Source organism: Rhizobium esperanzae (assembly GCF_002204185.1).
GTDB classification, from domain to species: domain Bacteria; phylum Pseudomonadota; class Alphaproteobacteria; order Rhizobiales; family Rhizobiaceae; genus Rhizobium; species Rhizobium esperanzae.
Genome location: NZ_MXPU01000001.1, coordinates 1 through 56333, shown reverse-complemented (window position 1 = coordinate 56333; position 56333 = coordinate 1). Strand labels below are relative to the sequence as shown.

Here is a 56333-nt window from a genome sequence, read left to right as displayed (position 1 = left end):
TTCAGCCGCTGATCGCCACGCTGCCTGTGGGCTATCGTATCGAGATGGGCGGGAACATCGAGGAGTCGCTCAAGGCCAACGACGCCCTCGTCAAAATCTTCCCGGCGATGATTGCCGCCATGCTGATCGTGATCGTGCTGCAGGTCCGCAGCCTGTCGACGATGACCATGGTCATGCTGACGGGCCCGCTCGGTCTTGCCGGGGCGGTTCCGGTCCTGCTGCTCTTCAATCAGCCCTTCGGCTTCAACGCCATTCTCGGATTGATCGGATTGGCCGGAATCCTGATGCGCAATACCTTGATCCTGACGGAACAGATCAAGGAGAACAAGGCAGCCGGTCTCGACGATTATCACGCCGTCATCGAGGCGACGGTGCAGCGGACGCGTCCCGTCATTCTGACAGCCCTTGCGGCCGTGCTTGCCTTCATTCCTCTCACCCACTCGGTGTTCTGGGGGTCGATGGCCTACACGCTGATCGGTGGAACTGCGGTCGGCACGGTGATGATCCTGCTCTTCCTTCCGGCTCTCTACGCCACATGGTTCCGCATCAAGCCGGCGAAGAACGAAAGTCACGAGAATTCACCAGAGGACGTGGAACTGCAGGCAGCATTGGCTGCCGAGTGATGCCTGTGTTGCCGAGGCAGCCGCTTCTGCTGAAGCCCATAATTGATGACCCGCGCCAATCAAGGAGCATGCATGTCTAAAGATAAGGTTGTAGTGATCACCGGAGCATCTTCCGGAATAGGCGAGGCTTCGGCGCGCCTTCTTGCGCAAAACGGCTTCCAGGTCTTTGGAGGCGTCCGTAACCCGGAGCGCGCCAATGCCATTCCCGGCGTGCGTTATGGGACTGTCGATGTGACTGATGACGCCTCGGTCGCCGATTTTGTTGAATGGGTTTTGTCCGAAGCGGGCAAGATCGACATCCTGATCAATAATGCCGGCGTTTCGCTGGTCGGCCCTGTCGAAAACACGTCGCCTTCCGAAGCTTTGGCGGTATTCGATACCAACGTTTTCGGACCCTTGCGTATGATCCGCGCTGCTTTGCCCTCCATGCGGGCCGCCCGCAGCGGGCTCATCATCAATATCAGTTCGGTGCTGGGCTTCCTGCCGGCACCGTTCATGGGAATATACGCCAGCAGCAAGCATGCACTCGAAGGACTGTCGGAGTCGCTGGACCACGAGATTCGCGAGTTCAACGTGCGCGTGGTGCTGCTTGAACCGACCTTCACGAACACCAAGCTCGATGTAAACGCGGCACAAACCGCAGCACCCCTCGGTGCTTACGCAACACAGGCCGATGCGACCATCAAGGCGGTACAGGCCCAGATCAGAACCGCACCATCGGCGCTTTCAGTCGCCGAAAAGATCCTGGCCGCAATCAACGGTCCATACCGAATGCGCCAACCCGCTGGAGGCCAGGCGACCCTGCTCAGCCGGCTGCGCAGGTTTATGCCGGCAAACGCGGTCGATGGCAGTCTGAGAAAGACATTCGGCTTCGGTAAACGAAGCGCCTCCTGAATTTCGCCCAAACTTCCGGACGTCGTCGGCCTCAACGGTATCATCCCAACGCGGTCGCCGACGTCGTCTATCTCTTGAACGAAAACTGCATTGGAGCACTGGCGCGACCTCAAGCGACGCCATGCCAACGAAGACCTAATCCCCAAAGAACCGGATCGGCTTGTATTGCCGATGCGCAATGATCAGGCTTCGATCCGGCTGGATGATGTAGGTTTCCTCCACCTGCCGGCCATACTGGTCGGTGAAATCATGCGGGAAGCTGGAGCCGGGTGGTGATTTGGTGAGCTTGCTGCGCGGCTGGCCGTTATAGGTGATGCTGCCTGGGATCGGCTCGAGGCCGGGGCCGCCATAGTAGGAAACGCTGTTGCACCCGGCAAGAACAAGGGTGCCGATGAGGCCGAGGAGTGCGGGTTTCATGTCCATCCCTTCCGATGCGCCGAAGCGGGGATCTTACTCCTGATTGCATCCTGCTTGCCAGATGAAACGCCATCTTCGCCTTCACGCCTTCGCGAAGCATCGCCTGGAGTGCCGCGATCGCTTCAGCCCTTCCATTGCCGAAGCCGGCGTCGTCTGCTAGATCGGCATCGTCGAAAAAGGCAGGATCGGTTGAGGTAAGCCCGATCCCTTCCGTCCGAGCGTCAAGGCGCTCTGACGAAGCTCTGCTCCGTGCCCCAGGGCACGAGAACCCGCGACGTGATCCGCATGGAAAATGCGGGATCCCGGCGGCGTGCGGAGACGGCAAAAGGCAGTCCCGGGATTATTTTGAACGGAGACTGTCAATGCGCCTGAACCATCTCGATTTTCACGTACCCGATACCGCTGAGACGGCGGATTTCTTCATCCGCCATTTCGGCCTGAAGCTGAAGGATATGCGCGGCAACAACGGCCTGGCGATCCTGGAGGATGATGCCGGCCTCGAAATCGTCTTGAGCCACGCCATCGCCAAGTTCGGCACCGCCGACCAGGTGGAGATAGGCCGCCAGACCTATCATATCGGCTTCATTCTGCCGGAAAGGGCGGATGTCGATACTGTCCATGCCGGACTTGTTGCTGCTGGTGCCGCGCTCTGCGGTCCACCGGCCGCTATGCGCGGCGGCTGGCTGTTTTATTGCACGGCGCCGGGGAATATCCTCGTCGAGGTGGGTTGGCGGCCGGGTTAGAGTGGGACGGAGCCGGTAAACGCGGCTAAGAGGGACATGCCGCGACCTCTCGATTCCCTCTTCTCCCCGAGGGGAGAAGAGTATTTGCGGCAACCTCTCTGTTCCTCGCCCCCTCGCAGGGCGCGTCTTCTCGTGCCTCGAGCCGACGGTCTGCTGCTCAGAACTCCGTCCAGTCCCCCTCCTGGCTTTTCGGCGAGCTGTTGCCGCCGAAGGCGTTGGCGAGGGTCTGGCCGAGGGCGCGGGCCGGTGAGGCGGTCGGGCGGGCTGTGCCTTCCCGGGCAACGCGGATCGCCGGGGCCTTGGCCAGCGGGCGCGCGGGCGCGCGCGTGGCTGGGGCAGACGGCCGGGTAGAGGTGATCGGGGCGGCGGCGGCGAAGCTGCCGGTGCCGGTCAGCCGGAACTGGCCGAGCAGAATGTTGAGCGCCGTCGCCTCCGTGGCGAGGCTATGGCTGGCGGCGGTCGATTGCTCGACCATTGCCGCATTCTGCTGCGTGCCCTGGTCCATGGTGTTGACGGCGGTGTTGATCTCCTGCAGCCCGATCGACTGTTCGCGCGAGGCTTCGGCAATCGCGTGGACGTGCTGGTTGATTTCCTGCACTTCGGTGACGATCGCATCGAGCGCCTTGCCGGTCTCGCCGACGAGCGACACGCCGGTCTGCACATGGGTGCCGGAATTGGTGATCAGGTCCTTGATCTCCTTGGCCGCCTTGGCGGAGCGCTGGGCAAGCTCGCGCACTTCCTGGGCGACCACCGCAAAGCCCTTGCCGGCTTCCCCGGCGCGGGCCGCCTCGACACCGGCGTTCAGCGCCAGAAGATTGGTCTGGAAGGCGATATCGTCGATGACGCCGATGATGTTGGAGATTTCGCCTGAGGATTTCTCGATCTGTTGCATGGCCGAGACCGCCCTGCGGACGATCTCGCCGGATTTTTCGGCGCCGAGGCGGGTGCGTGTGACGAGCTGGCTCGCCTCTTCGGCGCGTTTGGCGGCGTCGCGCACCGTCGTGGCGATCTCTTCCAGCGCTGCGGCGGTTTCTTCGACCGAGGCCGACTGCTGTTCGGTTCGCCGGGAAAGCTCGTCGGCGGAGGAACGGATCTCGTTGGCGCCGGCGCCGATCGCCCGGGCATTGGCCCCGACCGCCTGCAGGGTTTCGTTGAGCTTCTCGACCGAGTGGTTGAAATCCTGGCGCAGCGCCTCGAGATGGGCGACGAAGGGCTCGTCGATATGCGAGGCGAGATCGCCGGCAGCAAGGCGGCGCAGGCCGTCGCCAAGGGCTGCGACGGCGCGTTCGAGCTCGGCTGCCTCGCGGGCTTTCTGCGCCTCGCGTTCGCGGCGCTCGCCGTCGCTGACGCTGCGGTCTGCCTCGGCGCGCGCCTCGATCTGGCGACCTTCGATCGCGTTGTCGCGGAAGATCGAAACCGCCTTTGCCATCTGGCCGACTTCGTCGCGGCGATCGAGACCGCTGATATCGCTATCGGTGTCGCCCTCGGAAAGCCGCGTCATGCGCAGGCTGAGCTTCGTCATCGGGCCGGCAATGCCTTTCTGCGCCACGGTGACGGCGAAGCCGATCGCGGTGAGGACAGCGATGCCGATCAGGACGAGACAGAAGGTGATCCGGCCGTTGACGGACGTCGAAAGCCCGTCGCCGCCGTCGTTGAGCAATGCCATCATCGCATCATTGTTGGCGATCATCTTCGGCGTCAGCGCATCGAGCTTGGCATTAATCAGCGCGACATTCGCGAGCGCGCCGGCGCTGTCCTTGGCCTTGCTCTGTTCGATGATCTTGTTCGCCAGAGCTTCGATTTCATCCATGCCGGCCTGGATTTCGTCGATTGCCGCTTTTCGGCTCGGAACCAGTGCGAGGGCCTGTTTCATCCGGTCGCGGGCCTGCGGCAGCTTGCTCGGGGTGGCAAGCGCCGTCTGGAAGGCCGGCGTATCGGGTTTCATGTCGGCCAGCAGGGTGACCTGCAGCACCGAGGCCACCACCGATGCGCTGGCGCGCGCGCTCAGCATCGAGGCCTGCGCCTCATGATCGATAAAGGCGCTATAGGCGGCGTCCGCCCGGCGGAATTCGGAGACGACATAGACCAGCCCTGCCATCGAGATCAGCCCGAGCAGCGCCACGACCGAGATGATTTTGGTGCGGATTTTCAGATGCTTCAACATGGGAAATGTCACCCGATCTGGCCGGGCGCGCTGGGCGTCCGGTGTTTGGAAATTGGATTTGACAAGAGCGCTGCCTGATTGTCGCGGCGCCGGAAAGGGAGTTGACGCATGCATCATGCAATCGGCTGGCGGGGTCCGTATCGTCGCGACAAATAGAGGTGATATTCTTTAATTCCGCGCTAACGCGCAGGCGCAGTCCTGGCCTTAATTTTGAGGGGGCCAGGAGGTTTGCGCCAACCCCCAAGAGATCCTCATCTGAGGTGCCCGTAAGGCCTCGAAGGACGAGGCGGGTGCGCTTACGGTGCAGGGATGCAAGGAGCGCTGCTGGAGCGTGTCCTTCGAGGCTCCGGCCTTTGGCCCAGCGCCTCAGGACAAGGGCGTGAGAGGATGCCGCGGCCAGTGAGAAGCTTTGGAGGATGCCGCAGCCGATGAGTTCGTGCGTCTCATCCGCTGCTTCACTCCATGGATATTCCCCGCCGGGCATGACTCTGTTACATCTCGGCGATCCCAACCCCGAAACTGGATCACCATGATTGAATCCCAGCAGGCATCCCCGACTCTCAGGGTTCTTCTAGCGGTCGGCCTGTTTCTGGCAGCGCTGTTTTCGAGCTTTGCGGCATTCGCCCAGCAAGCTGCCCCCTCGCTGCCGTTGCTCTTCGATGCCCGCGAGCGTCTCGCCAGACCGGATCTCTCCTCGCTGGTCCGTCTGCGCTTTCTGACGTCGGTTGATTTCCCGCCGTTTAATTTCACCGATCAGAACGGCAAGCTTTCCGGTTTCAACGTCGATCTCGCCCGCGAAATCTGCAGCGAGCTGGAGATTTCGGACAAGTGCCAGATCCAGGCGATCCCTTTCGCCGATCTCAAGGATGCGCTCGCCGCCTCGCAGGGCGATGCCGTCATCGCCGGCCTTGCGGTGACCCCGGAGCTACGCCGGCAATTTCTCTTCTCCCGACCATATCTGATGCTGCCGGCGCGCTTCGTGCGCAATCTTGGCGCCCCGCTCGATGGAAAGACCGCCGCCGCGCTCTCGAACCATCCGGTCGGCGTCGTCAAAGGCACGGTGCACGAGGCGATGCTGGCAGCCTTTTTCCCGGCACTGAAAGCGCAGGCTTTCGACACGAAGGACGCCCTGCTTGCGGCGCTGAAGGAGCGAAGGATCGATGCCGCCTTCGCCGATGCGCTGCAGCTCTCTTTCTGGGTTTCTTCGCCGGCCTCCGACAAATGCTGCGCGCTGTTCGACGGCCCCTACCTGTCGGAACAGTTCCTCGGCGAGGGCATGACGATCATGCTGCGGCAGAAGGACAGTGTGCTGACCTCGGCCATCGACCATGCGCTTGCGACGCTCTCGCGCAACGGCCGTCTTCAGGAAATCTATCTGCGCTATTTTCCCTACGGGCTCTATTGAAATGCATGTCGCCCAAGAGTGTGCAGCGGTTTTGGGATAACGACATGCATAAACAAAACATCAGCCCTTGCGGAAGCGGGCGATCGCGCTGCGTTCGATCGCCGCGCAGGTGAGCTTGTCGAGGCTGAGCCGGTCGCGCAGCAGGCTGAGCAGCCGCAGTTCCTCCGCCTTGACCGAGAGATCGGCGGAGGCCACTTCGACCGCAAGCGCATAGGCCGTGTCGTAGAGTTTTGCCGGCAGGGTATCGCGTACGGTTTCGAGAACGACGTCGAGGCCCTCGGGACCAGCCAGCAGCGCGGCGCAGTCGCGCGCGATCGGAATCAGTTTGTCGTCATCGAAATCCCTGAAAACCGGCAGGAAGCCGATCAGCTGACCGATCCTCTCCATCTCCTTGTCGTTCATGGTGCTGTCGACGGCCGACGCCATCACCATCACGTAGATCAGCGCATCATGGGCGGAAAGCGGCTTGTTCATCTCTGATTCCTTGTTGATCAGCCCAGATTAGGAACTGGCGGCGGGCATTACAAGAGATCGGCAGCATCTCGCCCCGGCGGGCGGCCTGTCATTTGCGGCGCGGATCGCCGCCGTAAATGCCTTTCTGCGCCTGCTTTGCCTTCTCGGTGACGGCTGCAAGCGGCGAACCCGCCTCTGCTTCCGCCCAGCCGTTCTCGGAAAGCCAGGCGCCGAGATCCTGTGTGCCGAGCCGGCAGGAGGCGATCGCCGTTCGCTGCCATTCAGCCGTGTCGAGATCGCAGGTGATGCTGCGGTTGCGCAAGAGCTGGCGCAGCGCCGTCTTCGCCAGCATGCCGCAGGGCCATTGCCGGCCTGCCGGCCCGCATATCCTGTCGGCCGGCGTGGGGACGATGCCGGCAAGCTGGAGCCTGCGCTCGCCGAAGGAAAGACTGCCGGCGTTCTCGACCAGCGGCCGCGACAGCTCCATCGCCTTTTTCTCGGCAGGACCTGCAGTTTGGCTGGATGCCGGCGCCGCTTGCGGGATAGTGGCGGGTTTGGGCGCCCTGCCATCAGGCGCCGCCGCTGGGGGCGGGACCGCCGGTTCCACTGAGCGGGCGATTATTTCGGCGCGTTCGTCGGATATCGTCGCTGCCGGTTCGGCGGTCTCGGAGGCAACATTCGGCGCAGCTGCCGCCGTCTCCTCTGCGGTTGCGGTTTCTCCCCCGGCGGTGCCGCCGCGAAGTCTCGCTTCGCCTGCCATCAGCAGGCCGACCACCGCCGCCATCCCCGTGATACCTGTAAAGACGGCGGCAGGGCGCATGGAATATCTTCCTACTGGCTGGCCCAGATGATGCGGGCGATCCAATCGACATCGGCAAGATCGAGCGTGCGGTTGGGATGTTCGGGATTGAGCGACATCAACTCGATCGACCGCGGGCTTTGGCGCAGCAGCACCTTCGCCATCACCTCGCCCGTGCATGTGCGCACGACGACGCGGTCGTTGCGGCGCACCTGCGCCGCGGGCTCGACAATCAGCACATCGCCGTCGCGATAAAGCGGCATCATGCTCTCGCCCTGCACCTCCAGCGCATAGACGCCGGATCGTTGCGACGGGTTGGTCGGAAACTCCACCACGTCCCAGCCATGACCGGCCGGAAAGCCGCTATCGTCGAAGAAGCCGCCGGCGCCGGCCTGGGCGAAGCCGAGCAGAGGAATGGCGCTGCCTGGCCGGGGGCCGGTACGCTCGCCGAGCCGTTCTCCGGAAGAATCGTCAGCCGGCTGCATGAAGGCGAGAAACTGCTCCATGCTCGCCCCTGTCGCATCGAGCACCTTGGCGATCGATTCCGTCGATGGCCAGCGTAGCCGCCCATCGGCGGAAAGCCGTTTCGACTTGTTGAAAGAGGTGGGGTCGAGCCCGGCGCGGCGGGCAAGACCGGATGGCGTCAGCTCGTGCCGCTCGGCAAGCCTGTCGATCGCCTCCCAGATCTGCTCGTGTGACAGCATATGCGCCCGATTCCGTGCAGCCTATCCGAGGCCGCGCTCCAGCCGGCCGGAAGTGTAACCGACCGCGCGGCGCCGGTAAAGGTAAAGGAGGAATAAAATCCTGCTATCAGGGTTTCGGCTGCCCTCAGGCGACCATCGCCATGTTGATCTTGCCGAGCTGGATGACGGCCTGCGTGCGGCTGTCGACATCGAGTTTCAACAGGATTGCCGAGACATGCGCCTTGATCGTCGCCTCGGAGACGCCGAGTTCATAAGCGATCTGCTTGTTCAGCAGCCCTTCGGCCAGCATGGTCAGCACCCGGCTCTGCTGCGGCGTCAGCGTGTGCAGGCGGTGGATCAGGTCGGCAACGTCGGGGTCCTGCTCCTGGCCATCGCGATAGCTTTCCGGCGTGGCGATATCGCCGGCAAGCACCGTCTGGATGCTGCGACGGATGTCTTCGATGCCCGAGGATTTCGAAATAAAGCCGGACGCGCCGAGTTCCAAGGCCCGTCGGATCGTCGTGGCGTCGTCGGTCGCCGAGACGATGATGATCGGCAGGCTGGCGAATTCGGCGCGCAATGCCATCAGGCCGGAAAAGCCGCTGACGCCGGGCATGGCGAGGTCGAGCAGCATCAGGTCGGCGTCCGGATGGGCTCCGGCGGCGGTGCGCGCGGCAGCGAAGTCGCCGGCTTCGACGATCGACTGGTGGCCTTCCATGCCGATGACGGCCTGGCGCAACGCATCGCGGAAAAGCGGATGGTCGTCCGCAATGATGATGGTCTGTTCCTGCATCGAAAACTCCCTCCCAAGAGCCCGATCATGCTGCATGCGACGCCGTCCCCACTGCGATCCATGCCTGCTGATATGATTATATCAGATCAGGTCTTCTGCGGAAGGGGATTGGCCTTTTCCTCGGCCTGGAACTCCTTCACCATCCCCATGAAACTCTTCATCATCTTCTCCATGATGCTGATCGAGCGGTCGATCTCGGCATCGCTCGGCAGCGCCCGCTCGACGAGGCCGCGCTGTTCCAGCTTCGTCACCCGCTGCGAAAGCCGATCGAGTTCATCCTCATAGGCCGCCCGCTCGTCGGCGGCCATGCGGCAGACGAGAGCGCCGTCCTTGTCCTGGCAGATCGACATGGCGCCGGTCTGGCGGTCGAGCCGGACGAAATGATCGCCGCTCCTTTCCAGCTGGAATCGGCCCGCATCGGCCTCGGCCGCGACAGCTGCCAGCGGCAGGAGTACGGCGCCCAGTGTCAGAACCAAAATCTTCATCGTCTCATCCTCCGGATTTTGCCTGGGCGCGTCCTGTTTTTGACGGCCGGGGCGTGGACATCGCCGCCTCTTTCCGGCAAAGCGCTGGTGATCGAGGACCAGCAATCGCGAGGCCATGATGACCCTGACACCGACCCTTTACAAGATCGTGACGGAGACCCTCTGGCAGCAAGCCAGACAAAGCGGTGTTTTTCATGGCGCCGGCATCGATCTCAAGGATGGCTTCATCCATTTCTCGACGGCCGACCAGGTCAAGCAGACCGCGGCCCTGCATTTTTCCGGCCAGTCCGGCCTGATGCTGGTCGCCGTCGACGGCAGCGGTTTCGGTGACAAGCTGATCTTCGAACCCTCCCGCGGCGGCGATCTCTTCCCGCATCTCTATGCCGATCTGCCGCTGGCCGCCGTGCTCTGGGAGGCGCCGCTGCCGCTCGATGACAACGGCGTTCATACATTCCCGGAGCTTACGCCATGATCGATCCCTTCAAGCGTCTCGCCCGCAAGGGTCTCTTCCTGTTCGATCCGGAAACGGCGCACGGCATGTCGATCGCCGCGCTGAAGTCGGGTCTCGTACCCGCCTGCCGGATCACTCCCGATCCGCGTCTTCGCCAGACCGTCGCCGGCCTCACCTTCGAAAACCCGCTCGGCATGGCGGCCGGTTACGACAAGAATGCCGAGGTGCCCGAAGCGCTGCTGAAGCTCGGCTTCGGTTTTACCGAGATCGGCACGGTGACGCCGAAGCCGCAATCCGGCAATCCGCGCCCGCGGATTTTCCGCCTGGTCGAGGATGAGGGCGTCATCAACCGCCTCGGTTTCAACAATGAAGGCCATGAGGCCGCCTTCAGGCGCCTCGTTGCGCTGAAGGGCAACGGCATCGTCGGCGTCAATATCGGCGCCAATAAGGACAGCGACGACCGCATCGCCGATTACGTCGCCGGCATCCGCCGCTTCCATTCCGTCGCGCGTTATTTCACCGCCAACATCTCTTCGCCGAACACGCCTGGCCTTCGCGACCTGCAGGCGCGCGAAAGCCTTGCAGCGCTGCTTTCGGCGGTGCTGGCGGCGCGTGACGAGATGGCGCAGAAATCCGGCCGCAAGATCCCGGTCTTTCTGAAGATCGCCCCTGACCTGACCGAGGAAGGCATGGATGATATCGCCGCGGAAGCGCTCTCACATGCGCTTGACGGGCTGATCGTCTCCAATACGACGCTGTCGCGCGACAGTCTCAAGGACCAGCGACAGGCGAAGGAGGCGGGCGGCCTTTCCGGCGTGCCACTGTTTGAAAAATCGACGGCGGTGCTTGCCCGGATGCGCAAGCGCGTCGGCCCTGATCTGCCGATCATCGGCGTCGGCGGCGTCTCCTCGGCCGAAACCGCGCTGGAAAAGATCAGGGCCGGCGCCGATCTCGTCCAGCTCTATTCCTGCATGGTTTATGAAGGTCCTGGCCTGCCCGGCGATATCGTCCGCGGTCTTTCGGCGTTGCTCGACCGCGAAAAGGCCGGCTCGATCCGCGCGCTGCGCGACAGCAGGCTGGATTACTGGGCGGCGCGGAAGGTCTGATCGGCCCGCGGCCTGACCAGCATGGCGAGGAAGAAGCCGCGGAACAGCAGGAAGGCGTTCATGCCAAGCCACAAACCGTGATTGCCGAAGAGCGGCACGAAGACGGCGAGCATGGCGAGGTAGCCGGCAAAGGACATCAGCATGCGGTTGCGCATGTCGACCGACCATGTCGCGCCGATGAAGACGCCGTCCATCAGGAAGGCGAGCGCCCCCGTCAATCCGGTAATGGCAGCCCAGGGCAGATAGGTCTCGGCTGCCTGCCGCACCTCCGGCGAAGTGGTCAGCACCGAGATCAGCCAAGGGCCGGCGAGGAAGAAGAAGCCGGAAACGAGCGCCGCCAACCCGAACGACCAGAGGATGGTGAGCTTCAGGCCGCGGTCGAAGGCCGGCCGGTAGCGCGCGCCGACCGCCCGGCCGGTGATCTGCTCGGCGGCATTGGCAAGCCCGTCGAGATAATAGCCGGACAGCAGGAAGAAATTCATCAGCACGGCATTGGCGGCCAGTGTCACCGCCCCGAAGCCGGTGCCGATCCGCGTCATGATCGTGAAGGCGCCGATCAGCACGAATGTGCGGATCAGAATGTCGCGGTTGAGGGCGAAAAGCTCGGCCAGGCGATGGCGGGAAAAGATCTCGGCCCACGCCGGCCGCTCCGCCTTGGCAAAGCCGCTGAGCACGATGAACAGCCCGGCGATAGCCCCGACCGTTTCGCCCGCCATGGTTGCCCAGGCGACCCCGGCCACGCCCCAGCCGAGCGACAGGCCGAGATAGATGGAAAGCAGGATATTGATGCCGTTGATCAGTGCCTGCAGCAGCAGGCCGACGGTGCCCTGTCCGCGCCCGAGCACGAAGCCGAGAATGGCGTAATTGGCCAGCGCTGCAGGCGCTGCCAGCATGCGGATCGAGAAATAGGTGCCGGTCGCCCCGGCAATCGCCCCTTCCGCGCCCATCAGCCGCAATCCCGCCGCCTGGAGCAGCGGCGAAAGACAGAGCAGCGCCAGCCCGCAGCCAAGTGCTGATATCAGCGCTCGCCAGAAGACAGCCTGCTGCTCGTGCCGATCGCGCCGGCCATAGGCCTGCGCCGTCAGGCCCGTCGTCGAGGCGCGCAGAAAGTTGAAACTGCCGAGGATCAGATCGAAGAGCATCGCGCCGATCGCCAGCCCCGCCAGTGCTTCCGCATCGCCCATATGGCCAACGACGGCGGTGCTCGTCAGCCCGAGCAGCGGCGTCGTCATGAAGCCGAGCGTCATCGGAACGGCGATCGACAGCACCAGCCGGTGCGTCACGTCGAAAGCGACGATGTTGTTGCTGCGCGTATCCATGACCTGCCTCATATCGAGGCGGAATCGCCTCGGCTGGAAAGCACCATGGCCCAATAGGGCAGGTTTCTGGAAGACGTATTATGGGCAACTGCGACGCCGAGGCCGTCATAACGACCGAGCATGTTTTCCAGGTGATGCGGCGAATTGATCCAGGCCGCCACCACGGCGTCGACGCTTTGCTGGCCGGAAGCAATGTTCTCGGCCGCCGGCAACCGGACGCCGCTCGCCTTGACGCGGGCGCCGAAACTGTCGGTCATGCCCATCAGATGCGCCATCTTGCCGGCGCTCGCCATGCGCTTGGCCTGGAAAAGGGCGGCCGTCTGCGCCGCCGGATCGACCTCAAGCGGCGGCAGGCCGTTCTTCGCCCGCAACTGGTTGACGAGCGGCAGCACGCTCGTCGTCTCGTCCTCGCCGTTCGAGGGCGTGCCGGCAATTTTCGGCGCCGTGGTGCAGCCGGCGATGCCGGCGGCGAGTGCAAGTCCGGAAAGAGTGAGCAGGCTGCGCCTGGAAAGATCGATTGATGTCATGTTACCGGCGATAGCTGAAAAGGCGAAGGATGACGAAGAGCGGGATGACGATCGTCGCCCCGAGGAGGAGATAGTCGCCGACGCGCCCGAGCGCTGCAAAGCCCCGGTGCCAGAGTTCCAGGATGAAGTCGCGGAATCCATAGATGATGTTCCACGGCGTCAGGCCGAACACGGTCATGACGAACCCGACGATCAGCGACACCACGACGAGTTTAATCAATGTGCGGCCGAGCGAATCGCCGAGGAACCTGTTCACTTGATCGGACATGCGCCATCTCCTGTTTGCCCCATGGAATAAGGTCGCGGCGCAACGCCCGCAAGCCCTTTCCGGAATTGGCCGCTTCGCCTCTGAAATAGGACTTGAGTTTTTTTGTGGCCGCCGCCAAATGCCAGCGAAACGATAGGTCCGTTATGCAATCCCACCAGCTTTCCTCAGGCGATGTCATCGCCGACCGCCGCGCCGATTATGCCAGGATGCTCGAAGAAGGCGGCGAGGCGGAGGCAGCGGCCGAGTTGATGGAACAGGCGCTCGAGCTCGCGCCTGCCTGGGCCGCCGGCTGGTATCGGCTCGCCACCTATCTGGAAAAGGCGGGCAGGGGGGAAGCCGCCATCGAGGCCTATCGCCGGACGCTCATCCTCGATCCCGAGGACATATTCGGCGCCACCCTCAAGCTTGCCCTTCTCGGCGACAATGCGATCCCCGACCGGCCGCCGAGCCGCTATGTCGAGCGCCTGTTCGACGACTATGCCGATCGATTCGACACCGCCCTCCTCGACCGGCTCGATTACAGCGTTCCGCAAAAGCTTGCGGCCCTCGTCGCTTCCACCGACAGGCGTTACGAATACGGCGTCGATCTCGGCTGCGGCACCGGCCTGCTCGGTCCGGAGATCCGAGCTCTCGCCTGCCGCCTCGAAGGCTTCGACCTGTCGCAGAACATGCTGGCGAAGGCTGCGGAGAAACGGGTCTACGATTACCTCGCCCAGGCCGATCTGTCGCTCGCGCCCGATCGCTCCGGCCTGTTCGATCATGCCGGGCGCCGCCGCGCCGACCTCGTGACCGCAGCCGACGTGCTGATGTATCTCGGCAACCTCGAGAGAGTCTTTGCGAACGTCGGGGAACTCGCCGCTGCCGGTGCGGATTTTGCCTTTTCCGTCGAGGATGCCGGCGACGGCGACGGCTTCGATCTCGCCCCGTCGCTGCGTTATGCCCATTCGGAAGCCTATGTGAGGCAGCTGCTTTCCCGCCACGGCTTCGAAATCCTCAGGATCGTCAAGGCGGTCATTCGCAAAGATGGCGGAAAACCGGTTTCCGGCATTCTGTTCCTTACGCGCAAGGCTGCATGAGCGAACATTTCTTGCGATTTTTTAATAGGTCAGTATTGCTTACCTATTGCGCTTGATCGCAATGGCAAAAGGCTGATATTGCATTGATATTCGCCAACAGCGCGGCGATACAGGCCGGACCCGCCGGCTCATTTGACATGAGAAAAGCGTCACCGCCGTCAGGAGTTCCTCCGAGGCGTTCGCGAACTCGTCTGCCGTGGAGACTGAGATATGACACAGCGCATCAATGCCCTTGGCGTCTGGAATACCAGCGCGACACGCCATACGCCGATCGAAGATGTGCAGGGTATCTTCTCCGGCAGCCTGATTGCCGCGCTCGGCCTCTATGTGCTCGCCAGTGCCGGCTTTCTCACCGGCAGCACCGCCGGTGTCGCCTTCCTGCTGCATTATGCCTTCGGCGTCAATTTCGGCCTCGCCTTCTTCCTGCTCAACCTGCCGTTCTTCTATCTCTCCTGGAAGCGCCTCGGCATGGTCTTCACCCTCAAGACCTTTATCGCCATCGGCCTGACCTCGGTGCTATCAGACGTGCAGTCACGCTTCTTTTCGATTTCGATTATCCACCCGGCCTGGGCCGCACTCCTCGGCGGTCTGCTGCTCGGCTTCGGCCTGCTGGCGCTCTATCGCCACCGCGCCAGCCTCGGCGGCGTCGGCATTCTCGGCATCTATCTGCAGGAGCGCTTCGGCATCCGCGCCGGCCTCGTCCAGCTCGCCATCGACCTATGCGTCCTCGCCACCGCCTTCTTCGTCACCACGCCGCCCATCGTCTTCTATTCGGTCCTTGGCGCCATCGTCCTCAACCTCTTCGTCGCCATCAATCACCGCGCCGACCGCTACATCGCGCTCTGACATTACAAATCCGTAACCCATTCTAAACAAAACGTAACTTGCCTGCGAAAGGTCCCGGCGCGACATTTCTACCCGCGCCGGATTTGATGAGGTGAGTTATGTCAGATTTGGAAAAACTTGTGAGACGCCGCATGCAGGAAGAATACGCCAAGGGCGCTTCCGCAGAGGAAATTACGAAAGTCGTCCGCGATCTGCTCAACAGCATCGACCTCTCGGGCGATGGGTCTGACGCCGTTGCCGCACGGGCCACGACTGGTCGCGAGTAACGGATAAACAACCGACCCGAGATTTTCGGGTCGGTTGCTGGGATGCCATCATAAGGGCGCCCGTAGCAGATGATTGAGTTGAGAAGCCCACGCAAAAATCGCAGCCGCGGCCCGATTCCTCGCTGTTCTTGCTCCAGAAATCACCCCACACTCCGTCATCCTCGGGCTTGACCCGAGGATCCACGCCGCCCCCACCAGCGGGGCCATGGATCGCAGGCTCAAGGCCTGGGATGACGGCGATTCGGGGCTGTTTTGCCAAGCTCGCCGTCGATGCAGCGAATGAGACGTTGCACTTCCTGGTTCAAGGCGGTGCTGTGTGGCCCCCACGTTTGCCCGGGTTGAGGTATCGGTCTCAACCTCGTGGTACTGGCCTCAAGCCGCCTTTGTCACCGCATCGATCGGATGCTGCGAGCGGAAGCCGACCGCCAGCCGGTTCCAGATATTGATCGCACCGATCGCAACGGTGATCTTCGTCATTTCCTCCTCGGAGAAATGCGCCTTCAGCGTCTCGTAGTCGGCGTCCGGGGCGCCCGTCTTGGCGATGTTGGTGACCGCGTCGACCCAGCCGAGCAGGGCCCTTTCGCGCGCGTCATAGACCGGCGATTCCCGCCAGACGCACATCAGGTTGATCCATTGTTCGCTGAGTCCGTCATGGCGGGCTTCCTTCACATGCATATCAACGCAGTAGGCGCAACCGTTGATCTGCGAGGCGCGCAGCTTGATCAAATGGATGAAGCGGCGCTCCAGCCCGGAAGACTGGACATATTGTTCGAGCGCGGCGACGGCTTTGTAGGCATCCGGAGCGGCTTTGGCGAAATTGAAACGCGGTTGCATGTCTTTCTCCTGTGTTGTGGCTCAACGAGCCGTTTTGCGTTCATGGATTTCAAGGAAGGCGCAGCCTCGGGCTGCGATCGATCCGTCGTCGAGAGCGGCGAGTTCGACGCCGAGATCGGCAATGCTCGTCTTGGCGAGTTCGGCCCGGTAGACCCGTTCGGCCCGCAGCATCGCTGCGCTGATGTTGCAGGGCTTGGCGAAGAAGCGGTCGGAAACCGGGTTGGGGCCGCGCTGGCGGATTTCGGCGCAGCGGAAGGCCGGAGCCGTCCCTTCGACCGCAAGCAATATGTCGAGCAGCGAAATCGTCGCCGGCGCCTTCGCCAACCGGTAGCCGCCCTTCGGCCCCGGCACAGTATCGAGGATGCCGGCGCCCGACAGCGCCTGCAGATGTTTGAGCAGGTAGCTCGTCGAAACGCCGTGGAATTCCGCCAGCGCGGCGGCCGACAGCACGCCGCCTTCGGAGAGGCCGGAGAGCATGGCGACGCTGTGAATGGCCTGCTCGACTCCATCGCTCATTTTCATCGACGCCGTCTCCTCAATTCATGGATAAAATATATCCACGATTATATGCGCTGTCAACGGCGTCTCGCTGGGCACTTGTCTTTATCCCTGCGCCGGATAGAAAACAGCAAAGCCGACAGGGGAACATCATGGCATCCAATGCCTTCGCAGGCCTTCTGAATTCCAGCGCCGATCGCCATTCGCTGTTCGACGATGCGCAGGGCATCGTCGCCGGCAGCATGCTCGCCGTGCTCGGCGTCACGCTGCTTTCCGGCGCGGGGCTGCTGGCCGGTGGCACCGCGGGGCTTGCGTTCCTCGTTCATTACGCCACGGGGATAAGTTTCGGTCTCTGCTTCTTTGCGGTAAACCTGCCCTTCTATTATATCGCCTTCCGCCGTCTGGGGCCTGCCTTCACTATCAAGACCTTCGTCGCGATCGGGCTGACCTCGGTCCTATCCGAATTCGTGCCCGGCTTCATCGGCGTGACGCATGTCCATCCGGTTGCCGGAGCGCTCTTCGGCGGCCTCGTCATTGCGGCCGGCATGCTGGCGCTCTTCCGCCACCGCGCCAGCCTCGGCGGCATCGGCATCCTCGCCCTCTATATTCAGGATCGCTTCGGCTGGCGCGCCGGCCTCGTTCAGCTCGGCTTCGACGGCATCGTGCTGGCGCTTTCCTTCTTCGTCGCCAGCCCCTTCATCATCGCCTGTTCGGTGCTCGGCGCCGTCGTGCTCAACCTGACGCTCGCCATCAATCACCGCAAGGACCGCTATATCGCGATGTAAGCGCGCGGACGCTCTTCTTTTTCCCTACTATTTCACTACCTTCAAGGCGTGGACCAGATCGATTCCGAAGCCTTGCTGCCTGCCGCCTTTACCCGCTGGTTTGCGGAAAAGGGCTGGCGCCCGCGCGCCCATCAGCTGGAGTTGCTCGCCCGCGCCGGGGCCGGTCAAAGCACGCTGCTGATCGCGCCGACCGGCGCCGGCAAGACGCTGGCCGGTTTCCTGCCCTCGCTCACCGATCTCACCCGCCGCGGCCGCATTCCGCCCGGCTCCGCCTTCACCGGCATCCATACGCTCTATGTATCGCCACTGAAGGCGCTGGCGATCGATATCGAGCGCAACCTGATGAAGCCGGTCGGGGAGATGGGCCTGCCGGTCACGGTGGAAAACCGCACCGGCGATACGCCGAACGCCAAGCGCCAGCGCCAGAAGCTCAGCCCTCCGGATATTCTGCTGACGACGCCCGAACAGGTCGCCCTGCTGCTGGCGAACCGCGAGGCCGAGCGCTTCTTCAAGGACCTGAAATATGTCGTGCTCGACGAGCTGCATTCGCTCGTCACCTCCAAGCGCGGCCATATGCTGTCGCTCGGCCTTGCGCGCCTGCGTCGCCTTGCCCCCGAGCTGAAGACCATCGGGCTGTCGGCGACCGTAGCCGAGCCGATGGACTTGCAGAAATGGCTGGTCGCCCAGGAGGAGGGGAGGGAGCATCATGCCGGTCTCGTCGTCGTCGAAGGCGGCGCCAAACCCGATATTTCGATCTTGTCGACCGACGAGCGCATTCCCTGGGCCGGCCATTCCGCCAAATATGCCATTCCCGACGTCTATCGGCAGCTCCTCGAACACCAGACGACGCTGCTCTTCGTCAATACCCGCAGCCAGGCGGAGATGCTGTTCCAGGAACTCTGGACGATCAATGACGACAACCTGCCGATCGCGCTCCACCACGGCTCGCTCGATGTCGCGCAGCGCCGCAAGGTCGAGGCGGCGATGGCCGAAAACCGGCTGCGCGCCGTCGTCGCCACCTCCACCCTCGATCTCGGCATCGACTGGGGCGATGTCGATCTCGTCATCCATGTCGGCGCGCCGAAGGGCGCCTCGCGTCTTGCCCAGCGCATCGGCCGCGCCAACCACCGCATGGACGAGCCTTCGAAGGCGATCCTCGTGCCGGCCAATCGTTTCGAGGTCATGGAATGCCAGGCCGCCCTCGACGCCAATTATATCGGCGCCCAGGACACGCCGCCCGTCGGCCGCGGCGCGCTCGATGTGCTCGCCCAGCACGTGCTCGGCATGGCCTGCGCTGAGCCTTTCGACATGCTGGAACTCTACGACGAAGTCACCAGCGCCTCACCTTATGCCGATCTCAGCTGGGAGACCTTCGAGCGCGTCGTCGATTTCGTCGCGACCGGCGGTTATGCGCTGAGGACTTACGAGCGCTACGCCCGCATCCGTAAAACCAAGGAGGGGCGCTGGCGCGTGTCAAATCCGGCCGTCGCCCAGCAATACCGCCTCAACCTCGGGACGATCGTCGAAAGCCCGATGCTGAACATCCGCATGGTCAAGCGCGGCGAGGGCGGCAGGATCGGCCGCGGCGGCGCGACGCTGGGGAAGGTCGAGGAATATTTTCTGGAGCAATTGTCGCAGGGCGACACATTCATCTTTTCGGGCAAGGTGCTGCGTTTCGAAGGCATCCGCGAAAATGAATGCCTGGCCTCTCAGGCCTTTTCGCTCGATCCGAAGATCCCGGCTTATAATGGTGGCAAGTTTCCGCTGTCGACTTATCTCGCCGAGCAGGTGCGAGGGATGATCGCCGATCCCGACCGCTGGCGCCACCTGCCGGATCAGGTGCGCGACTGGCTGTCGCTGCAGACCGACAAGTCGATGCTGCCGAAGCGCGACGAGTTCCTGATCGAAACCTTCCCGCGCGGCAGCCGCGGCTACATGGTCGCCTATCCCTTCGAAGGCCGTCTCGCCCACCAGACGCTCGGCATGCTGCTTACGCGCCGGCTGGAGCGGGCCGGCGCCAAGCCGCTCGGCTTCGTCGCCACCGATTATTCGCTGGCCGTCTGGGGTCTCGAGGATATGGGACTGATGATCGGCAACGGCCGGCTCAGCCTCTCCGATCTCTTCGACGAAGATATGCTCGGCGACGATCTCGAAGCCTGGCTCGCCGAATCCTTCCTGTTGAAGCGCACCTTCCGCAATTGCGCCGTGATTGCAGGCTTGATCGAGCGCCGCCATCCCGGCAAGGAAAAGAGCGGCCGCCAGATCACCGTCTCGGCCGATCTGATCTATGACGTGCTGCGCAGCCATGAGCCGGATCACATCCTGCTGCAGGCAACGCGCCAGGATGCGGCGACGGGGCTTTTGGATATAAGCCGTCTTGGCGATATGCTGATGCGAATCAAGGGCCACATCACCCATCGCCCGCTCGACCATATTTCTCCACTCGCCGTGCCGGTGATGCTGGAGATCGGACGCGAGGCGGTGCCGGGCGAGGCCCATGACGCATTGCTTGCCGAGGCGGCAGACGATTTGATCGCCGAAGCGCTGGCCTGAGACCTGTTGGGAATAAAAGATCGTGATGAACCGCCTGGCGCTCGCGCGCGACATTTCAGGACTGGCCGCGGTGCCGGGCATCGAGACATCGATCCACGGCATTGCCGCCGTCTGCGATCCGCTCGGCGCTCTCTATCTGCCGGATGCCGGCCTGCTCGTCGTCTCCGATCTGCACCTGGAAAAAGGCGCGGCCTTCGCCCGCCGCGGCATGATGCTGCCGCCTTACGATACGCTGGCGACCCTGACCGTGCTGGCCGCCGTCATTTCGCGCTATGATCCGAAGCTCGTCGTCTCGCTCGGCGATAATTTCCACGACCGTATCGGCTCTGCGCATCTGCCGGAAAACTTCCGCGCGCTGATCGTCGGCATGGCGCGCGGCCGCGAATGGATCTGGGTCAATGGCAATCACGATCCCGATGGCGTCGTCGATCTGCCCGGCGCTTCCGTCGACGAGGTGCATTATGCCGGCCTGACCTTCCGCCACGAGCCGAGAAACGGCTTGCAGAGCGGCGAGATCGCTGGCCATCTTCATCCTTCGGCGACCGTGCGCCGCCGGGAACGATCCATCCGCCGTCCCTGCTTCGCCACCGACGGCGCCCGCCTCCTGATGCCGGCCTTCGGCGTCATGAGCGGCGGTCTCGACCTCGGCCATCAAGCGATGACAGGCCTTTTCGACAAGGAATCGCTGATCGCGCATCTGTTGGGACGCGATCGGATCTATTCGGTCCGGTACGGGAATTTGCGTGGGTAGCGTCTGTCCTCGATGGGGTGTGCCACACGGCGCCCCTTGAACTCAATCGCACCCCTGCAATTGCTGCTGATATGTTCCCGCCATTCGCGCGAACTTCTGCGCCGTCTGCTGCAATTGCCCGTTCGAGCGCCAGTCGCCGCGCTTGTATCCCGTCGGCCCGGAATAATAGGCAAGATAGAGGTTAAAGGCATCGTTCAGCGGAATGCCGGTGTCCACGCTGTTCTGGTAATGATACCAGCCGATGAAATCGATCGCGTCGGTAAAATTCGTCCGCCGCGCCGCCCAGTTCCCCGTCTGCGACTGATAGTGATCCCATGTCCCGTCGAGCGCTTGCGAATAGCCGTAGGCCGTCGACGGCCGGGTCCAGGGAATGAAGCCGAAGAGCTTGGTGCGCGGCGGCCGCGCATAGGGCTGGAAGCCGGATTCGGTGTACATCGTCGCCATCAGGATCGGTACGGGCACGCCGTATTTCTTCTCCGTGCGCTCGGCCGCCCTCTGCCAGCTGGAGAAAAGCCCTTCGCGCTGATCGAAGACGGCGCAGATGTTCCTCGTCTGCTTCGGCGCCGTCGCGCAGCCGGCAAGCAGCGCGAGACCCACGGCCGTCAGAACGATACGAGTACGCATAACAGAACCTCTCGTTTCCGAGAGATTACTAACTCGTAAATGTTAAAAACCGGTTTTTAGTCGAATACGAGCTTTTCCAAAGGGCAATCATGAAAACCCCTCCCCAACCCCTCACCACAAGGGGGGCTAACGCGCTGCGCCAACTGGGAAGACGTCAGCCTTTCCGCGGATGCAAGGGTGAAATGGAAAGCAGCGGCGGCATATAAGCCCCTCCCCCTTGTGGGGGAGGGGTTGGGGAGGGGTCTTCACACCCAGGAACTAGACAGCCATGAGCCACAGCCCGCTACGACCTGACGGGCTCGTAGCGCAGGATCACTGCGCCGCTTTGCGTGGTCGCGGATTCAATGAGCCTCAACGGCACTTGGGCCTCGTTTGCTTTGAAAAGCGGATTGCCGCCGCCGAGAATGACCGGCACCAGGCAGACTCTGATCTCATCGATGAGGTTGGCCCTCAGCAGGCTGTCGGCCAGCGCGGCGCTGCCGAAGATGAAGATCGTCTTGCCGTCCTCCTGCTTCAGCCTGGTCAATTCGGGGATGGGATCGCTGACGATACGGGCATTGTTCCAGCCAGGATCGGTCATCGTTCGAGAGACCGCGATCTTGGCGATGCCGTTCATATAGGATTTGATCTTGTCTTCGTCCTCGGCTGTGGGCCAGTAGGCGGCCATGCCCTCATAGGTCTTGCGGCCGAAGACCAGGAGATCGCCTTCCTCGCCGAACTGCTCTGCATAGCGCTTGAGCTCTGGCCCCCAGGCGAGATTGTGGAAGTCGATCTCCCACGATTTCGTTCCCTCGAAATAGCCATCGAGCGTCATCAGGTTCCAGACGACAAGCTTCCGCATTTCATCCTCCTCGGGTAAAACTGCTTTCAATAAGCAACTGGTTTACGATAGCTAAACTGATTGCGATACGCAAGTGGTTTGAGAAACGAGACGGGCTGCCGACAAGAAGTTCCGGCGCTTGACGCTTCTAGGTCAATTGTCCTAATACCTAGGTCAATCGACCTACGAGTCGTGGCTTCGCGGACAAATGGGAGAATGAAAATGGTTGCTGCGGCCACCCGACAGCAGATTGTCGAAGCAGCCGACAGGCTTTTCTACGAGAGAGGCTTCGAAGCGACCTCCTTTGCCGACATCGCGGGAACAGTCGGACTCTCGCGAGGCAATTTTTATTATCACTTCAAGACGAAGGACGAGCTTCTCGATGCGGTGATCACCCATCGCCTCCTCAAAACCAGGTCAATGCTCGATGGGTGGGAAGCGAAAGCCGAGGCACCTGACGAGCGTATTCTCAGCTTCGTCAATCTCCTCATCGTGAATCAGACGAAGATCATGGCGCACGGTTGCCCGGTCGGCACGCTTTGCGGCGAACTCGCCAAGCTCGATCACATTGCCAAGAGCCGTGCTGCCGAACTTTTCGATCTGTTTCGCCATTGGCTCTCACGTCAATTCCGTGCGTTTGGCCGCGAGGCTGAAGCCGATGCGCTTGCCATGCACATTCTGATGCGAAGCCAAGGGGTCGCGACGCTTGCGGCCGCCTATTGCGACGAAATCTTTGTTCGAAACGAGGTGGAAAATATGCGCGCGTGGCTGGCGGCGCAGCGGCCCGGAACACCCGTCTTTCCCGAAACCCATTCCCAACAGCATTCCTAAGGAGCCCTTGGATGTTTTTCATTACGCTGAAGTTTTCTGATGGCAAGGCCAAAGCGCCCTTTCTGATGGAGGCGCACAATGCCTGGCTCAAACGTGGCTTCGACGACGGGATTTTTCTTCTCGCGGGCGGCCTTCAGCCGAGCGCAGGTGGAGCGGTCGTCGCTCACAACACCTCGCGCGCCGAACTCGAAACTCGGATCCGGCAGGATCCTTTTGTAGCGGAAGGCGTCGTCAGCGCCGATATTCTGGAAATTGCCCCCGCCCGCGTCGATGAGCGGCTCGCCTTCCTGAAGACATAAGACAAGGGCACGATGATTTTGCCGTCGGCGCCGGATCATTCCTTGCGGAAGATCAGGCTGGCCCCCCAGCCGGTGACGACGGCGAGCGCCACGGCCGCAAAGCCGTAGAGGATTGGCTGATCATGGGCCGCATCGGTGATCGTCTGTTCGATGCCCGTCTTGATGACGCGCAGCGGCAGCGATTTATCGGTAATGAGATTGCCGCTCTTGAAGAGATAGGCGCGCACCGTGTGCACCCCATTCGGAATATTTGCCGGCAGGCGCAGACTCGCCTTGAAGAGGTTCGATGAAACGAACCGCACGCCGCTCGGGTTGCGGTCATAAAGCGCGCCGCCCTGCTGCAGCCGCAGGAAAGCCTGACGGAACTCGCCGAGATTGCTGCCGTCGCCGACGAAGCCGACCGGCGTCAGCGGAATGTGGTCGATGCCGATCCCCTGATCGGTCAGTTCGAGCGGCGTCGTCAGGTCGTCGATCATGCGCGAGCTCGACATCGAATAGGAATGCGGCACGGCCTCGAAAGTCATCGAGCGCCTGTTGACCCAGATGCCGAAGACGCGTTCCTTCTTGCGCACCGTTGCGTCCTCGCGCGGGCCTTCCAGCACCACCACCACGTCATACTGGCCAATGGCGAGCAGCAGTTGGTCGGTGTTCGAGAGCGCCCCGAAGATCGTCAGATCCGCGCCATGGAAATCCGAAGTGATGGCGATTTCGCTGGTCGAGGTGCCGATCTCCAACCCCTCGCGCACCGCTTCGGTTGCCTGCCCGGGCAGCCACTGCGCCCCGGCAACCGCCGGCAGCAGACACAGGAACAGGAGGAACGAGGCAAGCAGGCGCATCAGTTGCCGGTCCCCATCACCACCGAATAGACGTCCGCCGGGGTGACCACCAGTGCGATCGCCAGACGCAGGCCGACAGCCAGCACCAGCAGGCCGAGCAGCGCGCGCAGCTGTTCGCCGCGCAGCTTCTGGCCGACGCGCACGCCGTATTGCGCCCCGACGACACCCGCCACCATCAGGATGAAGGCAAGCACGATGTCGACGGAGAAGTTCGTCGCCGCCTGCACGATCGTCGTATAGGCGGTCACGAAGATGATCTGATAAAGCGAGGTGCCGACCACGACATTGGTCGGGATGCGCAGGAGGTAGATCATTGCCGGCACCATGATGAAGCCGCCGCCGACACCCATGATCGAGGTCAGGATGCCGATCGCAAAGCCGAGCGCAATGATCGGAATGACGCTGAGGAAAATCTTCGATTTCTTGAAGCGCACCTTGAGCGGCAGCTTGTGCACCCAGTGCTGGTGGCCCGGCTTGCGCGGTACGGGCGGCTCATTGCGTGCCGCCCGCCGCATGGCATTGATGCTTTCGAGCAGCATCAGCCCGCCAACCGTGCCGAGGAAGACGACATACATCAGCGAGATGATCAGATCGAGCTGGCCGATGGCGCGCAGCAGCGAAAAGATCCAGATGCCGACGGTCGCCCCTGAAAGACCGCCGAACAGAAGCACCGTGCCGAGCTTGACGTCGAGCGTGCCGCGCCGGAAATGGGTGATCGCACCTGAAATCGACGACGCCACGACCTGGTTGGCACCGGTGGCGACGGCGACGACGGGCGGGATGTTGTAGAAGATCAATAGCGGGGTGATGAGAAAACCGCCGCCGACGCCGAACATTCCAGACAGGAATCCGACGGCCGCCCCCATGCCGAGAATGATGAAGATGTTCACCGACAATTCTGCGATTGGCAGATAGATTGTCACAACCGACCCCGAATGATGACCGCTCCTGCCGGGCGGTTCCTGTCACGTCCCCGTTCGAATGCACACCATACTGTGAAATCGTTGCCAGAGGCTTTCGATCAGCCCTGATTGATGGAGATCGATGGCTGGAGATTCGGCGATGCGCGGATCGATATGTCCGGCATAATCGGGCTTTTTTCAGGTTTTGTGACGATGGTTGGAAAAATTCGGAAAAGCTTGCGGCAAAGCGCCGCGAAGCCGGTGAAGACCCTTGTGGGGAGGGGTCTTCACCGGCGGCTCGACCTCCGTCGACGCGCCTCAGATCGCCTTGGCGACTTGCTTGTTGCGTTCAAGCAGCGCCTTCACGGTCGCGTCGCTCACCTTGCCGTCCGGCTCCTGGCCGATCGACTTCTGGAAGCTCTTGATCGCTGCGACGGTTTTCGCCCCCATTTCGCCGTCCGGCACGCCGGCGTCGAAGCCGTTATTGTTGAGGATCGCCTGGATGTTGCGGATCGCCTTCTTCATGTCGACGGTTGCCGTCTTCATGCCCGTGCCGGCCCATTCGTCGGGAATGTCGATGCCGTTGGCGCGATGGTCGAGCGGTTCCGGCTTCCAGAGATCGGCCTTGGCGCGCGCGCGTTCGAGCTGGTCGGGCTTCATGGCATTGGCCACTTCGTCGCGTTTCTGTGCTGCATCCTTGTCGCCGGCCTTGGCGGCGATCGCAAACCACTTATAGGATTCTTCGAGATCGGCCGGAACGCCGTTGCCCCTCGCGCAGAGGATCGCCAGGTTGAACTGGCTGTCGGTGATGCCGAGATTGGCGGCCTTGGTAAACCACGAGGCCGCCGTCGCATAATCCTGCTGGCCGAGTGCGCCGGAGGCGTAGAGGACGGCGAGATTGTGCATGGCGCTGGCATTGCCCTGGTTCGCCGCCTGCTCGTAGAAGCCCTTCGCCTTGGCGATGTCGCGTTCGACGCCGTTGCCCTTCTCATACATGCTGCCGAGCCGATATTGTGCCGGGGCAAAACCCTTGTCGGCCGCAAGCTGGTACCAGCCTGCGGCCTGTTTCTGATCGACGGTCATGCCGTTGCGGCCGTCCGAATAGCGCGCGCCGATCTCGAATAGCGCGAGGGCGTCGCCGCTCTGCGCCGCATCGGCAAGTGATTTCGGCTGCACGCTGTCGGGAATGGTGATCGCTGCCTGCGGCGCGGGCGCGGCTGCGGTCGGGCTGTTCGCAGTGAAGCTCGATGTCTCCTGCGTTGCGACGGGCGAACCGGCGGGGGCAAAGGTCGCAGCCCCTTCGCCGTCGAGCGGCATCGCATCGGTCAGATGATCGCCGGCGGCAGGCGGGGTTGTTTCCGGCGCCCGATCGGTGGCCGGCGCGCTCGTCGTTGCAGCAGCGTTCATATCGGCAGCGCCGGTGTCCGGCTGGGCGGGTGTCGCCTCAGGCGAGACCGGCTGCGGGTTGTCCATCGCCCCCGTCAGTACCGAGACCTCGGCCGGCGGCTGCGGCGCCGGCTCGCCACTCGTCAGCGTCCGGGCCAACGGAAAGGCCATGATGGCGAGCAGAACGGCGCCGACGGCGAGAAGGATCGGCCGGCGGTAGCGCGAAAAGGCGCTGGTCTTGCCTGTTTTACCGATCTTGCCGGCCTTGGCGGCATTCGCGGCCTTCTTCTCGGCCTTGGCCGCCTGCTTCGGATTGGCGTCGACTTCCATTGCGGCTGCCTGCGCCGCCCGGCGCGCAGCGGCGATGTAATCGGCGCGATCGGTCTCGACGGTAGATTTGCCGCGTTGAGCACTCTGGCTGGCGCGCACCCGCTCGAGAATCTTCTTGACGTCGGGCGCGCCCGAACCCGGCTCGAGCAGTTCGTTCGCGGCATCCGTCTGCACCACGTCAGCGGGATCGATTGACGGGGCGGGGTCGATCATCGGTCGTTCGTTCGCCTGCGCCTCGGCTTTCGTGGCGGGCCGCAGCCGCTTGCCAAGGCTGGCGAGCAGGCTGGTTTTTGCCGGCGCCGGTGTCGGGGTCTCCGGCGTCCTCGTTGCGGCTTCGATGGCGATTGCGCTCGTCGCGCTCATGGCCGCAGCCTGGACTGGGGCGGCAGGTTCCGCCGCGACCTCTGCCGTGCGGATGACCGGAGAGGCTTTCGCTGCCGGGGCCGCCTCCGCCGCCTGGGCGGCTTCGGCCACCATCAGCGCATAGGGGTCGACATCGAAATCGACGTCGGCCACCGGCATCTGAGCGATCGGCCGTCCGCGCTCTTCCATGCCGTCGAGCCGGTCGGCGATGTGCACCAGCGTCTCGTGCAGCGCCTTGAAGGTCTTGTGCGTGCGCTCCTCGCTGTCGCGGCTGATATCCTCGAGATGGCGCAGATCCTCGGCCAGCGCCGCCAGTGCCGACATGTCGGCGGCGGGCACGCCGCCCTGCAGGCCGCCATTGCGCGAATAGGCCTCGACGACGGCTTCCGCCGCCTGCCGCGCCGCCTCGATGATATATTCGTCGCTCGTCGCCATATAGTCTTCGATCGCGCCCATGCGCCGGTCGAAGTCGGCCGGGATCGCGGCACTTTCGCGCGGCTCGCTCATCAGCGCCGAAAGATTGGCGATCTGGTCTTCAAGGTTTTTCAGCGCCCGCGGATCGGTCGGCGCCGCCGCTGTTGTTTCTTCCAGCCGGGCGGCGATGTCGCTCAGCCGGCCTTCGAGACGCTGGAAGGCCCTGTCGTCGATCGCCGCGGCAGGGGCGGGCTGCTGATAAGCCATCTCGTCGATGCGCCGAGCGAGATAATCGAGCCGCTGCGCCAGCACGTCATTGACCGCGCCATTCTCGAGCGCATCGATCTTGCGGGAGATGTCGGAAAGGGGGCCGGTGAGGTCGGGTTGCGCGGCCGCCTTTTGGGTGCGCTCCAACAGATAGGAAAGATGTTCCAGGCGCTCGTCGAGCCGGGACGTCGCTTCCGCCTTGGTCAACTCCTCGACACGCTCCGTCAGGGCTTCCAGCCGCATCGCCAGCTCGTCGGCCGGGTTTGCGCGGCTGGCCGCGTCATGGCTCATCAGGTCGATCTGGTCGGCGAGCGACGAGAGCCGGCTTTCCAGCCGCTGCAACAGCGTCGGATCGTTGCCGGCGGCCGCGCGTCCGCTGGCAGCAATCGCCCGGCTGATCTCGTCGAGCCGCGTGTCCATGGCCGCGAACTGCTCGGACATGATCCGGTCATGCGGCTGGATCATGTTGCCGAACTGCTCCATCGCCGTGGCGATGGCGATCAGCTTGTCTTCCAGCGCCCGCACCGCCGGGCTTTCGTCCATGCCGCCGAGATGGCGCTTGATGTCGTCGAGCCGGTAAGCGAGCGAAACGAGTTCTTCCTGCAGCCCCTCGGTATCGAGTGCCGCAAGCCGGCTCTCGACGCCGTCCCAGCGATTTTCCATATGGCGCAGCGATTCCTCCCGCGCCAGCCCGTCCATCAGCGAGCGCAGTTCCTCGAAATCCTCACGCAGGCCGGCAGCCTCCGGCCCGCTCGAGCGGCCGGTCAACTGGCTGATGCTCTGAGCTAGGCGGTTCATGTCGGCGCGGATGTCGTCGGCGAAGCGGCTGTCTCCGGCAGTCGCCTTGATCTCGCGCAGTTCGGCGCGCAGCGCGCTCATCTCGCGAGTCACGCCCTCGGAAATGTCGCGCTTCAGGTCCTGCCTGAGGTTGACGAGCGCCTGGGCGATCTCGGTCATCGTGTCGTCGCCGGCGCGCAAGGCGGTGGCGCGCGGTGCGGGGTCGCGCAGCTGGGTGGCCTGCTCGCGCCCATAGGAGCGTTCGCGGCCCTCTTCCAATGCGCGCTGGCGCTGGCGAATTTCCGCCAGGGGATCCGGCCGCGGCTCGAGCGGCGCTCGTGTGGGGCGCGGCGCATTGGAGGCCGCATAAGGATCGCGCTCGGCCGTTGGCGTGCGCGTCCGCTGATCGCGTCCGCTGCCCATCAGCCCTTCGATGCGCGCCTCCAGCCCTTCGATCGTGCGGTTCAGCGCATCGAGCGAGGTCCTGTCGGACTGTCGGGAAGGATTTGATCGCGATCCGTTCATCTTCTTGCTCGCTTCGACTGCTCGACCTCTCGTCAGAGCTCGATCCGTGGCTTTTCCGTCTGTGGCCCGCGCCTGTCGCGGGACCGGCGCGCCCTCGTCCATGAGAGGATAGCCAATTAGACTTTCCTCACGCTGGACGACGTAGTGGCATCCTTGGGGAACGCGAGACGGGGAAAAAGGAATGCGGATCACTACGGCTCAATCCGCACCTTTTACGAAACGTGGTAAACAAGCCGTTAAGATCGATCGGAATTTTTTTACGTTTGCGTCCAAAGGGCCATTTTAGGCGGCAATAGCTGTGAAATTCGCCGGATCGGATAGCCATCGTCCGACCGCAATCTCAGCGCGGCGCGTCGATTGAATAGGCGCTGATGCGCGAGAGATGGATGAAGGAAAGGCCGGTTTCGTCAGCCCAGTGGTTGAAGGCCTGTTGGATCAGCTGCTGATCCTTCTTGGTCGTACCGGACGAGGAGAGCGGCACGCCGGCCGATCTCAGGCAGGCGAGCACGTCCAGCGTGGCGACGAAGCTGTCGCGGCCGATGCCGCGGAGGAAATATTGGCCGGTCATGCCGCCGAGCCGGCTGCCGCGTTTGCTCAACAGGTCGAGAAGGCCGATCTGGTCTTCCCGCGGCCAGTCGGCGAAAAAGGCGCCGGCGCTGCCATGTTCCCTCGCCAGCTCTCTGACGAAGGCCGCATTGGCGCGAACCGACATGATCTTCGCGCCGTTGCGGATGATCCGCTCGTCCGATGTCAGCTCATGCCAGTAATCGTCGGGCGCGATATTCAGCGCCGCCGGATCGAAGCCGGAAAACGCCGCCTCGAAGCCCGGCCATTTCGCATCGATCACCTTCTGCACGAAGCCGCTATAGAAAATGCGGCGGGTCATGTCGGAAAGGATGCGGTCGTCCGGCATGGCGCGCAGCCGGTCGTGATCCGGCCGGTGTTTTTCCAGCAATGCCTGCAGCGCTGCCGCACCGCCTTTTCGCTGCTCCGCACGCTGCCTGATCGCCTCGAAACTGATCATCCCGCCGATCCCCCTCTGGCATTCCCGAATTGCGGATTGAACGATGGTTCCGTTTATAGGCCATTCCAGGATGGACAAGGAAGGGGAGATGACGTCTCCTCAGGCTGCTGCCAAATCATTATAAACCGCGCGACGTCATCCTCGGCCTTGTGCCGAGGATCTGCTCAGCTCGAATCAAGTATTTTCCGGTCAAGCAATTGCTGTGGTTAGATGGTCGGCACAGGGTCGAGCATGACGGAGAAGACTTTGTCAACAATCTGAGGAGATGACGTCTCTTCCTGGTGTTTCGTGACTCGTGGATTCGTGCCGTGGAATTTTTTCATGAAAAGAAGGCAGAGGTGCAGAATTTGACGTTTACGCAAACGTCAATATTTTGTAAGACAGTGCCCGAGGCCGGCTCGACCCGGTCAGTCGAATGGAGGAATTCGCGAAATGCCAGTCTATAAGGCCCCGGTGAACGATACGCTCTTCGTCCTGAACGACGTGCTGGGCCTCGAGCGCTACAACAATCTGCCGGGTTTTGCCGATGCCACGCCTGACATGATCGAGGCGATCCTCGGCGAGGCCGGAAAGGTTGCCGAGGAGGCGCTCTTCCCGGTGAATTATTCCGGCGATCAGGAAGGCTGTCATCGCCACGACGATGCCAGCGTCTCGACGCCGAAGGGCTTCCGAGAGGCTTACAAGGCCTATCGCGAAGGTGGCTGGATCGGTCTCGCTGTGCCGGAGGAATTCGGCGGGCAGGGGCTGCCCTACACGCTGCATTGCGCCGTCGGCGAATATACCTCTGCCGCCAACATGTCGCTGATGATGTATCCGGGCCTGACGCAGGGCGCGATCGCCGCGATCCTCGTCCATGGCACGCAGGAGCAGAAGCAGACTTACCTGCCGAAGATGGTGGACGGCTCCTGGTCGGGCACCATGAACCTGACCGAGCCGCATTGCGGCACCGATCTCGGCATGCTGCGCACCAAGGCGGTGCCGCAGGCGGACGGCAGCTATAAGATCTCCGGTCAGAAGATCTTCATCTCCGCCGGCGAACACGATCTGACCGACAATATCGTCCACCTGGTGCTGGCCCGTATCGAAGGCGCGCCCGAGGGCACCAAGGGCATCTCGCTGTTCATCGTCCCGAAATTTCTGGTCGGCAAGGATGGCGCGCTTGGCGCCCGCAACGCCGTTTCCTGCGGCGCGATCGAGCACAAGATGGGCATCCACGGCAATGCCACCTGTGTGATGAATTACGACCAAGCGACCGGTTTCCTGATCGGCGCCGAAAACCGCGGCCTCAACGCCATGTTCGTGATGATGAACGAGGCCCGCCTGATGGTCGGCCTGCAGGGCATCGCCATTTCCGAGATCGCCTATCAGAACGCCGCTGCCTATGCCCGCGACCGCATCCAGGGCCGCTCGCTGTCCGGCGTCAAGGCGCCGGATAAGAAGGCCGATCCGATCATCGTCCATCCCGATATCCGCCGGTCGCTGATGACCATCCGCGCCTTCAACGAGGCGGGCCGCGCCTTCTTGCTCTGGACCGCGCTGAAATCCGATATCGCCCACCGGGCCACCGACGAGAAGGAGCGCCAGACCGCCGACGACATTCTCGGCCTCGTCACTCCGATCCTTAAGGGCGTGATGACCGATCGCGGCTTCGATCACGCCGTCATGGCCCAGCAGGTGTTCGGCGGCCATGGCTATATCGAGGAACACGGCATGAGCCAGTATGTGCGTGATGCCCGCATCGCCATGATCTATGAAGGCGCCAACGGCATTCAGGCGCTCGATCTCGTCGGCCGCAAACTCGCCCTGAACGGCGGCCGCGCCGCCATGGCCCTCTTCAAGGAGATCGGCGATTTCTGCGAGGAAAACCGCAGCGACGAAAAACTCTCCTTCTTCACCAAGCACCTGAAAAAGGGCTTGAACGACGTCCAGGGCGCGACCATGTGGTTCATGCAGAACGCCATGGCCAAGCCCGACAATGCCGGCGCCGGCTCGACTGACTACATGCATCTCTTCGGCCTCGTCGTGCTCGGCTATATGTGGGTGAAAATGGCGAAGGCCGCCGAGGACGGCCTTGCGTCGGGTGACGCGAGCCGCGAGGATTTCCTGAGGAACAAGCTGGTGACCGCCCGCTTCTTCATGGAACGTATCATGCCGGAAACCGCGCTGCGCAAGGCCCGCATCGAAGCCGGCGCCGACACGATGATGGCGCTGGCTGCGGAAGCGTTTTGATTGTGTCCCCTTCTCCCCCGCTGGGGAGAAGGGAAAACACGAAATTCACCGGCGCCGCCGCGCCGTCAGGGAGATGAGGAAATGACCGAGGTTTTCATTTACGACCACGTCCGCACGCCGCGCGGCCGCGGCAAGAAGGATGGCGCGCTCCATGAGGTGCCCTCCGTCCGTCTGGCGGCCAAGACGCTGGAAGCGATCCGCGATCGCAACGGGCTCGACACGCGAACGGTCGACGACATCATCATGGGCTGCGTCGATCCGGTGATGGATGCCGGCGCCGTCATCCCCAAGGCCGCCGCCTTCGAAGCCGGTTATTCCACCCGTGCGCCCGGCATGCAGATCTCCCGCTTCTGCGCCTCCGGCCTCGATGCCGTCAATTTCGCCGCCGGCAAGATCGCCCAAGGCGCGGACGACATCGTCATAGCTGGTGGTGTGGAAAGCATGTCGCGTGTCGGCTTGGGCATGTCGGGCGGCGCCTGGTTCATGGATCCGTCGGTGAATTTCCCGGCCTATTTCATGCCGCAGGGCGTCTCGGCCGATCTCATCGCCACCAAATACGGTTTCAGCCGGACCGATGTCGACGCTTACGCCGTCGAGAGCCAGAAGCGCGCCGCCCATGCCTGGGAGCAGGGCTGGTTCGACAAGTCGGTCGTTCCGGTCAAGGATCAGAACGGCCTGACGATCCTCGATAAGGACGAGCACATGCGTCCCGGCACCGATATGCAGGCGCTCGCCTCCCTCAACCCGTCCTTCCAGATGCCCGGCGAGATGGGCGGCTTCGAGGCCGTCGGCATCCAGGCTCATCCCGAGATCGAACGGATCAACTATGTCCACCACGCCGGCAATTCCTCCGGCATCGTCGATGGCGCCGGCGCCGTGCTGCTCGGCTCCAAAGCCGGCGGTGAAAGCATGGGGTTGAAGCCGCGCGCCCGCATCAAGGCTTTCGCCAATATCGGCTCCGATCCGGCTTTGATGCTGACCGGGCCGGTCGACGTCACCGAGAAGCTGTTGAAACGGACCGGCATGAGCCTGTCGGATATCGACCTCTTCGAGCTGAACGAAGCCTTCGCCGCCGTCGTGCTGCGCTACATGCAGGCCTTCGACATCGACCACGACAGGATCAACGTCAATGGCGGCGCCATCGCCATGGGCCATCCGCTCGGCGCCACCGGCGCGATGATCCTCGGCACGGTGCTCGACGAGCTCGAACGCCGCGATCTCAACACCGCGCTGGTGACGCTCTGCATCGGCGCCGGCATGGGCACGGCAACAGTTATCGAACGCGTTTGAGATGCCGACCAGCGGAGCGAACCATGGGTTCAAAACGAGACGAAACGCCACTTCGAGCTTCGCAATCTCGACAAGGACATGGAGCAGGCCTCGGCTGAGGCATTCCGCGTCTCTCCGAAGGAGCATGCCCGGCGTCTCGGCAGCGAAAATCGATTCTTGCTGCTGTTTCTCGCTCTGGTCATCGGTGTCAGTTGCCTCGCGCTCGGCGTCTTTTGAAACCTTGGGAATTGAGGGAAGAGGAAATCCCGATGAGCAATTATACAAACTTCACGATCGAAACTGACGCCGATGGCATCGCTCTCGTCACCTGGGACATGCCCGGCAAATCGATGAACGTTTTCACCGCCGAGGTGATGGAAGAGCTCAATGCGATCATCGACGCCACCACCGCTGACGCCAGCGTCAAGGGTGTCGTCTTCACATCGGGCAAATCCTCCTTCTCCGGCGGCGCCGATCTTTCGATGATCAAGTCGATGTTCGGCGCCTATCAGGAGGAGAAGGCCAGGAACCCGGAATCGGCCGTCCGGACGCTCTTCGGTCTCGTCGGCCGCATGTCAGGTTTGTTCCGCAAGCTCGAAACCTCGGGCAAGCCCTGGGTTTCCGCCATCAATGGCACCTGCATGGGCGGCGCATTCGAACTGTCGCTCGCCTGCCACGGCCGCGTCGCCTCCAATGCCAAGAGCGTCAAGATCGCGCTGCCCGAGGTCAAGGTCGGCATCTTCCCCGGCGCCGGCGGCACCCAGCGCGTGCCGCGGCTGGCGAACGCCCAGGACGCGCTGCAGATGATGACGACGGGTCAGTCGCTGAGCGGCTCGCGCGCCAAGGCGATGAACCTCGTCCATCAGGTGGTCGAGCCGGATCAGCTGATCCCGGCCGCCAGGCAGATGATCAAGGACGGGCTGAATCCGGTCGCCCCCTGGGACGAGAAGGGCTTCAAGTTGCCGGGCGGCGGCATCTGGACGCCGGCCTCCGCCCAGCTCTGGCCGGCCGCGCCGGCGATCCTGCGCCGGGAAACATCGGGCAATTATCCGGCAGCACTCGCTATCCTGAAATGCGTCTATGAAGGCCTGCAGGTGCCATTCGATACCGGGCTGAAGATCGAGCAGCGTTATTTCACCGAGGTGCTGCAGACCCGCGAAGCCTTCTCGATGATCCGTTCGCTGTTCATCTCCATGCAGGAGCTCGGCAAGGGCGCCCGCCGCCCCGCCGGCATTGCCAAGACCGAGCTCAAGCATGTCGGCGTCGTCGGCGCCGGCTTCATGGGCGCCTCGATCGCCTATGTCACGGCAGCTGCCGGCATTCCGGTGACGCTGATCGACCGCGATATGGAAGCGGCGACCAAGGGTAAGGCCGTCTCCGAAGGGCTCGTCAAGGATTCTCTCGGTAAGGGACGGCTGACGCAGGACGAGGCGACAGCCCTTCTTGCCCGCATTACGCCTTCCGCCGATTATGCCGGTCTCGCCACCGCCGATCTCGTCATCGAGGCGGTGTTCGAGGATCGCGAAGTGAAGAAATCGGTCATCGAGGCGGTTGAAGCCGTGCTGCCGGAAGGGGCGATCTTCGCCTCCAATACCTCGACCCTGCCGATCACCGGACTGGCGAAGAATTCCAAGCGCCAGGCCGATTTCATCGGCATCCATTTCTTCTCGCCCGTCGAGAAGATGATGCTGACCGAGGTCATCCTCGGCAAGGAGACCGGCGACAAGGCGCTCGCCGTCGCGCTCGATTATGTCGCGGCGATCAAGAAGACGCCGATCGTCGTCAACGACACCCGCGGCTTCTTCGTCAATCGCTGCGTGCTGCGCTACATGTCGGAAAGCTACGACATGCTGATCGAGGGCGTGCCGCCCGTGATGATCGAGAATGCCGCCAAGATGGCCGGCATGCCGGTCGGCCCGCTGGCGCTGAATGACGAAGTCGCCATCGACCTGTCGCTGAAGATCCTCAAGGCCACCGTCGCCGATCTCGGCGAGAAGGCGATCGATCCCAGGCATATGGAGCTCATCTCCCGCATGGTCGAAAAGGAGGGCCGCTTCGGCCGCAAGAACTCCAAGGGTTTCTACGACTATCCCCCGAAACCGGCGAAGAAGTCGCTCTGGCCCGAGCTCAAGGACTTCTATCCGCAGAAGCAGGCGGATGAAGTTGATGTCGCCTTGCTGAAGCAGCGCTTCCTTGTCACCATCGCGCTTGAAGCCGCCCGCACCGTCGAGGAAGGCATCGTCACCGATCCGCGCGAAGCCGACGTCGGCTCGATCCTCGGCTTCGGCTTCGCGCCTTATACCGGCGGGGCGCTGAGCTATATCGACGGCATGGGCGTGAAGGCTTTTGTGGAGTTGGCGGAAAAGTTAGCCGAGACTTACGGAGAGCATTTCAGGCCGACACCGCTGCTGAAGGACATGGCCGCTAAGGGCGAGACGTTTTATGGGCGGTTCGATCCCTATGCAGGGGCGAAGGCAGCGGCGTAAGCGCGAATCGCGGGCTTGGTTTTAACGGGGCTATCTTTGCCGTTTTGCCGTGGCCGCCCCCCTCTGCCCTGCCGGGCATCTCCCCCACAGGTGGGGAGATCGCAAGTGGCTAAACCTTCCCGCCTTTCTACCGTTTCGCCCGGCGGACACCAGTTGTTTGGGGAAGCCGGTGCGCCCAGCCAATCTCCCCACCTGTGGGGGAGATGCCCGGCAGGGCAGAGGGGGGCTTACACGGCACGACGTTAGTGGACACCCCGCCAAGCCGAATTCGACTTTCCCTTGCCGACGCCTTGCCGCGGACACAATTTGCAATTACATGTCTCCGCATCGATCTTGCTAGATGAACTTTGAAACGGCGCTTGCGTCGTTCCTGGCGACCTTCCTCCAAAATCGGTTTTCATCGCCGCTTGGGCTTTGCCCGGGCTGCAATCTTCTATGAGCGATTCGAAAAGGATATCGTCATGAGCACAGGTACAGTAAAGTGGTTCAACGCAACCAAGGGCTTCGGCTTCATTCAGCCGGATGACGGCGCAGCCGACGTTTTCGTCCACATCTCCGCCGTCGAGCGTGCCGGCATGCGCGATCTCAAGGATGGCCAGAAGCTGTCCTACGATCTCGTCCGCGACAACAAGTCCGGCAAGATGTCGGCAGACCGCCTCCAGGCGGCCTAAATCTTGACGCGTCCTCTTGGACGCGTGGAGCTTTGAATATCACCTCCGGATCGTGACCACGGATGTACTGGCACGGTTCGTTGAGATGGCAGGGAAGGTCGGGTTAGCCCGGCCTTTTTGCGTTTCTGGCCGGCAGGCCAGAGGGGGCGCTCAGGGTGCGACCTCAGCCTCCGGACGCCCCGTCACTCTCCAGCATCGCCATCACCCGCGCCATGACAGTCCGCGCCGCATCGAGCTCAGCCGCTGTAAACGCGGCGCCGAGCCCATCCACCCATCCGGCTTGCGCCGCCTCGATCACCCCCAGCCGCGCCGCCCCTTCCGTCGTCAGCCGCACCAGCTTCGCCCGCTGGTGCTGCGGATTGTCGGCATAGGCGATCAGCCCTTCGCCCGCCAGCACATCAGCAAGCCGCTGCACACCCTGGCGGGCGAGGCCGAGCGCGCGGGCAATCTGCGCCACCGACATGTCGCCGCGCCGCGCCGCCGCCAGCACCTGCCAGCGCGCACTCGTCTGTCCCGCCGGCTTTGCCAGCCGATCGCCGGCCGCCGTCAGATGGCCGGCCAGACGCAGGGCCGTGATCGCGAAAGCGGAAAAGGCATCCCCTTCCACGGTCCGCTCCGGTCGATTTTGTTTGACAACATGTTGTCTATTCTGTATCTCGTCCATAATGACAATATATTGTCATATGCCGATAGCTGATGCAACGCCGAAGGAGGAGAGCGCCATGAAGAAAACCTACAGAGGAAGCTGCCATTGCGGTAAGGTACGCTACGAGGTGGACATGGACCTCGAGGCAGGCACCGGCCGCTGCAACTGTTCGATCTGCGCGAAGCGGCGCTATTGGGGCGCCAACGTCAAGCCGGAGGATTTCCGGCTGATGTGCGACGCGGCGGAAACCACAGACTACCAGTTCAACACGATGAGCGGCCATCACCGCTTCTGCCGCACCTGCGGCGTGCCTGCTTATGGCGACGGTTACGTCGAGGCCATCGGCGGCGCTTACGTCTCGATCAACATCGCCTGCCTGGATAATATCACGCCCGAGGAACTGGCGGCGCTGCCTGTCCGTTACGCCGATGGCAGGCACGATGCCTGGTGGAACGAGCCTGAAGTGACCAGTTATCTCTGAAGCAATTCCAGCAAAACGCGGAATGCCAAGATTGAAATGCATCATTGTCGGATCGTCCTCCTGCCGCGCGTCCTCTGTCCATAACGGAGAAGGAGAACGGCCGTGAAAGACGAAGCAAATGCCAGGCACGAGGAAGAGGCGGTCATCGCCATGCTGATGATGCGGGCCAAGGCGCTGGGAGAAAAGAACGCCGAGGAGGCGCTTTCCTACGAGGCCGAAGATTCCGTGGAATTTTCCCTGGCGCCGCCGCTGGTCATCAACGGCAAGGACGAGGCGGGCCTGCAGGCCTGGTTCGACACCTGGGAAGGTCCGATCGGCGGCGAAGTGCGCGATGCCAAACTGACGGTCGGCGAGGGTGTCGCTTTCTGGAGTGGCCTCACGCGGATGACCGGGACCAAGACCGATGGCACCGAAGTCGATCTCTGGTTCCGTCAGACCCTCGGCCTCGTCAAGCAGGATGGCCGCTGGCTGGTCGCCCACCAGCACGCCTCGGTGCCTTTCACCATGGATGGCAGCGGCCGGGCACTGCTGGATCTCCAGCCGTGAACACTCCCCCCGGAATCAAGCCGCATTCTCCGCCGCCTTTCTCCGGCCGGCGCGAACAGCCGTGATCCCGACGGCCAGCAACAGCAGGATGGCGCTCGCATAAATATCCGTCGTCACCTGGTAACCGGCGGATTTCGCCAAGAAGCCGGCAAGGATCGCCGGCAGGCTGAAGGCGAGGTAGCTCTGGATGTAAAAGGCCGACAGCAGTCCGGCCCGCTCGTCCGCTTTGGCAAGCGGCATGATGGTGCCGAGCGAGCCGAGGAAATTGGTGCCGAAACCGGCGCCGGTAAAAATCGTGCCGATCAGCAACAGCGGCACGTTTGCGAGATGCACGCCGGCAACGACCGTCAGGATACCGAGAGTCTTTGCCGATACGCCGAAGCCGAGATTGGCCTGGGCCGTCTTGCCGCGCCTAAGATAGACGGCGATCGCTCCGCTCGCCGTCAGTGCGGCGACGACCGCTCCTCCCGTCAGCGGCGCGGTGCTGCCGGTCGTGCTGGCGACCAGGGACGGGACCAGCGAAAGATAGAAGCCGCCGAGCGTCCAGTTGGCGATATTGATCGGCGTCACCAGCGAGAGCGGCCGCTTCGCCTGCGGCGGAATGGAAACCCGCGGTACCAGCGAACCGAGCGCACCCGGCCGCGTGCCGCCGGTTTCGGGGATCAGCCAGATCGCGGCGGCCTGCAGCGCGAAGGCGACGAAGAGCAGCGCATAGACCAGATGCATCGGGAAGGGGCCATACTGGATCAGGGCGCTGGTGCCCACCGCACCCACCGCCATGCCGCAAAGCGGCGCAATCGAATTGACGATCTGGCCCTTCGCCCGGTCGACATCGACGATGGCTGCTCCGAGCGAGGCGCCGGCGATGCCGGTGGCAATGCCCTGGACGATCCGCGCCGCGATCAGCCAGACGGGACCGCTGGCGGCGACGAAGAGAACCATTGCGACGATTTCGAGCAGTAGCGCTGAAAAGATCACTGGCCGACGGCCGAGATGATCGGAGATCGAGCCGGCGGTCAGCAGCGCCGCCAGAAGCGCAAAGGCGTAGACGGCAAAGATCACGGTGATCAGCACCGGCGAGATTGAAAAGTTCTCCTGATAGATCCGGTAGAGCGGCGTTGGCACCGAGGAGGCGCCGAAGAAGGTGGCGAGTGTCAGCGCATGAAAACCGATCGAGGGGCGCGGCGCATTCTCTGTGGATTTGGCGGCAGCGAACATATATAAGCCCCTTAAAGCTAACTCGTTGCGTTAGCTCCATGTAGGGCGAATAAGCCGCAAAGGCAAATTATTTGCGTTTATGCTCCTGTCAAAGATTTTGAACCATCGATGGCAGGACGAAGGTCGGGTTGCAGGCATGGCAGTGAAAGAAAATCTCCGTCCGGGCGGACGAAGCGCTCGGGTCCAGGCGTCGGTGCACAAGGCGACGCGCGATCTGTTGGCCGAGATGAGTCGTGCCGAAGTGACGATCCCGCTGATCGCCGCCAGGGCGGGCGTGACGCCCTCAACCATCTATCGCCGCTGGGGCGACCTGCAGGAGCTTCTCGCCGACGTCGCCGTCGAGCGGCTGCGGCCGGATATGCAGCCGGTCGATGCCGGCAGCGGCAGGGCCGATCTTCAGGCCTGGGCCGAACAATATGCCGAGGAAATGTCCTCCGGGCCGGGCCGCGAGATGATCCGCGACGTGTTGGCAGCGCAGGCCGGCGCCAATGCCAGCAAGTGCTGCGAATATACGCGCCAGCAGATCGTCGTCATCGCCGACAGGGCAAAGGCGCGCGGCGAGGCCTTTCCGGATGTCGACCTCGTCATGGATCAGGTGGTGGCGCCGATCGTGTATCGCATCCTGTTCGGCGACGTGCCGGATGCGGCGCGTGTGTGCGATCTCGTTTCGCGCATCATGAGCGCGCCTGACTGAACTTGCCTTACTCCGCGGCGGCGCGCTTGAGCCCGGATATCTGGGTGATGTAGGCGCGCAGCGCTGCCGGCCTCACCGGCTTGTGTTGAACGGCGATGCCGTAGCGCTCGGCCTCACTGCGCACTTCAGGCGTGCGGTCGGCGGTAACAAGCAAGGCGGGGATGTCGATACCGAACTGCCGGCGCAGATGCAGGATTGCGGCAAGCCCGGTGCCGTCGTCGAGATGATAATCGGCGATGGCAAGATCCGGAGGCCCATCCCCGCCGTCCATGGCGATCACCTCGGCAAGGCAATCCACCGCCGTCACCTCACAGCCCCAGCCGCTGAGCAGCAACCGCATGCCTTCCAGGATCTTCGGCTCGTTGTCGATGCAGAGGATTTTCAGTCCCTTGAGCGGCTGCCCCGGGCGGTCTGCGGGGGTGACGGCTGCAGCAGCCTCGGCCGGGCGTGAGACGTCGAGCGGCATGGAGATGCGAAATTCAGTGCCCCTGCCATGCGTCGAGAGCAGCTCGACCGGATGGTGGAGCACGCGGGCGATGCGGTCGACGATCGAAAGCCCGAGCCCGAGGCCGGAAGCAGTCTTGGCGCCTTCGTCCAGCCGCGCGAATTCCTTGAACACGGTGCGGAATTTCGATGGCGGAATGCCGATGCCGGAATCGATCACCTGGATGATCACCTGGTTGCCGCGCCGCCGCGCGCCGACCAGCACCTTGCCGGTGACCGTGTATTTTATGGCGTTGGAAACGAGGTTCTGCACCAGGCGGCGCAGAAGGTTCGGGTCTGAGCGGACGCGCAGCGATGTCGGCATGACGACCAGCTTCAGCTGTTTCTCCCGGGCGATCGGCGCAAAATCGGTTTCAATCCGCTCCAGCAGGTCGGAAAGCGCGACCGAGGCAAGCCGCGGCCGCATGGCGCCGGTATCGAGCCTGGAGATATCGAGCACCGCGCCCAGGATGGTTTCGACCGATTCCAGTGCTGAATCGATGTTGCGCACGATCGGGCTGTTGTCGGATTGCGCCATGCGCTCGACCAGCGCTGAGGAATAGAGCCTGGCGGCGTTGAGCGGCTGCAGGATATCGTGGCCGGCGGCGGCGAAGAAGCGGGTCTTGCCGATATTCGCCTCGTCGGCGGCGGCCCGCGCTTCGGCGAGTTCGCGGTTGACGCGGGTCAGCTCGGCCGTGCGTTCGGCGACGCGCTGCTCCAGCGTCTCATTCGCCTGTTTCAGCGCCCGATCGGCGCTGACGCGCTGGGTGATATCGGTGAAGGTGGCGACGATGCCTTTGTCGGGCATGGCGTTGGAGCGCACCTCGATGATCCGCTCGCCGCCACCGAGCACCAGTGCGAAGGGTTTGTCGAGCGTCAGGAAATGCCGCACCGTCTGCTGCAGATCGTCGGGCGCGATGTCGCCGCGCTGGCTGAGGATGGTGACGATCTCGGAGAGGGGAAAGCCGACCTGGCCGGCATTCTCGGGCAGCTCAAGCAATTGCCGGAAGCGCCGGTTCCAGATCGTCAGCCGGTTGGAACTGTCGAAGACGGCAATGCCCTGGTCCATTTGCGACAGCGCGGTCTGCAGCATGTCCTGGTTATATTGCAGCGCCTCGCTCGCCTGGTCGAGCAGCCAGGCGGTGTCGGAAGAGGCATCCTCGATCTTCTGCAGGATCAACGACAGCACCAGGCGGGCCGAGGATGAGCCGATGGCGCTGCCGAGCAGCTGTTCGCTGAAATGGATGAGCGCCATGTCGGCCGGCTGCTCGTCCTCCAGCTTGCGGCCGGAGCTTTGTTCGTAGGTGGTGAACGAGCGCTGCATGCGCTCTTCGCCGAGATAGCGCGAGATCGCCGCCTTGAGGTCGCCGACGCTGATGCGGGTCTTCCAGCCGCGCGTGGCGAACTGCGAGCGCGAATGCCGTTTGACGAAAATGCCGGCCTGGATGCGCTCCAGCGGCCGGGCATTGCGGGTGAGCGAGCCGACGACGAAGAAGGCGGTGTTGACGAGTAGGCTCATGACGGTCGCATTGACCAGCGGATCCGCCCCGGGCGCGGTAAACAGCGTCGAGCCGGGAAAGATGAAGCCGAGCACGGCGCTCGCCACATAGGAATAATCAGGCCCGCCGAGCGAGGGCAGGAACAAGAGATAGATCCAGATGACGAAGCCGGAGGTCAGTCCGAGGATGGCGCCGCGCGCATTCGCCCGCCGCCAGATCAGCCCGCCGAACAGCGCAGGCGCGATCTGCGCGATCGCCGCAAAGGAGAGCAGGCCGATCGAGGCAAGCCCGGCGGTGCTGTCGGTCGAGCGGTAATAGGCATAGCCGAACAGCAGCACGGCGAAGATGGCGCTGCGGCGGATATTGAGCAGCGTCTTGGCGAAATCGTCGCGCTGGCCGGCGCGCCCGGCAAGTTTGCGCCTCAGGAAAATCGGCATGATGATGTCGTTCGACACCATGATCGACAGCGCCACGGAATCGACGATGACCATCGCGGTGGCGGCAGAGAAGCCGCCGATGAAGATGATCAGCGACACCACCGGCATCTCGCCGGCCAGCGGCAGCGACAGCATGTAGAAATCGGCATTGCCGGCGCCGCCGAAGGTCAGCAGCCCGCCGATCGCCACCGGCAGCACGAAGAGATTGATTGATATGAGATAAGCGGGAAACAGAAAGCCTGCGAGTTTCAGCTGCTTCGCCGTCCGGTTTTCGACCACCGTCACATGGAATTGCCGCGGCAGCATGATGATCGCGAAGGCCGACAGAATGATCAGCGTGATCCAGCGGCTGATCGGCGTATGGTAAGCCAGCGCCGACATGACCAGGTGGTTTTCGACGGTCCTCTGCCACAGATCGGTGGGGCCATCGAAGAGAAACCAGATGACGCAGATGCCGGCCGTGAGGAAGGCGACGAGCTTGACCACCGATTCCATCGAGACGGCGAGGATAAGGCCGTCCTGGTGTTCCGTCGCATCCGTATGCCGCGTGCCGAACATGATGGCGAAACAGGCGAGCACCAGAGTGGCGACGAGCGGCAGGTCGAGGAAATAGAGATTGCCGCTGCCGATGCCGTAATCGGACGGGTTGACCATGGCGCCGACGGTGCTCGAGATCGCCTTCAACTGCAGCGCGATATAGGGAACGGTGCCGATCAGCGAGATCAGCGCCACGATCGTTGCGACCGTCGGGTTCTTGCCGTAGCGCGCGGCGACGAAATCGGCGACCGAGGTGAGCTTCTCCGCCTTGGCGAGCTCGATGATGCGGCGAAGCAGCGGCATGCCGAGCGTGAAGACCAGGACGGGGCCGATATAGATGCCGGCAAATTCCAGGCCGCGTTGTGCGGCAAGCCCGACACTGCCGAAATAGGTCCAGGAGGTGCAATAGATCGCAAGGCTGAGCGCATATACGACGGGCCATCCGCCTTCGAGCGCCCCCGGGCCGCGGTTCTTGCGGTCGCCGTAGCTTGCCACGGCGAAAAGCAGCAGCAGATAGCCGAAGGCAGACGCGAATATGACCCAGCCTGGAAGCATTAACCCTCCGCCGGCGAAAAGCCGCCGGCACCTCCCGCAACGAAGTCAGCTTAAGGCATTTCAGCTGCCTTGAAAATTCCCGTCCATCTACACCTTAAGTCAAAGGCCGGTGGGGACTTCGCCAGATAATTGCGATTGCCGATTGATTAATTGCAACGAAAATGTAGCTAATCGAAACAACGGCATATCTCTTAAATGGGATCGAAGGGAGACGGATCGGATGCTCAATGAGTTCAAGGCCTTTATCGCCCGCGGCAATGTCATGGATCTTGCGGTCGGCGTCATCATCGGCGGTGCCTTCGGTGGCATTGTCAAATCGCTGGTCGACGACCTTATCATGCCGATCGTCGGCGCCATTTTCGGCGGCTTCGATTTTTCCAATTATTTCCTGCCGCTCTCGTCGGCCGTCAACGCGCCGACGCTTGCCGCCGCCCGCGCCCAAGGGGCGGTCTTCGCCTATGGCAGCTTCCTCACCGTCCTCATCAATTTCTTGATCCTTGCCTGGATTATCTTCCTGATGGTCAAGGCGGTGAATTATCTCCGCATGCAGGTCGAGCGCCAGGAAAAGCAGGAGCCGGAACAATTGCCGCCGCCGCCGGCCGATGTCCAGCTATTGACCGAGATCCGCGATCTGCTGGCCAAACGCCCGGCCGTCTGAGCGGTCGTCGGCCCGCGGTCGGGCGGGCCGCCATTCATCACGAAAATCGATATGCCATCACTTGTTATCATGGGATTTGCCGGCGCAAATCCGCTATGAAGGCGGAAACCGGAGAGATGCATGTCGATCGTGGAAAGCCTCAGCCCGCGCGCCATAGCGGCGCCCGAAAGCGGGATCGTCGAAGTCGTCAATTATGCCCGCGGCCGTGAAGGCCTGTTGCCGCTCTGGGTCGGTGAAGGCGACCTGCCGACGCCGGACTTCATCAGCAGGGCGGCGATGGATGCTCTTGCATCAGGCGAGACCTTCTATACCTGGCAGCGGGGCATTCCTGAGCTTCGCCGGGCGCTGTCGGATTATTATGTCAGGCATTTTTCCGTCTGCCTTCCGGCCGAGCATTTCTATGTCACTGGCTCCGGCATGCAGGCGATCCAGATCTGCGTGCAGGCGCTGACTTCGCCTGGCGACGAATTCGTTTACCTCACCCCCGCCTGGCCGAATATTGCAGCAGCCCTCGAAATAGCCGGCGCGCGCTCTGTCGGCGTCACGCTGCAGTTCGAGGGCGGCAGATGGACGGTCGATCTCGAGCGCGTCGAAGCCGGCATCACATCCAGGACCAGAGGCATCTTCATCAACACCCCGTCAAACCCGACGGGGTGGACTGCGACGAAGAAAGATCTCGGCGATATCCTGGCGCTCGCCCGCAAACATGATCTCTGGATCATGGCAGATGAAATCTACGCGCGCTATTACTTCGCCGGCGGCCGCGCGGCCTCGTTCCTCGACGTGATGAAGCCGGACGACAAGATCATCTTCGTCAATTCCTTCTCGAAGAACTGGTCGATGACCGGCTGGCGCGTCGGCTGGATCGTTGCTCCGCCCGAGATGGGACAGGTGCTCGAAAACCTCATCCAGTATTCGACATCGGGCGTGGCGCAGTTCATGCAGAAGGGCGCCGTCGCAGCCCTTGATCAAGGCGATGATTTCGTCGCCGCCAATATCGCCAAGGCGACCCGGTCGCGCGATATCCTCTGCGACGCGCTGATTGCCACCAATCGCGTCGAGACATTGAAGCCGGACGGCGCGATCTATGCGTTCCTAAAGATCGACGGCGTTGTCGATAGCCGCAGCGCCGCGATCGATATCGTCGACAAGACAGGCGTCGGTCTTGCTCCCGGGGCTGCCTTCGGCGCTGGCGGCGAGCTCTTCCTGCGCGCCTGTTTCCTGCGCGATCCTGCCCAGGTGGCGATCGCGGCCGAGCGGCTCTGCGACTATATCCTCAAGTGTTGAGAGGGCGCGGTGCGCGCCCTGCCGGGACAATTTCGTGCCGAAATCCCCCCGATCGATAAAACTGTAGCAAAGACTGAAATCGGCCTCTAACCACGACTCCAAACATACCCGTTCGGAAGCCTTCCTACGGCGCCGTGATAAGAAAATTGGAAAGAAAACCGGCGCCTGATGCCCCTGCTTATAAATTGAAGCGGGGTGTGGGCATGGCGGTTTTGGTGACGGGCGGCGCCGGATATATCGGCAGTCACATGGTTTGGGCGCTCATCGATGCCGGCGAGGATGTGGTCGTGCTCGACCGTCTCTCCACCGGCTTCCGCTGGGCGGTGGCGCCGGCGGCGCGTTTTTATCTCGGCGACATTGCCGACCCCGACATCCTGAAGAAGATCTTCATCGAAAACGACATCGAGGCGATCATCCATTTCGCCGGCTCCGCCGTCGTGCCGGTGTCGGTCGCCGATCCGCTCTCCTATTACGACAACAATTCCGGCAAGACCCGTGCGCTTCTTTCCGCCTCGATCAGGGCCGGCATCCGCAACTTCGTCTTCTCCTCGACGGCCGCCGTTTACGGCCAGCAGCAGACGGACCTGCCGGTGAAGGAGACGGCTCCCCTCAACCCGGAAAATCCTTACGGTCAGTCGAAGCTGATGACCGAGCTGATGCTGCGCGATGCCTCCGCCGCCTATGATTTCAACTATGTCGCGCTTCGCTACTTCAACGTCGCCGGCGCCGACCCGCACCACCGCGCCGGCCAGTCGACTTCGGGCGCCACGCACCTCATCAAGGTTGCCTGCGAGGCAGCGCTCGGCAAGCGTGACAGCGTCCATGTCTACGGCATCGACTATCCCACCCATGACGGCACCGGCGTGCGCGACTACATCCACGTCACCGACCTCGCCGATGCGCATCTGAAAGCGCTGCAGCACCTGCGCAGGGACAAGGGCCCGCTCGTCGCCAATTGCGGTTATGGCAGCGGCTATTCCGTGCTCGACGTCTTGAACATGGTCACCCGCCTGCACGGGCATTCCTTCAAGATTCACATGGCGCCGCGGCGCGCCGGCGATTCGGCGAGCGTCGTCGCCGATCCTTCGCTCGCCCGGCAGGTGCTGGACTGGAAGCCCCGCTACGATTCGCTTGAGACCATCGTCCAGAGTTCGCTGGATTGGGAACTCTTCCTGTCGAACAGAAACGTCGATGATCTGCACAGCATCCACAGGGCACTTGCCGCCGCATCCTTCTGAGCGGTGTCCGGCGGCGACTGCCGTTTAACTCCGCGCCCGCGGGCTTCGAATGACATGACGTGAATAAGGAAACACCAAGCATCCTCTGGCTGGCTCCGGCCGACGGATAAGAGAAGATGAAGAACTTTCTGGCCTCATTGCAGCTGCGAAAAGACAATCCGACGCTTCTGATGGCGCAGTTTCGGGCCCTGTCGTCGCAGATCCCCATTCTCTATATCCTGCTGATCATCAATGCGCTGGCGGTGGCGATTACCCATCTGAAATCCGCGCCGCTGTGGCTGTCGCTCTACATTCCCCTGGCGCTCAGCGTCGTCTGTTTCTTCCGTCTCTGCTGGTGGGAGATCAGGGGCAAGGAAAACATCACCGCCGAGCGCGCGTATAAACTGATGAAGGTGACCATATCGGGCGCCGGCATTCTGACCGTCGCTTTCGGCGGCTGGTCGATCGCACTTTACCACTATGGCGACGCTTCCCAGCAGGGCCAGATTGCCTATTTCCTCGTTGTCACAGGCATTTCCTGCATCTTCTGCCTGATGCATCTACCGATGGCGGCGGCGATGACTACGGTTATCACCTTCTCGGCCATGATCGCGACCTTCATGTTCTCCGGCAATCCGGTTTTCGTCGCCACCGCTGTCAGCGGCCTTTTCCTGATCCTGCCCTTCCTCAGGGTGATCAACAGCTATTTCCAGAATTTCGTCGGCCTGGTGCAACTGACCGAGGAACTGAAGCAGAAGCAGGAGGAAGCCGAGGAGTTGAACCTGGTCAACAGCCGCAACGCGCTGCAAGACCAGCTGACCGGCCTTGCCAATCGCCGCAGCTTCTTCCTCTCACTGGAAGAACGGCTGCAGAAAAATCCGTCGATGCCGCCCGTCATCGGCATCATCGACCTCGACGGCTTCAAGCCGGTCAACGACGTCTTCGGTCATGCCGCCGGCGATCTGGTGCTCAAGGAGACGGCGCGGCGCTTCACGGTGCTGGTCGGCGAGGAGGGTGTGGTCTCGCGTCTCGGCGGCGATGAATTCGGCATAATCTTTCCCTGCTCGATGACGCGCCAGGCGATCGCCGATCTCGGCCAGGCGCTTTGCGCCGCCGTCCGCAACCCTTACGAAATCCCCGACGGCTCGGTCCGCGTTTTCGGCTCCTGCGGCATCGTCTATCCCGAGGCCGGCAGTTACACGGCCGAAGATCTTTACGAGAAGGCGGATTTCGCCCTCTATCAGGTCAAGAGCAAGCGCAGCAGCGGCGTCGAATTCTTCTCGGCCGATCATGAGAAGATCCTGACCCAGCGCCACCTGATCGAACTCGAGCTGCAGGCAAATGACTTCGCCAGCGAGATGAAACTCGATTATCAGCCGATCGTCGAATTGCAGAGCGGCCGCGTCGTTGCCTATGAGGCGCTCGCCCGCTGGGACAGCGCCCGCTTCGGCCGCATCAGTCCCACAGCCTTCATCCCTGCCGCCGAGCGCACCGCCGTGATCGGCCGCATGACGCGCATCCTCTTTGCCCAGGCGCTCGAAGCGCTGGCGATCATGCCGCGCCATCTGAGGCTGTCCTTCAATCTCTCGGCCCGCGATATCTGCGATCACGAGACCTCGATGGCGCTGCTGGCCATGATCACCCGCTCCGGCGTCGATCCCAGGCGCATCGAATTCGAAATCACCGAGACCGCGCTGCTCTCCGATTTCGACACGGCCGACCGGGTGATCACGATGCTGCGCGCCGCCGGCATCTCGATCGCACTCGACGATTTCGGCACCGGATTCTCGAGCCTCAGCCACATTCATCGCCTCGCCTTCGACAAGCTGAAAATCGACAAGGGCTTCGTGATGAATTTCGATCGTGACGCCCGGTGCATGAACATCACTCGTTCGGTCGCCAACCTCTGCCAGAACCTCGGCATCGCCTCGGTCGCCGAGGGCGTCGAAAGCGAAGCGATCGCCGAGGGGCTGAAGGCGATCGGCGTTCGCCTGGCGCAGGGCTATTATTTCTCGCGGCCGCTGCCGCTGGAACTCGCCATCGACTATGCCGCCCGCTGCGAGGCAAAAGCGGCCGCCCGGGATTCGCTGTCGGCTTGACCCATCGATGCCGGCTGACCGGAAATGCTCTGGAGCGATCTTGCATCGTCGTCTATTCATGGTTCGACAGCGGAGGTGAACCATGCAGGAGAGCGAAGTCATCATCGAGCGGCGAGGCACTGCCGGCATTATCCGGCTCAACCGGCCGCGGGCGCTGAACAGCCTGACGCTGGCGATGATACGGTCGATCGCCGAGGCGCTGGATGGTTTTGCCCGCGATGCCGACGTGGCGACTGTCGTGGCAACAGGGGAAGGCGAACGCGGCTTCTGCGCCGGCGGCGACATCCGCGCCCTGCATGAGAGCGCCCGGGCTGGCGACGGTCTCGCCGGAACCTTCTGGCGCGAGGAATTCCGTCTCAACCATATGATCGCCGTCTACCCAAAACCTTATGTCGCGCTGATGGACGGCATCACCATGGGCGGCGGCGTCGGCCTGTCCTCGCACGGCCGCCACCGCATCGTCACCGAGCGCACCCGCCTTGCCATGCCCGAAACCGGCATCGGCTACGTCCCCGATGTCGGGGCCACCTGGTTGCTGCCGAAGGCACCCGGGGAGGCCGGAACATGGCTCGGTCTGACCGGGCTCGATATCGCCGCGGCCGACGCGATATACGCCCACCTTGCCGATCTTCAGATCGCCTCGTCGCGGCTCGCAGAAGTGATCGAGACATTGTCGGGCCTGCCGCGCGGCAGTTCGTCGGGTGATGTCGACGGCGTTTTGCAGGTATACGCAGAGCCTGCGGGCGAGAGCCGGCTGCGACAGAACGCGACAATGATCGACCGCGCTTTCCGTTTCGACAGCGTCGAGGAGATTCTGGCTGTGCTCGACGTGGAGGACGGCGAATTTGCCGCTGAAACGCGCCGTGTGCTGCTGGCGCGCTCGCCGACCAGCCTGAAGCTTGCTTTGCGGCTCTTGAGGGCCGGCCGCCGCAGCGCCTCGCTCGCCGAATGCCTCGGCCGCGAACTCGGCGCCTGCCTGCAGATGCTGGATAATCCCGATTTCTTCGAAGGCATCCGCGCCGCGGTCATCGACAAGGACCGCAATCCGAAATGGTCGCCGGCCTCTGTCGAGGCTGTCAAGGCGCAAACGGTCGAGAAATTCCTGAAACCGGCCGAGCCGCCGCTTTTGCTCTGATGCTGTCATCCCCTGAATGCTGAATGCGCGGCATCTGCGGCGGGCGAGAGCCTCTGCGTCCTGATGCCAGCCTCTGCTACACCAAGTCTTCGGCGTGACGCGCCGAGACCGTAGGCCGGCCTGTGCTAAAGCCTAGCTTTCCCTCTCCTTTGAACTGATCGACCGCCAACCACGCTTCGGCTTAGGGTCCGCGACGTGACCCTATTCGACATCTCTCGATCACCAACAAACAGGAGCGCATCATGTCGCAGGCAGAAGCAAAACCCCGTACGACTGGTCAGCAGGAGCCTGGCAGGCTGAAGTCCGAAGAATTGGTTCCGTCGCGCTATGCGGTGCGGATCGGCGAAATCGAAGTGCTGATCATCAGCGATGGCGTGTTGCCGCTCCCGACGACGATGCTGGGACACAACGCCGACGCGGCTGACCGGGCAGTCTGGCTTGACGATATGTTTCTGCCGCGAGACGCTTTCGACTGGGCGTTGAACGTGGTCCTCGTGCGCAGCGGCGGGCAGACAATCCTCATCGACGCCGGGCTTGGCCTGGATCCGGACTTGAACTTGCCGCGCGCCGGGCAGCTGATCAAGCGACTGGAGGGCGCCGGCGTCGATCTGGCATCGGTGACCGACGTGGTGCTCACCCACCTGCACATGGATCACATCGGCGGCCTGCTGGTCGAAGGCGTCAAGGACCGGCTGCGTGCCGATCTCAGGATCCACGTGGCGGCCGCGGAGACCAAGTTCTGGGAGGCACCCGATTTCAGCCACGTCTCCATGCCACCGGGCTTTCCGGATGCGCTTCGGGCAACGGCAAAGCGGTTCCTCAGCGAGTATGGCGGCCATCTCAAGCTGTTCGACGACCGATCCGAGGTGGCGCCGGGTGTCGTCGTCCAACGCACCGGCGGCCACACCCCCGGACACAGCGTGGTCCGCCTCGCATCCGGCGGCGACCGGCTGACATTCGCCGGCGATGCCGTGTTCGCGGTCGGGTTCGAGCACCCCGACTGGTACAATGGTTTCGAACACGATCCCGAGGAGGCCGCTCGCGTTCGCATCGATCTTCTCAAGGAGCTTGCGGCGAACGGCGAACAACTGGTGGCCACCCACCTGCCGTTCCCGTCGGTCGGCCGGGTGGCGGTCGACGGTGACGTCTTCCGTTGGGTGCCGGTGTTCTGGGACTACTGAGCACCTGCCAGGTTAGATACGAACCAAAGCGCGCCACAGGATCGGATTGCCTGCGGCGCCTTTTAGTCTTTGGTTTTATGCATGTCGTTGTCTCGGAACCGCTGCACACTTCCGGGCGACATGCATTATCGCCACATGCCGCGCATACGGGCGCCGACGTCGATGCGCACCTGCCGCGCCTGGGCTTGCGCGGCGGCATCGGATTTCACCTGCGGCCAGCTGCAGGCCTCGAAGAATTGCAGCAGGGTCGCCGGGATGAAGCGGCTGCGCGAGGCATAGACGTGCCGGTCGCCCTGCGCATTCTGCCCATAGGTGAAGAAGCGCTGCGGCACGACGAGGTCGAGACCGTCGCGGGCGCGCGTCATCGCCACATAGAGCAGCCGGCGTTCTTCCTCGATTTCGGCGGTGGCGCCGACGGCAAGATCGCTCGGAATGCAGCCGTCGACGACATTCAGCATGAAGACCCTCGTCCATTCCTGGCCCTTGGCCGAATGGATGGTCGAGAGAATGAGATAGTCCTCGTCGAGCAGCGGCACCCCGGCCTGGTCGCTGGTCGCATCCGGCGGATCGAGGGTGAGTTCGGTGAGGAAACGCTCGCGCGAGGCATAGCCGCCGGCGATCTGCTCGAGCTGCAAGAGATCGGCCTGTCGCGTCGCCGCGTCCTCATGCAGCCTTTCCAGATGCGGCGCGTACCATTGCCGCGCCAGCTCGATTTCCGCCGGCCAGCCGGCCTTGCCGGATTTCATCTCCTGCAGCATCGAAACGAACTCAGTCCAATCCTCGCCGGAGCGCGGCGGCGCCGGCATGGCGGCAAGCGCCGACAGCGGGCTCGCGTCCTCGGACATCAGGTCGAGCGCCTTCTGCGCCGTCGACGGCCCGACGCCCGGCAGGATCTGCATCAGCCGGAAGCCGGCCACCCGATCGCGCGGGTTCTGGGCGAAGCGAAGGGCGGCCAGCATGTCCTTGACATGGGCGCTGTCGAGAAATTTCAGTCCGCCGAACTTGACGAAGGGAATGTTGCGCCGGGTCAGCTCGACCTCCAGCGGCCCGCTGTGATGCGAGGCGCGGAACAGCACCGCCTGCTGCTTGAGCTTGAGGCCTTCCTCGCGATGGTCGAGCACCTTGTCGGCGACGTAACGCGCCTGGTCAGCCTCGTCGCGCACCGTGACGAGCCGCGGCCGCTCGGAGGATTGCCGCTCGGTCCAGAGATTTTTGGTGAACCGCTCCGAGGCGAGATCGATGACGGCGTTGGCGGCTGTCAGGATCGGCTGCGTCGAGCGATAGTTGCGGTCGAGCGTGACGATATTGGCGGGCGGGCTGAAGGCCGCGGGAAAGTCGAGAATGTTGCGGACTGTCGCTGCGCGGAAGGAATAGATCGACTGCGCATCGTCGCCGACGACGGTCAACCCCTGTCCCTGGGGCTTCAGCGCCATCAGGATTGAGGCCTGCAGCCGGTTGGTATCCTGATATTCGTCGACCAGCACATGGTCGAAGCGGCTGCCGATATCCTCGGCAATCACGCTCTCGCCGACCATCTGCGCCCAGTAGAGCAGGAGGTCGTCGTAATCGAGCACATTCTGGCTCTGCTTGGCCTCGACATAGCAGGCGAAAAGCTCGCGTAGCTGTTTCTCCCACGCCGCGCACCAGGGAAACGCGTCGCGCAGCACCTGATCGAGTGCCGTCTCCGAATTCACCGCCCTCGAATAGATGGCAAGGCATGTGCCCTTGGCCGGAAACCGGCTTTCGGTCTTGGAGAAGCCGAGATTGTGCCGGATGAGGTTCATCAGGTCGGCGCTGTCTTCGCGGTCGTGAATGGTGAAATCGGCATCGAGGCCGATCTGCTGGGCATAATCGCGTAAGAGCCGCGCACCGATGCCGTGGAAGGTGCCGGACCAGGCAAGCGCGTCGGCCATGACGCCGGCATTGGCGCCGAGCACATCGCGGCAGATGCGCTCGACGCGCCGCGCCATTTCGGCGGCTGCCCGGCGCGAAAAGGTCATCAGCAGGATGCGGCGCGGATCGGCGCCCTTGACGATCAGATGGGCGACCCGATGCGCCAGCGTATTGGTCTTGCCGGAGCCGGCGCCGGCAATGACCAGCAGCGGCCCGGCAACATGGCTGCCGTCGATGAGCGTGCCATGCTCGACGGCCATGCGCTGCTGGGGATTGAGCTTTTCGAGATACATCCAGCCGTCCGGTCGGGCTCCCGCAGAATCACTGCGAGAAGATTAGATGTTCCTTGAATGTTCGCGATTTCGGCCGCTGTCAAGTCTGCGGCGCAGCGATCCTCAATCGGGGAAATCCGGTCCCACCTCGCGCCGCACCAGCTTCAGGCTGCGGTCCGGCTGGAGAATATAGGTTTCCTCCACACGCTGGCCCGTCTCATTGTAGAACTGGTTGTAGACGGCGCTGCCGACCGGCGATTTGGTGAGCTTGGTGCGCGGCTGGCCGCCATAGGTGATGCTGCCGGGAATGGGTTCCAGCGCCGGGCTGTCGGCCGAGGAACAGCCGGCCAGCACGACTCCGGCAAGAAAGACGGGTATCAGCACTTTCATTGTCGTCATCCCTCTGTCGACTGCACCAGATATGGAAGCCGCTGCAGTGTCCGCCAAGGGCACGCCACACCGGAGCCCGCAGAAATTAGGCTCGCAGATCGCGTCGAGCCCTTGCAACGAAAGCCCCTGCCGCCGCGTTAACTGAGATAAACCAACCTCAGGAGACGCTTAAGTGATCGGGTTTACGGTATTCCCCGACCATGACGAAACCGGCCGGCAGGGTCATGGCGAGGCGGCGACACGCGCTTCAGTCGAGAGCGCCCTTCATGCCGCCGGCGATCTCGACGCGCGCGAAATCACCGTCAGCACGCTTGGCGCCGATATCGTCCTCGAAGGTTTCGTGCGCCGGCATGGCGATGTCGAGCGGGCGGCCGAGATCGCCGAAAGCATTGTCGGCCGCGGCCATGTGCATAACCGCCTGTTGCGGCGCTGAGGGAACCAAGTGTCCTCCCGGGTGTTGAAATGCCGGATCTGAAACGCTGGAGACCCTCATGCAGACGCTTCTTCGCCTCTGGGCGTCCACCCTGATCATCGCCGTCTTTGCCGGCTCGGCCCATGCCTCGCTTGAGACCGGCACGGACTATTCCGCCTTGCCGAAGGATCAGATCGCCCTCAACGACTATACCGCCACTGTCGCCTGCCAACCGGCAGAGCCGCATTATCTGCCGTCCTTCATCCGCGCGGCTGACGGCACGATCATCGGTGTCGGTTATGTCGAGGTGGAGAATGCCGGCGACGCGGGCTGCTGACAAACGGGTTTGTCCGAACGAGGCTCGCCGGCGTTTCCGGTGACGAGCCTCTGACCATCATCATGATGGCTGTGTGTTTTCTATCGAAACAGCGGTCCCGGGCGCAACGCCCTTTGCGCCGAAACCCGGCAGCTGCTCGATCCAGGGTTAAGTGAAAATTAAACAATGTATCGTTCCGGCACGCGATGCCGGACAAAAAACGAAAACAGCCGGGCGTTCCTTGCCGTGTTAATGCAGCAGCTTCAGCTTCGCCTCTTCGGCCGCCGCCAGGAACTCGGCTCTTGCCTCTTCCACGCTCTTGCGCCCGTCGAGTGCTGCCCGGCAGGTGCTGCGCGCCTTGATATAATGCAGTCCGCGCGCGCTCGGCCAGAGATCCGCCAGACATTTCAGCGCATCGAACGGCCCGTTGACGGTCCTGAGGTCAGTGCCTTCGAAACCGACCTTGACCGGGTCGTGCCATTTTTCAGTTGCCATCGATGCTCCTCCAGGGTTTCGACAGAACTACGGTGCAGCGCCCACCTATCCTCAGGCGAGACGCCGCCATGATAGCCATTCTAGCGAGATTTTTGCGGTCAACAATGGTGAATCGTTTGTTGCCGATAAAGCGAAATGCCAGCCTGCGTAAGATGGGTCGCGTCGCGCGCAGCCTCAGAGATATTTTGGGTAGTCGCAGATAAGTTGTATGGCGCTTGCGCGCTGCTACCGCTACCATGCCGGGAAAGCTGAGGGCTCGACATGGATTTCGATCGAAAATTGATCCGGGCTGCGTTTCTGTGCAGTGCGCTGGCAATGCCGGCCCTTGCTCACGGTGCAGAGATATCCGCTGAAGACGCTTTGCTGGCGCGTATTTCCGCTGAGCTCGTCTCAAAAATGCAGCGGGAATATCTGCGGGCTACCCTGCGTGGCTACGGTGAAGGCGGGGTGATAGATATCGCCTCCTATGTCATATCAGAGAGCCGTGATCGATGGTATGTCGAGGGCATTTTTGATGGGGTTAATGCGCTACCCCATGCGCCAGTTCCCGGTGAAGAGGTGGTGGTAACCGGTGAACTGATCGAACGGTGGCAGTTATCCCCGTTTCGGCCTTATTACCTCGAAGCATCCGACATTCCCGATTGTACTGACATGCAGTCCGCTTCGTGCGGATGGCTGCCCCTCACCCTAACCCTCTCCCCGTAAACGGGGCGAGGGGACGTGCCCTACACGAGGCTTGCGGGGGACGGAGAGGTTGCGGCATGGCACCTTTGTAACTTCCCTTTACCCGCTGTTGGCATAGAACTGCCTGTTGCGGTGGCGGATGGGAGACCGTTGCACCTTTGGGACACCAAGCCCGTGGGAGAGCCTGGGTCTCCATCCGCCGTTCCATTGAACCCGAACAGTCGCCGGGGCCGCTTGCGAAGGCAAAGCCCGCTTAGGCAAGGATGGGATCAGATGGAGAAGAATGAGATCGTGGTTGTCGGCATCGATGTTTCCAAGGACCGATTGGACGTGGCGCTGCACCCTTCGGGCGAGCACTTTGCGGTCAGCAACGATCACTCCGGCCTTGAGGAGTTAATCGCCAAGC

54 protein-coding genes and 1 pseudogene (1 of these 55 running past the window's edge) are annotated in these 56333 nt (G+C 62.7%); 31 read left to right on the top strand and 24 right to left on the bottom strand.

The window, feature by feature from the left end:
• Together B5E41_RS00275 and B5E41_RS00270 are read left to right on the top strand one after the other, a co-directional pair.
• Window positions 1-623 carry the end of an efflux RND transporter permease subunit gene (locus B5E41_RS00275; RefSeq protein ID WP_088390150.1) on the top strand. The gene continues 2488 nt to the left of window position 1, outside the view, so only the last 623 of its 3111 coding nucleotides appear in the window; its start codon lies off the left edge, out of view; its stop codon occupies window positions 621-623.
• A gap of 72 nt (window positions 624-695) precedes the next feature.
• Window positions 696-1517: an oxidoreductase gene (locus B5E41_RS00270; RefSeq protein WP_088390148.1), complete on the top strand. Its 822-nt coding sequence runs from the start codon at window positions 696-698 to the stop codon at window positions 1515-1517.
• 135 nt (window positions 1518-1652) lie between these two features.
• Here B5E41_RS00270 and B5E41_RS00265 read toward each other — a convergent pair whose 3' ends face one another.
• A complete protein-coding gene (locus tag B5E41_RS00265; RefSeq protein WP_041678811.1) occupies window positions 1653-1934 on the bottom strand; it encodes a hypothetical protein in 282 nt (93 codons plus the stop codon).
• 362 nt (window positions 1935-2296) lie between these two features.
• Between B5E41_RS00265 and B5E41_RS00255 the strand changes: the two genes are divergently transcribed.
• A complete protein-coding gene (locus tag B5E41_RS00255) occupies window positions 2297-2677 on the top strand; it encodes a VOC family protein (protein WP_088390144.1) in 381 nt (126 codons plus the stop codon).
• A 157-nt stretch (window positions 2678-2834) separates the two neighbouring features.
• Here the strand turns inward: B5E41_RS00255 and B5E41_RS00250 are convergent, their stop codons facing one another.
• Window positions 2835-4841, bottom strand: a complete 2007-nt coding sequence (locus B5E41_RS00250; RefSeq protein WP_088390142.1) for a methyl-accepting chemotaxis protein — start codon at window positions 4839-4841, stop codon at window positions 2835-2837.
• A gap of 529 nt (window positions 4842-5370) precedes the next feature.
• On the opposite strand from B5E41_RS00250, the gene B5E41_RS00245 reads away from it, so the two are divergent.
• Window positions 5371-6246 (top strand): transporter substrate-binding domain-containing protein, encoded by an 876-nt coding sequence (locus B5E41_RS00245; protein ID WP_088390140.1) that lies wholly within the window; start codon window positions 5371-5373, stop codon window positions 6244-6246.
• A 60-nt stretch (window positions 6247-6306) separates the two neighbouring features.
• Here B5E41_RS00245 and B5E41_RS00240 read toward each other — a convergent pair whose 3' ends face one another.
• From B5E41_RS00240 to B5E41_RS00220, 5 genes are all read right to left on the bottom strand, one after another.
• The gene (locus tag B5E41_RS00240; RefSeq protein ID WP_064800572.1) at window positions 6307-6720 is read right to left on the bottom strand and encodes a tellurite resistance TerB family protein; all 414 of its coding nucleotides are present in this window, start codon (window positions 6718-6720) and stop codon (window positions 6307-6309) included.
• Window positions 6721-6808: 88 nt separating this feature from the next.
• The gene (locus tag B5E41_RS00235; RefSeq protein WP_088390138.1) at window positions 6809-7519 is read right to left on the bottom strand and encodes a thermonuclease family protein; all 711 of its coding nucleotides are present in this window, start codon (window positions 7517-7519) and stop codon (window positions 6809-6811) included.
• Between the two features lie 11 nt (window positions 7520-7530).
• Window positions 7531-8202: a S24 family peptidase gene (locus tag B5E41_RS00230; RefSeq protein WP_088390136.1), complete on the bottom strand. Its 672-nt coding sequence runs from the start codon at window positions 8200-8202 to the stop codon at window positions 7531-7533.
• 124 nt (window positions 8203-8326) lie between these two features.
• The gene (locus tag B5E41_RS00225) at window positions 8327-8974 is read right to left on the bottom strand and encodes a response regulator (protein WP_088390134.1); all 648 of its coding nucleotides are present in this window, start codon (window positions 8972-8974) and stop codon (window positions 8327-8329) included.
• An 86-nt stretch (window positions 8975-9060) separates the two neighbouring features.
• Window positions 9061-9459: a hypothetical protein gene (locus B5E41_RS00220; protein WP_088390132.1), complete on the bottom strand. Its 399-nt coding sequence runs from the start codon at window positions 9457-9459 to the stop codon at window positions 9061-9063.
• A 118-nt stretch (window positions 9460-9577) separates the two neighbouring features.
• On the opposite strand from B5E41_RS00220, the gene B5E41_RS00215 reads away from it, so the two are divergent.
• Together B5E41_RS00215 and B5E41_RS00210 are read left to right on the top strand one after the other, a co-directional pair.
• Window positions 9578-9931 (top strand): DUF952 domain-containing protein, encoded by a 354-nt coding sequence (locus B5E41_RS00215; RefSeq protein WP_088390727.1) that lies wholly within the window; start codon window positions 9578-9580, stop codon window positions 9929-9931.
• A complete protein-coding gene (locus tag B5E41_RS00210) occupies window positions 9928-11016 on the top strand; it encodes a quinone-dependent dihydroorotate dehydrogenase (RefSeq protein WP_088390130.1) in 1089 nt (362 codons plus the stop codon). Before B5E41_RS00215 ends, B5E41_RS00210 begins: the two co-directional genes overlap by 4 nt.
• On the opposite strand, the gene B5E41_RS00205 is transcribed toward B5E41_RS00210, so the two are convergent.
• Genes B5E41_RS00205 through B5E41_RS00195 form a run of 3 tightly spaced genes read right to left on the bottom strand, consistent with a single transcriptional unit; the run spans window position 10992 to window position 13130 of the window.
• Entirely contained in the window at window positions 10992-12335 is a 1344-nt protein-coding gene (locus B5E41_RS00205) for an MATE family efflux transporter (RefSeq protein WP_088390128.1), read from the bottom strand. The two genes, B5E41_RS00210 and B5E41_RS00205, sit on opposite strands and share 25 nt — an antisense overlap.
• Window positions 12336-12343: 8 nt before the next feature.
• Window positions 12344-12862, bottom strand: a complete 519-nt coding sequence (locus B5E41_RS00200; RefSeq protein WP_088390126.1) for a CAP domain-containing protein — start codon at window positions 12860-12862, stop codon at window positions 12344-12346.
• Between the two features lies 1 nt (window position 12863).
• Complete coding sequence (locus B5E41_RS00195; protein WP_064800579.1) at window positions 12864-13130, bottom strand: DUF6460 domain-containing protein; 267 nt, start codon at window positions 13128-13130, stop codon at window positions 12864-12866.
• Window positions 13131-13273: 143 nt separating this feature from the next.
• Between B5E41_RS00195 and B5E41_RS00190 the strand changes: the two genes are divergently transcribed.
• The 3 genes from B5E41_RS00190 (at window position 13274) to B5E41_RS32550 (ending at window position 15318) form a co-directional block, all read left to right on the top strand.
• A complete protein-coding gene (locus B5E41_RS00190) occupies window positions 13274-14206 on the top strand; it encodes a class I SAM-dependent DNA methyltransferase (protein ID WP_088390124.1) in 933 nt (310 codons plus the stop codon).
• Between the two features lie 210 nt (window positions 14207-14416).
• On the top strand, window positions 14417-15052 hold the full coding sequence (locus B5E41_RS00185) for a YitT family protein (RefSeq protein ID WP_088390122.1): 636 nt from the start codon (window positions 14417-14419) through the stop codon (window positions 15050-15052).
• Window positions 15053-15183: 131 nt separating this feature from the next.
• Window positions 15184-15318 (top strand): hypothetical protein, encoded by a 135-nt coding sequence (locus B5E41_RS32550; RefSeq protein ID WP_276328765.1) that lies wholly within the window; start codon window positions 15184-15186, stop codon window positions 15316-15318.
• Window positions 15319-15690: 372 nt separating this feature from the next.
• On the opposite strand, the gene B5E41_RS00180 is transcribed toward B5E41_RS32550, so the two are convergent.
• Entirely contained in the window at window positions 15691-16152 is a 462-nt protein-coding gene (locus B5E41_RS00180) for a carboxymuconolactone decarboxylase family protein (protein ID WP_088390120.1), read from the bottom strand.
• A gap of 21 nt (window positions 16153-16173) precedes the next feature.
• Complete coding sequence (locus B5E41_RS00175) at window positions 16174-16674, bottom strand: RrF2 family transcriptional regulator (protein ID WP_088390118.1); 501 nt, start codon at window positions 16672-16674, stop codon at window positions 16174-16176.
• Window positions 16675-16802: 128 nt separating this feature from the next.
• On the opposite strand from B5E41_RS00175, the gene B5E41_RS00170 reads away from it, so the two are divergent.
• From B5E41_RS00170 to pdeM, 3 genes are read left to right on the top strand one after another with little or no spacing between them, the layout of a single operon-like run.
• Window positions 16803-17435: a YitT family protein gene (locus tag B5E41_RS00170; RefSeq protein WP_064800583.1), complete on the top strand. Its 633-nt coding sequence runs from the start codon at window positions 16803-16805 to the stop codon at window positions 17433-17435.
• A 48-nt stretch (window positions 17436-17483) separates the two neighbouring features.
• Window positions 17484-19988, top strand: a complete 2505-nt coding sequence (locus tag B5E41_RS00165; protein WP_088390116.1) for a ligase-associated DNA damage response DEXH box helicase — start codon at window positions 17484-17486, stop codon at window positions 19986-19988.
• 25 nt (window positions 19989-20013) lie between these two features.
• Window positions 20014-20739, top strand: a complete 726-nt coding sequence (gene pdeM / locus B5E41_RS00160; protein WP_088390114.1) for a ligase-associated DNA damage response endonuclease PdeM — start codon at window positions 20014-20016, stop codon at window positions 20737-20739.
• 42 nt (window positions 20740-20781) lie between these two features.
• On the opposite strand, the gene B5E41_RS00155 is transcribed toward pdeM, so the two are convergent.
• Window positions 20782-21363, bottom strand: a complete 582-nt coding sequence (locus B5E41_RS00155; protein WP_088390112.1) for a transglycosylase SLT domain-containing protein — start codon at window positions 21361-21363, stop codon at window positions 20782-20784.
• Window positions 21364-21646: 283 nt separating this feature from the next.
• Complete coding sequence (locus tag B5E41_RS00150) at window positions 21647-22204, bottom strand: dihydrofolate reductase family protein (protein WP_088390110.1); 558 nt, start codon at window positions 22202-22204, stop codon at window positions 21647-21649.
• Window positions 22205-22405: 201 nt separating this feature from the next.
• Between B5E41_RS00150 and B5E41_RS00145 the strand changes: the two genes are divergently transcribed.
• Together B5E41_RS00145 and B5E41_RS00140 are read left to right on the top strand one after the other, a co-directional pair.
• Window positions 22406-23014, top strand: coding sequence for a TetR/AcrR family transcriptional regulator (locus B5E41_RS00145; RefSeq protein ID WP_088390108.1), 609 nt, complete (start codon window positions 22406-22408; stop codon window positions 23012-23014).
• Window positions 23015-23025: 11 nt separating this feature from the next.
• Window positions 23026-23313, top strand: a complete 288-nt coding sequence (locus B5E41_RS00140; protein ID WP_088390106.1) for a YciI family protein — start codon at window positions 23026-23028, stop codon at window positions 23311-23313.
• Between the two features lie 35 nt (window positions 23314-23348).
• Here the strand turns inward: B5E41_RS00140 and B5E41_RS00135 are convergent, their stop codons facing one another.
• The 4 genes from B5E41_RS00135 to B5E41_RS00120 all read right to left on the bottom strand — a co-directional run bounded on the left by B5E41_RS00135 (window position 23349) and on the right by B5E41_RS00120 (window position 30137).
• A complete protein-coding gene (locus B5E41_RS00135) occupies window positions 23349-24149 on the bottom strand; it encodes a TIGR02186 family protein (RefSeq protein ID WP_088390104.1) in 801 nt (266 codons plus the stop codon).
• The gene (locus B5E41_RS00130) at window positions 24149-25072 is read right to left on the bottom strand and encodes a sulfite exporter TauE/SafE family protein (protein ID WP_088390102.1); all 924 of its coding nucleotides are present in this window, start codon (window positions 25070-25072) and stop codon (window positions 24149-24151) included. Before B5E41_RS00130 ends, B5E41_RS00135 begins: the two co-directional genes overlap by 1 nt.
• Window positions 25073-25369: 297 nt before the next feature.
• Window positions 25370-29113, bottom strand: coding sequence for a peptidoglycan-binding protein (locus B5E41_RS00125; protein WP_088390725.1), 3744 nt, complete (start codon window positions 29111-29113; stop codon window positions 25370-25372).
• A 340-nt stretch (window positions 29114-29453) separates the two neighbouring features.
• The gene (locus tag B5E41_RS00120; RefSeq protein WP_088390100.1) at window positions 29454-30137 is read right to left on the bottom strand and encodes a DNA-3-methyladenine glycosylase I; all 684 of its coding nucleotides are present in this window, start codon (window positions 30135-30137) and stop codon (window positions 29454-29456) included.
• A gap of 432 nt (window positions 30138-30569) precedes the next feature.
• Between B5E41_RS00120 and B5E41_RS00115 the strand changes: the two genes are divergently transcribed.
• The 4 genes from B5E41_RS00115 (at window position 30570) to B5E41_RS00095 (ending at window position 36792) form a co-directional block, all read left to right on the top strand.
• Window positions 30570-32366 carry an acyl-CoA dehydrogenase C-terminal domain-containing protein gene (locus B5E41_RS00115; protein WP_088390098.1) on the top strand — a complete coding sequence of 599 codons (1797 nt, stop codon included), beginning with the start codon at window positions 30570-30572 and terminating at the stop codon, window positions 32364-32366.
• Window positions 32367-32447: 81 nt separating this feature from the next.
• Window positions 32448-33656 (top strand): acetyl-CoA C-acetyltransferase, encoded by a 1209-nt coding sequence (locus tag B5E41_RS00110; protein WP_088390096.1) that lies wholly within the window; start codon window positions 32448-32450, stop codon window positions 33654-33656.
• Between the two features lie 248 nt (window positions 33657-33904).
• The gene (locus tag B5E41_RS00105; RefSeq protein WP_088390094.1) at window positions 33905-36121 is read left to right on the top strand and encodes a 3-hydroxyacyl-CoA dehydrogenase NAD-binding domain-containing protein; all 2217 of its coding nucleotides are present in this window, start codon (window positions 33905-33907) and stop codon (window positions 36119-36121) included.
• Window positions 36122-36582: 461 nt separating this feature from the next.
• Window positions 36583-36792, top strand: a complete 210-nt coding sequence (locus B5E41_RS00095) for a cold-shock protein (protein ID WP_088390723.1) — start codon at window positions 36583-36585, stop codon at window positions 36790-36792.
• Between the two features lie 163 nt (window positions 36793-36955).
• On the opposite strand, the gene B5E41_RS00090 is transcribed toward B5E41_RS00095, so the two are convergent.
• Window positions 36956-37456 carry a MarR family winged helix-turn-helix transcriptional regulator gene (locus B5E41_RS00090; RefSeq protein WP_088390092.1) on the bottom strand — a complete coding sequence of 167 codons (501 nt, stop codon included), beginning with the start codon at window positions 37454-37456 and terminating at the stop codon, window positions 36956-36958.
• 58 nt (window positions 37457-37514) lie between these two features.
• Between B5E41_RS00090 and B5E41_RS00085 the strand changes: the two genes are divergently transcribed.
• Both B5E41_RS00085 and B5E41_RS00080 read left to right on the top strand, forming a co-directional pair.
• A complete protein-coding gene (locus tag B5E41_RS00085) occupies window positions 37515-37919 on the top strand; it encodes a GFA family protein (RefSeq protein WP_088390090.1) in 405 nt (134 codons plus the stop codon).
• Between the two features lie 102 nt (window positions 37920-38021).
• A complete protein-coding gene (locus B5E41_RS00080) occupies window positions 38022-38465 on the top strand; it encodes a YybH family protein (protein ID WP_088390088.1) in 444 nt (147 codons plus the stop codon).
• A 15-nt stretch (window positions 38466-38480) separates the two neighbouring features.
• Here B5E41_RS00080 and B5E41_RS00075 read toward each other — a convergent pair whose 3' ends face one another.
• Window positions 38481-39683 carry an MFS transporter gene (locus B5E41_RS00075; protein WP_088390086.1) on the bottom strand — a complete coding sequence of 401 codons (1203 nt, stop codon included), beginning with the start codon at window positions 39681-39683 and terminating at the stop codon, window positions 38481-38483.
• Between the two features lie 136 nt (window positions 39684-39819).
• Here B5E41_RS00075 and B5E41_RS00070 point away from each other — a divergent pair, with 136 nt between their 5' ends.
• Entirely contained in the window at window positions 39820-40377 is a 558-nt protein-coding gene (locus tag B5E41_RS00070) for a TetR/AcrR family transcriptional regulator (protein WP_088390721.1), read from the top strand.
• 7 nt (window positions 40378-40384) lie between these two features.
• On the opposite strand, the gene B5E41_RS00065 is transcribed toward B5E41_RS00070, so the two are convergent.
• Complete coding sequence (locus tag B5E41_RS00065) at window positions 40385-43888, bottom strand: PAS domain-containing hybrid sensor histidine kinase/response regulator (RefSeq protein WP_088390084.1); 3504 nt, start codon at window positions 43886-43888, stop codon at window positions 40385-40387.
• A gap of 220 nt (window positions 43889-44108) precedes the next feature.
• Between B5E41_RS00065 and mscL the strand changes: the two genes are divergently transcribed.
• The 6 genes from mscL (at window position 44109) to B5E41_RS00035 (ending at window position 51465) form a co-directional block, all read left to right on the top strand.
• Entirely contained in the window at window positions 44109-44546 is a 438-nt protein-coding gene (gene mscL, locus B5E41_RS00060) for a large conductance mechanosensitive channel protein MscL (protein ID WP_088390082.1), read from the top strand.
• 120 nt (window positions 44547-44666) lie between these two features.
• The gene (locus B5E41_RS00055; RefSeq protein WP_088390080.1) at window positions 44667-45833 is read left to right on the top strand and encodes a pyridoxal phosphate-dependent aminotransferase; all 1167 of its coding nucleotides are present in this window, start codon (window positions 44667-44669) and stop codon (window positions 45831-45833) included.
• 203 nt (window positions 45834-46036) lie between these two features.
• Window positions 46037-47071 (top strand): UDP-glucose 4-epimerase GalE, encoded by a 1035-nt coding sequence (gene galE / locus B5E41_RS00050; protein WP_088390078.1) that lies wholly within the window; start codon window positions 46037-46039, stop codon window positions 47069-47071.
• Window positions 47072-47187: 116 nt separating this feature from the next.
• Window positions 47188-49149, top strand: a complete 1962-nt coding sequence (locus B5E41_RS00045) for a putative bifunctional diguanylate cyclase/phosphodiesterase (protein ID WP_088390076.1) — start codon at window positions 47188-47190, stop codon at window positions 49147-49149.
• An 82-nt stretch (window positions 49150-49231) separates the two neighbouring features.
• On the top strand, window positions 49232-50284 hold the full coding sequence (locus tag B5E41_RS00040) for an enoyl-CoA hydratase/isomerase family protein (RefSeq protein WP_088390074.1): 1053 nt from the start codon (window positions 49232-49234) through the stop codon (window positions 50282-50284).
• Window positions 50285-50526: 242 nt separating this feature from the next.
• Window positions 50527-51465, top strand: a complete 939-nt coding sequence (locus B5E41_RS00035) for an MBL fold metallo-hydrolase (protein WP_088390072.1) — start codon at window positions 50527-50529, stop codon at window positions 51463-51465.
• Window positions 51466-51590: 125 nt separating this feature from the next.
• Here B5E41_RS00035 and B5E41_RS00030 read toward each other — a convergent pair whose 3' ends face one another.
• Both B5E41_RS00030 and B5E41_RS00025 read right to left on the bottom strand, forming a co-directional pair.
• A complete protein-coding gene (locus B5E41_RS00030) occupies window positions 51591-53651 on the bottom strand; it encodes an ATP-dependent helicase (RefSeq protein WP_088390069.1) in 2061 nt (686 codons plus the stop codon).
• A 102-nt stretch (window positions 53652-53753) separates the two neighbouring features.
• Window positions 53754-54029, bottom strand: a complete 276-nt coding sequence (locus B5E41_RS00025) for a hypothetical protein (RefSeq protein ID WP_088390067.1) — start codon at window positions 54027-54029, stop codon at window positions 53754-53756.
• Between the two features lie 163 nt (window positions 54030-54192).
• Between B5E41_RS00025 and B5E41_RS00020 the strand changes: the two genes are divergently transcribed.
• Window positions 54193-54453 (top strand): BON domain-containing protein, encoded by a 261-nt coding sequence (locus tag B5E41_RS00020; RefSeq protein ID WP_088390065.1) that lies wholly within the window; start codon window positions 54193-54195, stop codon window positions 54451-54453.
• A 58-nt stretch (window positions 54454-54511) separates the two neighbouring features.
• Entirely contained in the window at window positions 54512-54769 is a 258-nt protein-coding gene (locus tag B5E41_RS00015; RefSeq protein WP_088390063.1) for a hypothetical protein, read from the top strand.
• 228 nt (window positions 54770-54997) lie between these two features.
• Here the strand turns inward: B5E41_RS00015 and B5E41_RS00010 are convergent, their stop codons facing one another.
• On the bottom strand, window positions 54998-55243 hold the full coding sequence (locus B5E41_RS00010) for a DUF982 domain-containing protein (RefSeq protein WP_085858035.1): 246 nt from the start codon (window positions 55241-55243) through the stop codon (window positions 54998-55000).
• Window positions 55244-55504: 261 nt separating this feature from the next.
• Here B5E41_RS00010 and B5E41_RS00005 point away from each other — a divergent pair, with 261 nt between their 5' ends.
• On the top strand, window positions 55505-55948 hold the full coding sequence (locus tag B5E41_RS00005) for a hypothetical protein (protein ID WP_088390061.1): 444 nt from the start codon (window positions 55505-55507) through the stop codon (window positions 55946-55948).
• A gap of 252 nt (window positions 55949-56200) precedes the next feature.
• Window positions 56201-56333 (top strand): annotated as a pseudogene (locus B5E41_RS32055) (IS110 family transposase); the annotation flags it as partial.

Coding starts and splice junctions, on each gene's coding strand:
- B5E41_RS00265 (WP_041678811.1), bottom strand. CDS start 1,934: ATGAAACCCGCACTCCTCGGCCTCATCGGCACCCTTGTTCTTGCCGGG.
- B5E41_RS00010 (WP_085858035.1), bottom strand. CDS start 55,243: ATGGCAACTGAAAAATGGCACGACCCGGTCAAGGTCGGTTTCGAAGGC.
- B5E41_RS00105 (WP_088390094.1), top strand. CDS start 33,905: ATGAGCAATTATACAAACTTCACGATCGAAACTGACGCCGATGGCATC.
- B5E41_RS00135 (WP_088390104.1), bottom strand. CDS start 24,149: ATGCGCCTGCTTGCCTCGTTCCTCCTGTTCCTGTGTCTGCTGCCGGCG.
- B5E41_RS00095 (WP_088390723.1), top strand. CDS start 36,583: ATGAGCACAGGTACAGTAAAGTGGTTCAACGCAACCAAGGGCTTCGGC.
- B5E41_RS00230 (WP_088390136.1), bottom strand. CDS start 8,202: ATGCTGTCACACGAGCAGATCTGGGAGGCGATCGACAGGCTTGCCGAG.
- B5E41_RS00215 (WP_088390727.1), top strand. CDS start 9,578: ATGACCCTGACACCGACCCTTTACAAGATCGTGACGGAGACCCTCTGG.
- B5E41_RS00040 (WP_088390074.1), top strand. CDS start 49,232: ATGCAGGAGAGCGAAGTCATCATCGAGCGGCGAGGCACTGCCGGCATT.
- B5E41_RS00075 (WP_088390086.1), bottom strand. CDS start 39,683: ATGTTCGCTGCCGCCAAATCCACAGAGAATGCGCCGCGCCCCTCGATC.
- B5E41_RS00225 (WP_088390134.1), bottom strand. CDS start 8,974: ATGCAGGAACAGACCATCATCATTGCGGACGACCATCCGCTTTTCCGC.
- B5E41_RS00005 (WP_088390061.1), top strand. CDS start 55,505: ATGGATTTCGATCGAAAATTGATCCGGGCTGCGTTTCTGTGCAGTGCG.
- B5E41_RS00145 (WP_088390108.1), top strand. CDS start 22,406: ATGGTTGCTGCGGCCACCCGACAGCAGATTGTCGAAGCAGCCGACAGG.
- B5E41_RS32550 (WP_276328765.1), top strand. CDS start 15,184: ATGCAGGAAGAATACGCCAAGGGCGCTTCCGCAGAGGAAATTACGAAA.
- B5E41_RS00205 (WP_088390128.1), bottom strand. CDS start 12,335: ATGGATACGCGCAGCAACAACATCGTCGCTTTCGACGTGACGCACCGG.
- B5E41_RS00170 (WP_064800583.1), top strand. CDS start 16,803: ATGGCATCCAATGCCTTCGCAGGCCTTCTGAATTCCAGCGCCGATCGC.
- B5E41_RS00035 (WP_088390072.1), top strand. CDS start 50,527: ATGTCGCAGGCAGAAGCAAAACCCCGTACGACTGGTCAGCAGGAGCCT.
- B5E41_RS00195 (WP_064800579.1), bottom strand. CDS start 13,130: ATGTCCGATCAAGTGAACAGGTTCCTCGGCGATTCGCTCGGCCGCACA.
- B5E41_RS00070 (WP_088390721.1), top strand. CDS start 39,820: ATGGCAGTGAAAGAAAATCTCCGTCCGGGCGGACGAAGCGCTCGGGTC.
- B5E41_RS00120 (WP_088390100.1), bottom strand. CDS start 30,137: ATGATCAGTTTCGAGGCGATCAGGCAGCGTGCGGAGCAGCGAAAAGGC.
- B5E41_RS00115 (WP_088390098.1), top strand. CDS start 30,570: ATGCCAGTCTATAAGGCCCCGGTGAACGATACGCTCTTCGTCCTGAAC.
- B5E41_RS00025 (WP_088390067.1), bottom strand. CDS start 54,029: ATGACGACAATGAAAGTGCTGATACCCGTCTTTCTTGCCGGAGTCGTG.
- B5E41_RS00140 (WP_088390106.1), top strand. CDS start 23,026: ATGTTTTTCATTACGCTGAAGTTTTCTGATGGCAAGGCCAAAGCGCCC.
- B5E41_RS00110 (WP_088390096.1), top strand. CDS start 32,448: ATGACCGAGGTTTTCATTTACGACCACGTCCGCACGCCGCGCGGCCGC.
- B5E41_RS00210 (WP_088390130.1), top strand. CDS start 9,928: ATGATCGATCCCTTCAAGCGTCTCGCCCGCAAGGGTCTCTTCCTGTTC.
- B5E41_RS00125 (WP_088390725.1), bottom strand. CDS start 29,113: ATGAACGGATCGCGATCAAATCCTTCCCGACAGTCCGACAGGACCTCG.
- B5E41_RS00255 (WP_088390144.1), top strand. CDS start 2,297: ATGCGCCTGAACCATCTCGATTTTCACGTACCCGATACCGCTGAGACG.
- B5E41_RS00250 (WP_088390142.1), bottom strand. CDS start 4,841: ATGTTGAAGCATCTGAAAATCCGCACCAAAATCATCTCGGTCGTGGCG.
- B5E41_RS00220 (WP_088390132.1), bottom strand. CDS start 9,459: ATGAAGATTTTGGTTCTGACACTGGGCGCCGTACTCCTGCCGCTGGCA.
- B5E41_RS00150 (WP_088390110.1), bottom strand. CDS start 22,204: ATGCGGAAGCTTGTCGTCTGGAACCTGATGACGCTCGATGGCTATTTC.
- B5E41_RS00015 (WP_088390063.1), top strand. CDS start 54,512: ATGCAGACGCTTCTTCGCCTCTGGGCGTCCACCCTGATCATCGCCGTC.
- B5E41_RS00155 (WP_088390112.1), bottom strand. CDS start 21,363: ATGCGTACTCGTATCGTTCTGACGGCCGTGGGTCTCGCGCTGCTTGCC.
- mscL (WP_088390082.1), top strand. CDS start 44,109: ATGCTCAATGAGTTCAAGGCCTTTATCGCCCGCGGCAATGTCATGGAT.
- B5E41_RS00175 (WP_088390118.1), bottom strand. CDS start 16,674: ATGAAAATGAGCGATGGAGTCGAGCAGGCCATTCACAGCGTCGCCATG.
- B5E41_RS00065 (WP_088390084.1), bottom strand. CDS start 43,888: ATGCTTCCAGGCTGGGTCATATTCGCGTCTGCCTTCGGCTATCTGCTG.
- B5E41_RS00270 (WP_088390148.1), top strand. CDS start 696: ATGTCTAAAGATAAGGTTGTAGTGATCACCGGAGCATCTTCCGGAATA.
- pdeM (WP_088390114.1), top strand. CDS start 20,014: ATGAACCGCCTGGCGCTCGCGCGCGACATTTCAGGACTGGCCGCGGTG.
- B5E41_RS00045 (WP_088390076.1), top strand. CDS start 47,188: ATGAAGAACTTTCTGGCCTCATTGCAGCTGCGAAAAGACAATCCGACG.
- B5E41_RS00190 (WP_088390124.1), top strand. CDS start 13,274: ATGCAATCCCACCAGCTTTCCTCAGGCGATGTCATCGCCGACCGCCGC.
- galE (WP_088390078.1), top strand. CDS start 46,037: ATGGCGGTTTTGGTGACGGGCGGCGCCGGATATATCGGCAGTCACATG.
- B5E41_RS00200 (WP_088390126.1), bottom strand. CDS start 12,862: ATGACATCAATCGATCTTTCCAGGCGCAGCCTGCTCACTCTTTCCGGA.
- B5E41_RS00245 (WP_088390140.1), top strand. CDS start 5,371: ATGATTGAATCCCAGCAGGCATCCCCGACTCTCAGGGTTCTTCTAGCG.
- B5E41_RS00235 (WP_088390138.1), bottom strand. CDS start 7,519: ATGCGCCCTGCCGCCGTCTTTACAGGTATCACGGGGATGGCGGCGGTG.
- B5E41_RS00180 (WP_088390120.1), bottom strand. CDS start 16,152: ATGCAACCGCGTTTCAATTTCGCCAAAGCCGCTCCGGATGCCTACAAA.
- B5E41_RS00090 (WP_088390092.1), bottom strand. CDS start 37,456: ATGGACGAGATACAGAATAGACAACATGTTGTCAAACAAAATCGACCG.
- B5E41_RS00240 (WP_064800572.1), bottom strand. CDS start 6,720: ATGAACAAGCCGCTTTCCGCCCATGATGCGCTGATCTACGTGATGGTG.
- B5E41_RS00055 (WP_088390080.1), top strand. CDS start 44,667: ATGTCGATCGTGGAAAGCCTCAGCCCGCGCGCCATAGCGGCGCCCGAA.
- B5E41_RS00030 (WP_088390069.1), bottom strand. CDS start 53,651: ATGTATCTCGAAAAGCTCAATCCCCAGCAGCGCATGGCCGTCGAGCAT.
- B5E41_RS00185 (WP_088390122.1), top strand. CDS start 14,417: ATGACACAGCGCATCAATGCCCTTGGCGTCTGGAATACCAGCGCGACA.
- B5E41_RS00085 (WP_088390090.1), top strand. CDS start 37,515: ATGAAGAAAACCTACAGAGGAAGCTGCCATTGCGGTAAGGTACGCTAC.